The organism is Serratia sp. 25CWL12, assembly GCF_055790885.1.
In genome coordinates, this window is record NZ_CM147698.1 from 1,843,628 (window position 1) to 1,901,298 (window position 57,671).

Below are 57,671 nucleotides of genomic sequence, written 5' to 3' on the forward strand. Positions count from 1 at the left end.
TGAGCATTGACGGTGAGTTCGGCAGGGAGACGGCTGCCCACCAGTGAATGGTAGCGAGCTACCGGCAGTGGGTTGGGCATGCCGGTAAACATGCCTGCACCATCGTGTGTGATTGCCGATGCTTTGCCGTGCAGAATCTCACCGGCTTGACCCACATGGCCACCATAAGCCTCCACGATCGCCTGGTGCCCAAGGCAGATACCAATAATCGGCATTTTCCCGACCAAGCGCTGCAATAACTCTGGCATACAGCCTGCAGCGGCAGGCGTCCCCGGGCCAGGGGAAAGCAGCAACACCGGGTTTTTCATCTGTCGCAGGCGGTCAATGATGATATCGGCGGCAATCTGGTTGCGATAGATCACCACGTGGTGACCGCTAGCGCGCAATTGATCAACCAGGTTGTAAGTAAAGGAGTCGACATTATCGAGCAATAGGATATCAGCCATCAGAACACCTCCTTGGCGTGATGTGCGCTGGCAATAGCACGTAACACGGCACGCGCCTTATTTCGTGTTTCGTCTGCTTCTGCCTGAGGTACTGAATCCAACACCACGCCAGCGCCGGCTTGCACGGTGGCAATACCGTCTTCAACATAGGCCGAACGGATGACGATGCAGGTATCGAGATCGCCGTGAGAGGTAAAATAGCCGACGGCACCACCGTAACTACCACGACGGGTGCCTTCTGAGGCGGCAATCAGTTGCATGGCTCTCACTTTTGGCGCACCACTCAGGGTGCCCATATTCATACAGGCCTGATAGGCATGGAGAACATCAAGATCACCACGCAGTTTGCCGACAACACGAGAAACCAGATGCATGACAAAGGAGTAGCGGTCAACTTGGGTCAGGTCAGCAACATAACGGCTGCCTGGTTCACAAATACGAGCCAGATCGTTACGAGCCAGATCCACCAACATCAGGTGCTCTGCCAACTCTTTGTGGTCGGTGCGCATTTCCAGTTCAATACGACTATCGAGATCCCGATCCAGCGAGCCATCAGCATGGCGTCCACGCGGGCGCGTTCCGGCAATCGGGTAAATTTCGATCTGACGGCTGATGGCGTCGTATTTCAAAGCACTTTCCGGTGAGGCACCAAACAGGGTGAATTGGTTATCCTGCATAAAGAACATATAGGGACTTGGGTTATTTTCCTTCAGAGTCTGGTAGGCAACCAGTGGATTGGGGCAAGGTAACGAGAACCGGCGCGAAGGAACTACCTGAAATATTTCACCATGGCGAATCGCCTGCTGTAGTTTGCTGACGACGGCAGCATACTCTTCATCACTTTGGTTACAGTGTAACTGCATATCTGCCAGTTTTTGCTGGGGAATAGCGAGAGGCGTCTGTTGCAGTTGCCCCTGAAGTTGTTCAAGGCGCTGCTGTAAACGTAATGTCTCTACGGGGTCGCCGGTGAAGGCACTGGCTTGCAAACGGGCAACAGCATGTTGATGATCGAGCACCAGTAATGTTTCCGCCAAGTAAAAGCAGAAATCGGGGCAGTGCTGATCTTGACGAACCTCTGGCAGCTCTTCAAACCCGGCGACGAGGTCATAGGCGAACAACCCACCGAGCAGCATGGCTTCACGCTCATCAGCGGGAGTTTCAACCAATGTCAGTATCGCTCGCAGTGCATCAAACACTGACAGTGAACGCAGGCGAGCATCTTCATCTTGCAAGCAATCAATGGCTGGGAAGGTCAACTCACGCCCATTAGGCACCACCTTGATCTGCACCACGCGAGGGAGCGCTTGGTCCAATAGTGGCAGCAATGCAGCGCCATTGGCTGTCAAGGCTTGCAGATTGACATGACGACCCAAGGCAGTAATGCGTAATGCGCTATCAACAATCAGCAGACTCTTCAGGTTTTGCTTGCTATCGATCTCAGCCGATTCCAATAACAACGTAGCCGGACGAGCCCCACACAACTGATGAAAAATGGCGGTAGGGTCACTCCGGTAACCCGCCTGGGCGGTAAATAGTTGAAGCTGAGGTTTATTGTTCATCATGGGTCCAGTTAAATCTTGTCCATAAAAAAGCCCGCTACTTTCGGCGGGCTTCGGGAATTTGCAGTGTCAGATGACAGGCACGCGTTACCACTCAACCCTTGATTGAGATTGACGCCACCAACGAAGAAGAGAAGTTTGCTTAATCATTTTATTTGCTCTCTATATCTCATCTAGACAGGGTTATCACTCCGAACTCGTGTACTAGTTAACTAGTTCGCGCATGTAAAGTCAAGTGTATTTCCATCAAATTTTTAGTCATTGAATGGTGCAAATGGGTAGCGAACTCAATAAGGTGACAAAAATGGGGGATATAGAAAAAGAAAACGGCCCGTAGAGGGCCGTTGGTGATTCAGAACTATTTCGCTAGCCGATTATTTCTTTGACTTTTTTTCCGCTTTGGCGGCAACAGGGGCGGCAACCACGGTATCTTCTAGTGCTTCGCTGAATGCGTGGCCATAGTAGGTATCCATCAAGATTTGCTTGAGTTCAGCAATCAACGGATAGCGTGGGTTAGCACCGGTACATTGGTCATCAAACGCATCCTCAGACAGTTTGTCGACTTTTGCCAGGAAATCAGCTTCTGGTACACCGGCGTCACGGATTGAAGCAGGGATGCCTAGTTCAGTTTTAATCTCATCCAACCACTTCAGCAGTTTTTCGATTTTCTGAGCGGTACGGTCACCGGCAGCACTTAACCCCAGATGATCAGCGATTTCAGCATAACGACGACGCGCTTGTGGCCGGTCATACTGGCTGAATGCAGTCTGCTTGGTTGGGTTGTCGTTTGCGTTATAACGGATAACGTTAGCGATCAACATGGCGTTAGCCAGACCGTGTGGGATATGGAACTCTGAACCCAGTTTGTGCGCCATTGAGTGACACACACCCAAGAAGGCGTTGGCAAATGCAATACCCGCGATGGTGGCAGCGTTATGCACACGTTCACGGGCAACCGGGTTCTTGGCACCGTCTCTATAGCTGGCTGGCAGATACTCTTTCAGTAATTTCAGTGCTTGCAGTGCCTGACCGTCTGAGTATTCGTTTGCCAGTACCGAAACGTAAGCTTCCAGTGCGTGAGTTACCGCATCCAGGCCACCATAGGCACACAGGGATTTAGGCATGTTCATCACCAGATTGGCATCGACAATGGCCATATCAGGGGTCAGCGCATAGTCAGCCAATGGGTATTTCTGACCGGTAGCATCATCGGTCACCACTGCAAATGGGGTGACTTCTGAACCGGTACCGGAGGTGGTGGTGACCGCGATCATCTTCGCTTTCACGCCCATTTTCGGGAATTTGTAGATACGCTTACGGATGTCCATAAAGCGCAGTGCCAAATCTTCAAAATGGGTTTCCGGATGTTCATACAGCACCCACATGATTTTGGCTGCATCCATTGGTGAACCACCACCCAGCGCGATGATGACATCGGGCTTGAAGGAGTTCATCTGCTCAGCACCTTTGCGCACGATGCTCAGCGTTGGGTCAGCTTCCACCTCAAAGAACACTTCTGTTTCAATGCCATGGGATTTCAGCACTTTGGTGATCTGATCTGCATAGCCATTATTGAACAGGTAGCGGTCGGTGACGATAAAGGCGCGTTTTGCCCCATCGCTAGCCACTTCTTCCAGCGCGATAGGCAATGAACCCCGACGGAAATAAATTGATTTAGGAAGTTTGTGCCACAACATGTTTTCTGCTCGCTTCGCTACAGTTTTCTTGTTGATCAAGTGTTTTGGACCGACGTTTTCAGAGATGGAGTTACCCCCCCATGAACCACAGCCCAGCGTTAGTGATGGCGCGAGTTTAAAGTTGTACAGGTCACCGATACCCCCTTGAGATGCTGGGGTATTCACCAGAATACGTGCGGTCTTCATTTTGTCGCCGAAGAACTCAACACGTTCGGTTTGGTTGTCTTGGTCGGTATACAGGCAGGAGGTGTGGCCGATCCCACCCATCGCGACCAGTTTTTCGGCTTTGCTGACGGCATCGGCAAAGTCCTTGGCACGGTACATAGCCAGAGTGGGTGACAGTTTTTCATGAGCAAATGGCTCAGTTTCGTCAACCACTTTGACTTCACCAATCAGGATCTTGGTATTGGCAGGGACCTGGATACCCGCCATTTCAGCGATCTTAGGTGCAGACTGACCCACGATAGCCGCATTCAGGCCACCATTTTTCAGGATAATATCTTGTACCGCTTTCAGCTCTTTACCCTGCAGCATATAGCCGCCGTGGGAAGCAAAACGCTCACGAACTGCATCATAGGCTGAATCAACGACGATAACTGACTGTTCAGAAGCACAGATAACACCGTTATCAAAGGTTTTTGACATCAGGATAGATGCCACAGCGCGTTTGATATCGGCCGTTTCATCGATGACTACCGGGGTATTACCGGCACCAACACCGATAGCAGGTTTACCTGAGCTATAAGCGGCTTTAACCATGCCAGGGCCACCGGTGGCCAAGATCAGGTTGATGTCAGGGTGGTGCATTAATTGGTTGGACAAGTCAACGGTAGGTTGGTCAATCCAGCCAATAATATCCTTGGGGGCACCAGCAGCAATGGCGGCTTGTAGCACGATATCTGCCGCTTTGTTGGTGGCGTTCTTGGCACGTGGATGTGGCGAGAAGATGATACCGTTACGGGTTTTCAGGCTGATCAGCGCTTTAAAGATGGCCGTTGATGTCGGGTTGGTGGTGGGGACAATACCGCACAGTAGACCAATAGGCTCGGCGATGGTGATGGTACCGAAAGTATCATCTTCAGAAAGGATGCCGCAGGTCTTTTCATCTTTATAAGCGTTATAGATATATTCTGAAGCAAAATGGTTTTTGATCACCTTGTCTTCAATAATACCCATACCGGATTCTTCAACGGCCATTTTAGCCAGAGGAATACGGGCATCAGCAGCGGCGAGGGCCGCAGCGCGGAAAATATTGTCAACTTGCTCTTGTGAGTAGTTGGCATATTCACGCTGGGCTTTTTTGACACGCGCGACTAGGTCGTTTAGTTCAGCAACATTCGTTACAGCCATAATGCTCTCCTGATAAATGTTAAACTCTTTCAGTAAATAAGCCGTTTGAGTGTCGAGTCCCGATTCTGCATAGACCTGCCATCTTCAACGTTGCGGAAAGTGTGGGTTGAAAAACACCTTACCACCACGCATCCTGCTGATTTACTTAAAGAGCTTTACCAAGTGCAAGATTTGGTAGCAGGCTACTTTAAGAAGAGAGAGACAACATAGGGTGGTTTATCAGCCCGGTTACTCCCTTATTGCTATGGTTAAGAGCTTAACGATTCTTGAGTGGTAATTTTGTGACATACATCATAAAAATAGGATGCTGACACCTTTCAGCTATTGTTTATTGAGAACTATTTTCAATAACAAGTAGATTGTTGAATTATTTATGACAAGACATAAAGAATAGCATATGTTTTTAACAAGGCATTATCATATGCAACATTCTAGCTCACCGACATTTCGCTAATTAAGCGCTTGTCACTGGCATTGATTTCTAATGGCAGAGGAAAAGTCGCTCGATATAGTGAAAAATGCTACGTGAGTGGATGGATTACCTAACTCAATTCTATTACATTAGCGCTCATTAGAGTGTCTCTCTTTATAGCTAGCAATGCGGAGTTTTTTGTGGGCCAATCTCTGTTCGATTTATCCGTCTACATCAAGTTTTTTGTTGGTCTGTTTGCGCTGGTAAACCCAGTCGGTATCTTGCCGGTATTTATCAGTATGACCAGCTATCAGGCGGAGGCGGGGCGCAATAAGACTAACCTGACCGCTAACCTGTCGGTGGCGATCATCTTGTGGACTTCGCTGTTTTTAGGTGAAGCCATCTTACGTGCTTTCGGCATCTCTATTGATTCATTCCGTATTGCTGGTGGGATCCTGGTGGTGACCATTGCCATGTCGATGATCAGCGGTAAGCTGGGGGAAGACAAACAGAATAAACAGGAAAAATCAGAGAGTTCCATCCGCGAAAATGTTGGTGTGGTGCCTTTAGCATTACCTTTGATGGCCGGGCCAGGGGCGATCAGTTCCACAATCGTCTGGAGTTCTCGTTATCACAGTTGGCAGAATCTGTTAGGTTTTTCGCTGGCGGTTGCCTTGTTTGCTTTTTGCTGTTGGCTGTTGTTTCGCGCAGCCCCCCTGTTGGTACGTTTGTTGGGGCAAACCGGGATTAACGTGGTGACACGTATCATGGGGTTATTATTGATGGCTCTGGGTATTGAATTTATTGTGACCGGCATGAGAACTCTGTTCCCAGGGTTACTATAAATCTTAGAAAGTAGATTTATTTTTATTCAGATTGCGCGGATTTCGCCGTGGAGGAGGAGAGGGGATAGAGCGGGTTATTATTCTATCCTCTTGTGAAGGCCAGTGTTTTTATTTGACTGGTTTCGCTATTTTTCCAATTTATCATTGCTATGCTGTTTGTTTGTTCAATTCTTGTCTGCCGACCTATCTGGTTATTTTCACCACCACAATGTCAACGCTGTTGCTAATTTATCCATACAATTCTGCAGGGGTTGTCTCAGTTTCATTCAGATGTTATTAGTGATTAATTATCTTAGATCAAGTGATCATTTGTTACTTGTTGATTAATTGAAAATATTTTGCAATTTATTTGTTATCTTGGCATGGCCTGACGAAAGGGGATTGATAGTTGACCGTGCTAATCACAATGTTAATTAATCTTTAAAATAAGCATAAGAATTAGACTGCTGATCGAGTCAGCAAGGGCGGCTAATAAAGAGAGCTATTTAACATTTCTGTAAAATATTTTGGCGCTGGCTTTATCTGTCTGTTAGCTTTCGAGCAATTATCCTGACGAAAACCGCGACTCACGTTCATTCGCGTTGAGGGCCAAACGGCGTCGTTTGGGCTATCTACAGCGTTGGCCTTGCTAGCTAAGCTAGGTGAATCAATGGCCACTGGGCGGGTAACCGGCGGGAATAGCAAGCCAGGCGACATCATTTTATTTTACTACGCCCCGGTTCACGGGTGACCCCAAACTGATGATAGTTTGGCGATAAATAAACAGGAGAGTATGCAATGAGCAATATCACGAAAAAATCACTGCTGGCAGCGGGTATTATTGCCGCGCTAGGTATCAGTACTAGCGGAATGGCATGGGCGGCGAATGTGCCTGCAGGGGTGCAACTGGCTGATAAGCAGGAGATCGTGAGGAACAACGGATCTGAAGTGCAATCCCTTGATCCGCATAAGATTGAAGGCGTACCTGAAAAAAATGTCACTAATGACTTGTTGGAAGGGTTGGCCAGCAACAACCCAGATGGTTCAGTAACCCCTGGGGTGGCAGAAAGCTGGGAGAACAAAGATTTTAAAGTATGGACTTTCCACCTGCGCAAAGACGCCAAATGGTCTAATGGTCAGCCGGTAACCGCTCAGGATTTCGTCTATAGTTGGCAACGCATCGTTGACCCGAAAACCGCTTCCCCTTATGCCAGTTATTTGCAATATGCCCACGTCGAAAATGTTGATGAGATCATTGCTGGTAAAAAAGACAAGTCAACATTAGGTGTCAAAGCCATTGACGATCATACCTTCCAAGTGACATTGACTGAACCCGTGCCCTATTTGGCTGAGATGTCAGTACACTACGCTATGAAACCGGTGAATAAAGAGGCAGTGGAAAAGTTTGGCGATAAGTGGACCCTGCCACAAAACTATGTCAGCAATGGTGCCTATAAACTGAAAGATTGGGTGGTTAACGAACGTATTGTTTTGGAACGCAACCCTGAGTACTGGGATAACGCGAAAACCATCATCAATAAAGTCACTTTCCTGCCGATTGCTTCTGAGGTCACTGATGTCAACCGCTATCGAACCGGCGAGATTGATATGACCTATAACCATTTGCCGATCGAACTGTTCCAAAAGTTGAAGAAAGAGATCCCGCAGGAAGTGCACGTCGATCCTTATCTGTGTACTTATTACTATGAAATCAATAACCAGAAAGCACCGTTTACCGATGCTCGGGTGCGTGAAGCGCTCAAGTTAGCGATGGACCGCGATATTATCGTTAATAAAGTGAAGAATCAGGGCGATCTGCCCGCTTACGGTTTTACGCCACCTTATATCGATGGGGCAAAATTAACCCCACCAGAGTGGTTCGGCTGGACACAAGAAAAACGTAATGAAGAAGCTAAAAAACTGTTAGCTGAAGCAGGTTATGGCCCAGATAAACCCCTGAGTTTCTCTCTGCTGTATAACACCTCCGATCTGCACAAAAAACTGGCCATTGCCGCTGCCTCAATCTGGAAGAAGAACCTGGGGGTGGAGGTGAAATTGGAGAATCAGGAGTGGAAAACCTTCCTGGATACCCGCCATCAGGGAACTTATGATGTTTCGCGGGCTGGTTGGTGTGCTGATTACAACGAGGCAAGTTCCTTCCTGAACATGATGTTGTCTGACAGCAGCAGTAATACCCCGCACTATAAAAGCCCGGCTTTCGATAAGCTGATGGCTGAGGCCATTACCACCGAGAGCAAAGAGCAGCGCGCTGGCATCTATCAACAGGCTGAAGTGCAATTGGACAAAGACTCTGCCATTGTGCCGGTTTTTTACTATGTTAATGCCCGCTTGGTGAAACCCTATGTTGGCGGTTACACCGGTAAAGACCCTCTTGATAATGTCTATCAAAAAGATCTGTACATTATCAAGCATTGATACGCAAATGGCGGGCGGCAGTGGTCGCCCGCACAGTTAATCAAGATAGCCCGCTTATTCATGTTGTGGGTAACACCGCAACAACTTGTCTGGCGGCGGGCTGTAGCACAGGGTTAGGGTCATGCTTAAATTTATCTTACGCCGCTTATTAGAGGCGATCCCGACACTATTTATCCTTATTACCATCTCATTCTTTATGATGCGTCTTGCGCCGGGTAGCCCGTTTACCGGCGAACGAGCATTGCCCCCTGAAGTCATGGCGAACATTGAAGCCAAATACCATCTTAATGATCCGATTTGGAAGCAGTACGGGCATTATCTATTGCAATTATCGAAAGGCGATTTTGGTCCTTCGTTTAAGTATAAAGACTATTCAGTCAATGAGTTGGTGGCTGCGTCATTCCCGGTTTCCGCCAAGTTGGGGGCGGCGGCTTTTGTGCTGGCGGTGTTATTGGGGGTTAGTGCCGGTGTGATTGCCGCGTTAAATCAGAATACCAAGTGGGATTATACCGTGATGGGGTTTGCCATGACCGGGGTAGTGATACCCAGTTTTGTGGTTGCCCCCTTGTTAGTGCTGGTTTTCGCTATTGTTTTGAAATGGTTGCCTGGCGGTGGCTGGAATGGTGGCGAGCTGAAATTTATGATTCTGCCGATGGTGGCGCTCTCTCTGGCTTATATTGCCAGTATTGCCCGTATTACGCGCGGCTCGATGATTGAGGTGTTGCATTCCAACTTTATCCGCACCGCACGAGCCAAAGGTTTACCGATGCGGCATATTATTTTCCGCCATGCGTTGAAGCCGGCATTGTTACCAGTGCTCTCTTATATGGGGCCGGCCTTTGTCGGGATTATCACCGGCTCAATGGTGATTGAAACCATCTTCGGATTACCGGGGATAGGGCAATTGTTCGTTAACGGGGCGTTGAACCGGGACTACTCATTGGTATTGAGCCTGACTATTCTGGTCGGTGCCCTGACCATTCTCTTTAATGCGATCGTTGATGTGTTGTATGCGGTGATCGATCCAAAAATCCGTTATTAAACTGGAGCACGCAAGATGTGGATGAAAACTAAGCGTAAAGCTCTGGAAAACTTCAGCGAACAGCTTGATGTTGAAGGGCGTAGCCTATGGCAGGATGCGCGCCGTCGTTTTATGCATAACCGTGCCGCGGTGAGTAGCCTATTTATTTTAATGCTGATTACCCTGTTTGTGGTTTGCGCACCTTGGTTGTCACCATTCGCTTATGATGACACTGACTGGGCCATGATGTCTGCGGCACCTAGCTTTGAATCTGGGCACTATTTTGGTACTGACTCTTCGGGGCGTGATTTGTTGGTACGTGTAGCGATTGGTGGACGTATTTCACTGATGGTGGGGGTTGCCGCCGCGTTGGTGGCGGTGGTGGTAGGGACGCTGTACGGTTCGTTGTCGGGTTATGTGGGGGGCAAAACGGACTCGGTAATGATGCGTTTATTGGAGATCCTCAACTCTTTCCCATTTATGTTCTTTGTCATCTTGCTGGTGACTTTCTTTGGGCAAAACATCCTATTGATTTTTGTCGCCATCGGGATGGTGTCGTGGCTGGATATGGCGCGTATTGTGCGCGGGCAGACACTGAGCCTCAAGCGTAAAGAATTTATCGAGGCTGCCTTGGTGGGCGGTGTCTCAACCCGCAATATTGTCTTGCGCCATATCGTCCCCAATGTTTTGGGGGTGGTAGTGGTTTATGCCTCTCTCCTGGTGCCGAGCATGATTTTGTTTGAATCGTTCCTTAGTTTTCTCGGGTTGGGGACACAAGAGCCACTGAGTAGTTGGGGCGCACTGTTGAGCGATGGTGCTAACTCGATGGAGGTTTCACCGTGGTTGCTGCTGTTTCCTGCGGGTTTCCTGGTGATTACGCTATTTTGTTTCAACTTTATCGGCGATGGTTTGCGTGATGCCCTCGATCCGAAAGATCGTTAAGGAATGCAACCATGAGCATGACTGAAAATATTCAAACCGAATTGCCACTGTTGCTGGATGTTAACGATCTGCGTGTCGCCTTTGATACGCCAGATGGGGATGTCACCGCGGTTAATGACCTCAATTTTGATCTGCGTGCGGGTGAAACACTGGGGATTGTTGGGGAGTCCGGTTCAGGTAAATCGCAAACGGCATTTGCGCTGATGGGGCTACTGGCCAGCAATGGTCACATCAGTGGGTCGGCAAAATTTAATGGCCGTGAAATTCTTAATCTGCCAGAAAATCAGCTAAACAAGCTGCGTGCAGAAGAGATCTCGATGATTTTTCAAGACCCGATGACCTCTTTGAACCCTTATATGCGTGTTGGCGAACAATTGATGGAAGTGCTGATACTGCATAAAAAAATAAGTAAGAGTGAGGCATTTGAAGAGTCGGTACGGATGCTGGATGCGGTAAAAATGCCTGAAGCACGTAAGCGTATGCGCATGTATCCTCATGAATTTTCTGGTGGAATGCGCCAACGTGTGATGATCGCCATGGCATTGTTATGCCAGCCCAAATTGCTGATTGCTGATGAACCCACCACCGCACTGGATGTAACCGTACAGGCGCAAATCATGACACTGTTGAATGAACTGAAACGTGAATTCAATACGGCAATTATTATGATCACCCATGACTTGGGGGTGGTTGCCGGCATCTGCGACAAAGTGCTGGTGATGTATGCCGGGCGCACCATGGAGTATGGTAGTGCGCGCGATGTATTCTATCGTCCGAGTCACCCTTACTCTATCGGTCTGTTAAATGCGGTGCCACGTCTCGATGCGGAGGGGGAATCATTGATGACCATTCCTGGGAACCCGCCAAACTTGTTACGCTTGCCACCAGGCTGCCCATTCCAACCTCGTTGCCCCTATGCGATGGATGAGTGTGTCAATGCACCGTCACTGGCGCCGTTTGGTGAAGGGCGGCTACGTGCTTGCTTCAGGCCTGTGGAGGCATTGGTATGATGGACGCAGAGAAAAAAGTGCTGCTTGAAGTGGCAGATCTAAAAGTGTACTTCGATATTCATAATGACAAGCAATGGTTCTGGCAAGCGCCTAAAACTCTGAAAGCGGTTGATGGTGTCACTTTGCGCCTGTTTGAAGGGGAAACCTTGGGGGTGGTGGGTGAGTCTGGTTGCGGTAAATCTACCTTCGCGCGAGCGCTGATTGGTTTGGTGAAAGCCACCAGTGGACGTGTGGCCTGGTTAGGGCAGAATCTGCTGGGTATGAGCGATGCGCAGTGGCATAAAACGCGCAGTGATATTCAGATGATTTTCCAGGATCCGCTGGCTTCGCTCAATCCACGCATGACGATTGGGGAGATCATTGCTGAACCTCTGCGAACTTACCATCCAAAGATGTCACGCCAAGAGGTGAAGGATAAAGTACAAGCGATGATGCTAAAGGTGGGGTTATTGCCCAACTTAATCAACCGCTATCCGCATGAGTTTTCTGGCGGTCAATGTCAGCGCATTGGTATTGCCAGGGCATTGATTCTGGAACCTAAACTGGTGATTTGTGATGAACCGGTTTCCGCATTGGATGTCTCGATCCAGGCTCAAGTGGTTAATCTGTTACAACAGTTGCAGCGGGAAATGGGGTTATCGCTGATTTTCATCGCCCATGATCTGGCGGTGGTGAAGCATATTTCTGATCGGGTGCTGGTGATGTATCTGGGCCATGCTGTAGAGTTGGGTACCTATAGTGAGGTTTACCATAATCCGCAGCACCCATACACCAAAGCACTGATGTCAGCGGTGCCGATCCCTGATCCCGACAAGGAGAAGAAGAAGCAGATTCAATTGTTGGAAGGGGAATTACCATCGCCGATTAACCCGCCATCGGGTTGTGTGTTCCGCACCCGTTGCCCAATTGCCGGGCCGGAATGTGCTAAAACGCGGCCATTATTAGAAGGCAGTTTCCGACATGCGGTATCCTGCTTGAAGGTCGACCCGCTCTGATATCTACCTGAGTTGACTCACGTCTTAGGCAACACCTGCCAAATGGCAGGTGTTGTTACCCTGTCACGAAATCACTCTTTCCACAAGATATGACACAATTTGTGGTCTTTTTCGCGGCAGATAAGAATACGGGCGAACACATCATTAATCGGGTCACCTTCATTATCTGCCAGGCCGATGACGACCTCGGCAAAAAAGTCTGGGCTAAGATCGTAATCGACATGTTGTTGCCAGTCTTCTGCTGGATCATAGAGCTCCGCACCACCACGTTCCTCAAACTGCAAGTTAAACAGCAGAATATCTGCCGGATCTAAATTATCGCCTGCCAGTTCCAAGAAAATATCATAAGCCTGCTCAAGTGTTTCATCTTCACTAAGGCGATTATCTAAGTCCATAACAATATCCTGCTCACTAAAAAGTTTAATTTATATTTTAAATTACATGACGTTATACCCAATGCGATCCAAATGACGAGACGCGTGGCACAACATGAATAAACTGCGGAATAAGCCATACCCGTTATTTTTACAGAAACGGGCTGAAAAAGTAAAAAAGGCGCTCGGCAATGCGATACCAGAAAGGGCGATGTAGCCACTGGTCCGCATCCAGTCGTGTTGAGCGGGCAATATAATCATCCTGCACGCAGGCCAGATCATTACCGAAGCCGTCATCATCAATGGCCAAGGTAATTTCGAAGTTCAGCCATAGGCTACGCATATCAAGATTGACAGTACCGACCAGACTTAATTGACCATCAACCAAGACGCTTTTGGTATGTAGCAACCCGCCTTCAAATTGATAAATTTTTACGCCTGCGGCCAATAGTTCTGAAAAGAATGAGCGGCTAGCCCAACGCACCATCATTGAGTCGTTATGAAGGGGGACGACAATGCTAACATCAACACCGCGCAGGGCAGCGGTACAGATGGCATGGAGCAGGTCATCACTGGGTACGAAATAGGGGGTAGTCATCACCAGTTGTTCACGTGCAGAATAGACAGCAGTTAACAGCGCCTGGTGGATCATGTCCTCTGGGAATCCCGGGCCAGACGCGATTACCTGTATTGTGTGACCACTTTCCCGCTCAAAAGGCATAATATGGCTATCTGGTGACGGCGGCGGTAAAATTCGCTTGCCGGTTTCCATTTCCCAGTCAAAGGCATACACAATTCCCATGGTGGTGGCTACTGGGCCTTCCATACGAGCCATGACATCAATCCATTGCCCAACACCGGCATCTTGTTTAAAGAAACGCGGGTCGACCATATTCATGCTGCCGGTATAGGCGACATAATTGTCGATCAATATTACTTTGCGGTGTTGTCGCAAGTCCATACGACGTAAGAATACGCGAAATAGACTAACCTTAAGTGCTTCAACCACTTCAATGCCAGCGTTACGCATCATTGCTGGGTAGGGGCTGCGGAAAAATTGCACACTTCCGGCGGAATCAAGCATTAAGCGGCAGTGTACACCACGGCGTGCCGCAGCCATCAGGGCTTCAGCTACTTGGTCTGCTTGACCTCCGGGTTGCCAGATGTAAAACACCATCTCAATATTATGCCGTGCCAGTGAAATATCACGGATTAAAGTGCTTAATGTATCCTCGGTCGTGGTCAGTAGCTGTAACTGATTACCTTTGACGCCATTGATACCATGGCGATGGTAACAAAGCTGGAACAAGGGTCGTGCTACTTCACTGTATTCGGTGGCAAAAATTTTGCGATTTTCTTTTAGTTTATCCAGCCAGAGTGAGGTAGAGGGCCACATGGATTTGGCCCGTTCGGCGCGTCGTTTGCCTAGGTGTAATTCGCCAAAAGAGAGATAAGCCACAACACCCAATAAGGGCAGAATATAGATCACCAGTAACCATGCCATCGCCGAGGGTACTGCGCGTCGTTTCATCAGTATGCGCAATGTTACCCCGGCGATAAGTAGCCAGTAACCGAAGAGCAGAAACCAACTGAGTAAGGTATAAAAGGTTGTCATAAAGGGGAAAATCCCATTCGCCAAGTGTTGATAACCAGTGTACGCACAGAATAATAAAGGTTAAACCTTTTATCGGTGATTAAGTTACATAAAAATAATTGACAAAAACGATTTTTTCAAAAAATAAGAAGGATGATGCTGCATAGAAGCCGGGTTAATAAGACTTTCAGCATTAATGGAATTAACTTGGGTATATAATACTGATGTTGGGTATTGGATGAGTAACGAAGAATGAGACGTAGTAGAAACGAAGTGGGGCGCTGGCGAATGTTACGCCAAAGCCAGCGCCGTAAGCAACGTTGGCTTGAGCGGCAATCCTGCCGTAATCGGCATATTATGCGTGTATGTCGTCGTTTGGACGACCAACATCGTCGTGCTTTGCTGTTTGTGGTGGCATACGAGTGGTAAATCTCTCAACAGTCCGATTTGGGACTGTTGAGTGGTTCGGGCGGTTTATTTTGCAAGATAAGCGTTAAGCATCCAGACCTGTTTTTCCTGCTCTTTAATGTAGTCACTCATCAAAGAGGCAGTACCCTCGTCATCGGCTTTAGCGGCTAATGCCAGCAGTTCACGTTGTTGCTGCAGTAAAATGGCATAACCTGCTAATAAACCGCGCAAAGTCCCTTTATCATCAGTCACGTTGGTGTCTTCTTTGATATCTGCAGTCTTCAGATAATCACTGAAAGCATGCGAGGGTTGTGAACCGAGCGTGAGAATGCGTTCTGCCAATTCATCGACTTTGGTCAGCAGATTATTATAGGTTTCTTCAAATTTTACATGTAGTTCAAAGAAGTATGGGCCGGAAATATTCCAGTGGTAACCCCGGACATTCATATACAACACTTGGTAGTTTGCTAACAGCTTGTTTAATGCGCTAGAGAGCTTGGCTGACTGTTTGCTATCCAGGCCAATATGCGTTTTTACTGCTTTTTTTGCCGTAGTCATAATCTGTTTCTCCAACTATTCAGTTATAGCTGTCGCCTGGCAAGCTGGCGGAGCGGTGACAAGAGATATCGATGTATAAAGATTAGCGGCTAGTCTGAAAAAGGTAAAAACGATAGAAGGTATTAATTTAATAGGTATAGAGAATCAATTGTCAGTCAAGGCGAGGGAAAGTGATGCCCACGCCTTATAAATCGCATCTTAGGTGACCGTAGCCACTGCCTGCTCAGGCTGAATTAGAATACCTGCTTGAAGGGTTTTACGGTCACTTCGCGGTATACGCCAGCATCAACATAAGGGTCTTGTGCCGCCCAGGATTTAGCTGCGTCAAGGGAAGAAAACTCGGCAATGACGGTTGAACCAGTAAAACCAGCATCACCGGGGTCATTACTGTCCACCGCTGGGTTGGGGCCTGCAACCAATAACCGGCCTTCATCACGTAACGCTTGCAGTCGTGCCAGATGGGCGGTACGCGCAGCCAAGCGTTGTTGTAAGGTATCGGGCGCATCTTGTGCATAGATTAGATAAAGCATATTTATCCTTTAAAAATTATCATCATAGCAAGGTAACAACAAACTAGCTCAAAAGGGGGAACAAGGGAATGGCAAATTGTGCAAAATATCCCGTGGCCGTTGACATCACTGTTTGCAGGTATCGCTGTTTGCAGGCATAGCTCTTGTTGCTCATCGCTTTTTTCTGTCATAACTCTTTTGTGATAACTCTTTTTTGTGAAAACTGCGAGCCAGTCGTGAACCGGGTTGTCGTTCCTTTTGGATATGATCGCTATTTGCATTTAGAATAAGCAAATCAAAGGAACCCCAATAATGATGCCGCTAAAGAAAATATTCCTTACTCGCCGTTTTTCTCTACCTGTTACCCTTTCAGTCGGCTTACATACGATCTTGGTAGCAGCCTTGCTCTATGCGTCAGCCAAGGAAGTGATAAGACTACCGCAGCAGCAGGGGGCGCCGGTTAATGTCATGATGGTGAATATGGCTGCGTTACCTCAGCCATCAGCTTCGGTTGAGTCTGAGCCACCGAGCCAAGCAACGCCTGAGCCAGAATTACTGGCAACGCCGGAACCGGTGCAGCCGCAGCCGTCACCTATCGCTCCCCCTAAGCCAGTAGTGGAAAAATCCAAACCCAAGCCAAAGACTGAAAAGCCAATCAAGCCTGAAGTGAAAAAGGCAGAGCCAGAGGCCCCAGCGCTGATTGAGAGCCCCGCAACGGCTCCATTAAGTGCTCCGTCGCTGGTGAAGCCAACCCCAGTGCCAGGCAATGATGTTACTGAGGCAGAACCTAAAGCATTGAGTTTGCCGAAGCCGATTTATCCGCCTCGCGCTTTAGCGCTACAGATTGAAGGTAAGGTGAAAGTGCAATATGACATTGATGGCGATGGGCGGGTGATCAACGTGCGTATTCTGTCAGCTGAACCGCGCAATCAATTTGAGCGTGAAGTGAAGCAATCAATGGCTAAATGGCGTTATGAAGCCAAAGCGGCACAAAACCTGACAAAAACCATTTTATTCAAAATTGATGGTTCGACAGACCTGCAGTAATCAGTGTCGCAATATTTGCTTGGCTACAGACTAAATTAAGGCGGCGGGGGCGCCAGAGCGCTTTCATTATTGAGCGCTCTGGTGCTTTACTCACTTAACTGGCTGGCTCAGTGTCGCTGGTGCCAAGGTTAATCTTGTTATCTGGTAAGGCGCAAGGCCGGCCTGCATCATCCACCGCAACGTAGGTAAAGACTGCTTCAGTGGCACGATAGCGCTGGCCAACAGGGGCGGAAGAAACCTTTTTAATCCAGACCTCAATATTAACGGTAATGGAACTGCGGCCAGTACGGATACATTTAGCGTAGCAACAGACAACATCACCGACGGCAACCGGTTTGAGGAAGGACATTCCATCCACTCGAACCGTGACGACACGGCCTTCGGCAACCTCTTTGGCTAGAATGGCCCCCCCAATGTCCATTTGTGACATCAACCAACCGCCGAATATATCACCGTTGGCGTTAGTATCTGCGGGCATTGCCAGCGTTCTCAGTACCAGCTCTCCGCTGGGCAAAAGTTGTTGTTCTGTCATTACCATCTGCTTTATTAAAAGAGTTACTCTGTTGTGGGTATAAACCCGGCATCGTTCAAGCGGTGGTTTGCCTGGCGCTGAGAACAGCTGGTGTTATCCGCGGCCTTTATGGCCATACACGCTGTTCCGTTGCCACCGGGTGTGGTCAACTAAAAGAGTCGATTACTGCTTTTTTTGTTCATCGGGCATATGCCGGAAGATATAGATGCCACTTAGCAACGTGAAGACCAGTGTCAGGGCCGTCAGGCCAAATACTTTGAAATTGACCCATACACTCTGTGGCAACCAAAATGCCACATAGATATTGGCCAGACCGCAGGCAAGGAAGAACAGAGCCCAGGCGACATTGAGGGCACGCCATGCGTGATCTGGCAACGTAAGCTCTTTACCTAACATGCGTTGGATTAATGGTTTTTTCAGTATCAGTTGGCTAACCAGCAGTGCGAGAGCGAACAAGGCATAAATGACGGTGACTTTCCACTTGATAAACAAATCATTATGGAAAACCAGCGTCAAGGTGCCGAAAATGGCGACCATGATGAAGGTGATCAATGTCATCTTCTCTACCTTGCGGTATTTCAGCCAGGTAAAGATTAAAACCAAGGCGGTAGCAGCAATTAACGCGCCGGAAGCGTAATAGATATCATAGAGTTTGTAGACAGTGAAAAAGACAACCAGTGGTAGAAAATCAAGAAATTGCTTCATAAATCAATCCATCATAAATTCGTCGGCTGACTATACCGGATTCATGGGGTTCTTGGTACCTCTAGCGTGCGACTAGGTAGCACGATGACAGGGAGAACAACTTAAAACCGACAGAGAGAACAGCTAAAAACCGGGCGGGTAATTTTTTCATTGCCAATAATGCAAAACGCCGCGAGAGCGACGTTTTGCGTGCGGACTGTTCTGTTACTTTTAACGATTACAGAACGTGAACCGATGAGGTATTGGTGGTGCCACTTGGTACCAGCGCGCCGGAAACCATGACAACAACATCCCCTTTTTGTGCCAGACCGCTTGCCAAGGCGGCTTCTTTACCGATGCGGTAGAAGTCATCTGTAGAGGCAATTTCCTTGACGATCTGGGTAACGATACCTTTACTCAGGATTAACTGACGTGCAGTGATATCATTGGTGGTCAACGCCAGAATAATGGCATTAGGGAAGTACTTGCGCACAGACTTGGCAGATTTACCGCCGCTAGTGGCGACGACAATCAGCGGTGCATCAAGTTTTTCGGCCGTTTCCACGGCACCACGGCAAACCGCTTCAGTGATACGTAGCTTGCGGTTATCCTGCAGAGTATCAATACGGCTTGGCATAACGCGATCAGTACGTTCACAGATCGTGGCCATGATGGTCACGGCTTCCAGAGGATATTTACCTTTGGCACTTTCACCCGACAGCATTACCGCATCGGTACCATCCAGGATGGCGTTGGCAACGTCACCGGCTTCGGCACGAGTAGGGCGCGGATTCTTGATCATTGAATCCAGCATCTGGGTGGCGGTAATAACGACCTTACGTGCGCGGTTGCACTTATCAATCATCATTTTCTGTGCAAAAATCACCTCTTCAACCGGGATCTCTACCCCCAGGTCACCACGGGCTACCATGATGCCATCGGAAGCTTCGAGGATTTCGTCGAAGTTATTCAGACCTTCCTGGTTTTCAATCTTGGAAATGATCTGAATATTTTCACCGCCATGGGCTTTCAGATGCTCACGGATTTCCAATACATCAGAACGTTTACGGATGAACGAGGCGGCCACGAAGTCTACACCTTGCTCACAACCGAAAATCAGGTCAAGTTTATCTTTTTCTGCCAATGCTGGCAGTTGGATGGAAACACCTGGCAGGTTAACACCTTTGTTCTCACCCAGATCGCCATTGTTCAGTACTTTACAAACCACTTCTTTGCCATTGATGGCAGTGACTTGCAAGCCGATGAGGCCATCATCAACCAGGATAGTATTGCCGACAGTCAGGTCATCAGCAAAGCCAGGGTAGGTAACCGCGACACGTTCTTTGTTGCCGATAACACTTTGGTCGGTGGTGAAGGTGAAGGTTTGGCCAGCGACCAGCGCCGCGTCGACACCCCCTTCAAGTTTCATGGTACGGATCTCAGGGCCTTTGGTATCCAACAAGATCCCGGCAGTCTTGCCAGTTTTAGCCATTACGGCACGCAAATTCTTGATGCGGTTACCGTGCTCTTCGTAATCACCATGGGAAAAATTAAGGCGCATTACGTTCATGCCAGCATTGAGCAGGCTAGTGAGCATTTCTTCAGATTCGGTTTTTGGGCCGATAGTACAAACAATTTTAGTCTTTTTCATGACGGTTTTTTCTACAAGTTATGATGGATTATAAAATGAGTGTGACTAACGGCGAGACCATTAGTCAGGGATTTTAGCTTTGCCTGGAAGTGTAAAACAGGGTTAAGAACAACAGTATTAAGAATAGGTGACAACAGTTGAAATGGAGCGAAATAACTTAACCGATGCCCGGATGCGCGAGTGCCGCACATAAAAAGAAGGTGAGATTTTTTTGCGATTAAATTTTGACGGATCAAGGGCTGAAACCATTCAACTGAAAGACGGTGTGCATTATAAAGGCTCTGTGGCAGGAAACAAAACAAAAACAGACTAAGTTATTGTGGTAGAGCCGTGTTGAAAGAGCTTAAGAACAGTATTTCATCTCTCAATATGTTGTTTTTATTTATTATTTTTATTTTTCGATAACAGCAGGCCAGATTTGCAGGTGGTGATTTTTTACACATAACTGACAAAAGTTCTTTGTGGCGATAGCTGAGGCGAGTTAGCTGAAACTGAAAGAGGTGAAATTTACTGATTCCCTAGATAAGAGATAACTCACAGAAATGACAGGCGAATGCTTTGAAAAGAATTGGTGCGTCCGAATGGACTCGAACCATCGACCCCCACCATGTCAAGGTGGTGCTCTAACCAACTGAGCTACGGACGCACAGAAAATCAGCAGGAATTGGTGCGTCCGAATGGACTCGAACCATCGACCCCCACCATGTCAAGGTGGTGCTCTAACCAACTGAGCTACGGACGCATCTTCTCCTGTCTGTCATGGCTGACAGCGGGAACGAATATTAACGAGCTACCCGCCCGCTGGCAAGGGGTAAAATACATTTTTATGTGATATTTCACCTGATTGCTGAGCTTGTGTGCAGTGTGCTGCCTTTTTATCAGAGTTGGGTCATTTTTTAGTGGTCTACCAATGGCAGACCAGGCAAGGTTTTTAACGGCGTGAGCGCTGTAAAATTAAAGCAGGAGCCTGCCGCTGCAACCAGCGCATACGTAATACCATCATGATGGCAGCAAAGGTTAACCCGATAATAAAACCAATCCAGAAACCGCGCGGCCCCATTGCGGGAACAATATAATCCGTTAGCGCAAGCAGATAGCCACTGGGTAGCCCAAGGATCCAGTAGGCAATAAACGTGATGTAGAAAATTGCGCGAGTATCTTTATAACCACGCAGGATACCGCTGCCAATCACTTGTATAGAGTCAGAGATTTGATAAATGGCGGCCAGAAGCATCAGTTGTGATGCCATGGCGACCACCTCAGGGGTATTGTTATAGAGCAGGGCAATAGGAACGCGGAGTAGTGCAGTAAATAATGCCGAGCCACAGGCCATGGCTATGCCTACGGCAATGGCGGCATAGGCGGCAACGCGGGCTGCTTCAACTGAACCTTCCCCCAGCCGATATCCGACACGGATGGTGGCACCAACACCAAGAGATAGCGGTAATACGAACATTAATGCGCTGAAGTTCAATGCAATCTGATGCCCCGCTACTGCGACGATACCCAGAGGTGAAACCAGTAATGCCACCACCGCAAATAGGGTAACCTCAAAAAACAGAGCTAACGCCACGGGTAGCCCAATACCAATTAAACGCTTTAAGGTATGCCAATCTGGCCTGCTGCGCGCTTTTTCTGCCAGTTTGATATCACGCATGGCCGGAGCACGCTTCGTATACCAACGCATCATCAGGAACATAAGCCAATACACACTCGCTGTGGCGACACCACAACCCACGCCCCCCAGTTCTGGCATGCCTAATTTGCCATAAATGAAGATATAGTTGATGGGGATGTTCACCAACAGGCCAATAAAGCCAATGACCATACCGGGTTTGGTTTTTGATAAGCCTTCACATTGGTTACGGAGTACTTGAAAAAACAGGTAGCCTGGAGCCCCCCACATGATGGCGTGCAGGTAACCGACCGCTTTATCAGCTAATTGCGGATCGATATTGTGCATCATATTGATCACAATATTACTGTTAGAAACCACGGCAATAATCAGCACTGAAACGCCTGAAGCCAGCCAGAAACCCTGACGGACTTGATGCGCGATGCGGTCACGCCGGCCAGCACCGTTGAGTTGCGCGATCACCGGGGTTAGGGCAAGCAGCAAGCCGTGCCCGAACAGCAGCGCGGGTAACCAGATAGAGGTGCCCACGGCGACGGCAGCCATATCTGTTGCGCTGTAAGCACCGGCCATAATGGTATCAACTACACCCATTGCGGTTTGAGATATTTGCGCGATGATGACAGGGATAGCGAGGGCTAATAAACTCCGCGCCTCAGTAAAGTACTTCTGCACGTATACACCTTTCTAATTTTTATTCAGTAGGGCTGTTGCGATTAAGGCAACCATCAAAAATTGCGGGATTTTATCGAAAATACGTTACCTGTGGAGCAAGGCCGAACTAATCATGTAACACAATTTGTTATCCAGACTAATTCAAGAGCGGGTAGGGTACAACCTGGAAAGCGTGAATAGTTCCCCGGTAGCGTTACCGGGGGAGAGCTTATAAAGCGAATTCGGCCCAGACCGGGGCATGGTCTGAAGGTTTTTCCATACCTCTAATCTGATAATCAATCCCCGTTGATTTACAACGCGCTGCCAACGGTGTACTGGCCAGTAATAGATCGATGCGTAGGCCTCGGTTTTCATCAAAACCACGGGAACGGTAATCAAACCATGAAAACTGATCATTGCGCTCTGGATTAGCCTGCCGATAGGTATCTACCAGCCCCCAATTCATCAAGCGGGTCATCCACTCGCGTTCTTCCGGTAAGAAAGAGCATTTACCAGTACGCAGCCAACGTTTGCGGTTTTCCTCACCGATACCGATATCAAGATCACTTGGGCTGATATTCAGATCCCCCATAATCAATACCGGCGCTTCTGCAGAAAGTTGTTGTTGCAGATAATTCTGCAAATCCTGGTAGAAACGGGTTTTGGCGGGGAATTTTATCGGGTGGTCGCGGCTTTCTCCTTGAGGGAAATAGCCATTAATCACGGTCAAGGTACCTTGTGGTGTGGACAAATCAGCCATGATGATGCGCCGTTGGGCATCTTCATCATCAGTGGGAAAACCTCGGCGGACCGCGAGAGGTTCATTTTTAGTCAACAGTGCGACACCGTAGTGGCCTTTCTGCCCATGATAGAAGACGTGATAGCCATATTGGCTCACCTCTTCCAGTGGGAACATATCGTCATGAACTTTGGTTTCTTGCAGACCGATAACGTCAGGTTGATGCTGTTCAATAATTGCAGCTAATTGATGTGGGCGAGCCCGCAGACCATTGATATTAAAAGAGACAAACTTCATGAGTGATGCCGTTTCCCCAAGAAAATGTATTCAGATAGTAACAGAGTTTCGTGGTAAATGTAACGCAGACCAGCGGCGTTTTACCGCTGGTAGGGGGAGCACTATTTTGCCCAACGGTCATAATTATTGGGTTGATAGTCATCGAATTGTTGCATCAATACCTGCGGTGAATCGCTGATATGCAAGGTACTAAGGTAATCATGTTTCATGAAACCTTGGTCGGAGACCTGTTGCAGGAACTGGGTTAAAGGATGATAAAAATTGTTTACATTCAGCAGACCCACCGGTTTGCTATGGTAGCCAATTTGTCCCCAGGTCCAGATTTCGAATAACTCCTCTAAAGTACCAATACCGCCAGGTAGAGCGATAAACCCATCGGCCAATTCGGCCATCCGTGCCTTACGGCTATGCATGTCTGGCACAATTTCCAGTTCACTCAAACCCCGGTGGGCGGTTTCCGCTTCCACTAGGCGTTGTGGAATAATGCCAACAACTTCACCACCCGCGTTGAGGACCGCATCGGCCACCACGCCCATTAAACCTTTCTTACCGCCGCCATAAATCAAACGCCGCCCTTGTGTGGCAATGGCATGCCCCAGTTTTTGTGCATACTCGACATAGGTGGGATGATTACCTTCGCTGGCACCGCAAAAGACGCAAATATTGTTACGCATGGATCTTCCTGAACTGCAATTTATTGGAAGTCAGTGGTATAGCGAATTGTGGAGCCGAGTTCAAGTCATGAGGGGATATGGTATCAAGTTAATGATTGATGCAGAGGGAAGAGCTGGTGGTGGGGGAAGGATGATTCGTCACTGCGTTCCTCACCCTTCGGGCCGTGCTGCGCACGTTGTCTCGCGCTGCTCGACTCGAACCTTGTCGAAGGTTCTCACCTTCCCCAAATTGTGCTTATTTTAGGATAGTTATTCTGGGTAGTTGTTGATGCAGAGGGAAGAGTTGGTGGTGGGGGAAGGATTCGAACCTTCGAAGTCTGTGACGGCAGATTTACAGTCTGCTCCCTTTGGCCGCTCGGGAACCCCACCAGGGTATTATTTATTGCTATAAATGAAAATTTTTGCTTATGCAGAAGTGAGAATTTCTCCTCTTTCCCCAAATCGTGTTCATTATAGAATCACTGCTTGAGGTAAAACCTGACTTAAAATCAGAGTTGGTGGTGGGGGAAGGATTCGAACCTTCGAAGTCTGTGACGGCAGATTTACAGTCTGCTCCCTTTGGCCGCTCGGGAACCCCACCACTGGCCTTGCTTCTGTTAAGCGGGGCGCATCATATCAAATGAAGCGCCGGTGTAAAGTATTGAAATGCAAAAAACCAATTGTTTGCCGTTTTTTTATTCTTGGTAGCGCTTTTAGGTCACCAGATTTTTCAAATCACACCGTGATGGTAACTTGTGTTGATGTGGCAAACAAAAGGCACTGTTTTACTCAAAGTGCCCACTGTTTTTACTTTTCAGTCAGTGATTGATGTCAAAAAACCATTACAGGATCACGGTGCGGTTGCCATAGACAAACACCCGTTGTGCCAATACCTGATAGAGTGCACGGCTAAGGACGTTCTTCTCAACATCACGCCCAGCACGCATCATATCTTCTGCCGAATAGGTGTGATCGACGTGAATAACATCTTGCATAATGATCGGGCCTTCATCCAGGCTATCGTTAACATAATGCGCGGTGGCGCCAATGATCTTCACTCCGCGTTCATAAGCCTGATGGTAAGGTCGGGCACCGATAAAGGCTGGCAGAAATGAATGGTGAATGTTAATCACCTGATTAGGGTAATGCTGAACAAAAGCAGGGGTAAGCACACGCATATACTTAGCCAAGACCACATAATCAGGCTGGTATTGGTCGATTTGTGCAATCATTTTCTGATCGTGTTGCTCACGTGTCAGTCCTTCGTGACTAACCAAGTGAAACGGGATGTCAAAACGTTCAACCAAGGGTTGCAGGGTCGTATGGTTACCAATGACGGCGGCAATCTCTACATCCAAGCCACCATAGGCGCTTTTCATCAGGAGGTCGCCCAGGCAGTGAGCCTCTTTGGTGACCAAGACCACAATACGGCGGCGACTGGCACTTTGCAGTTCACGGACAGACCCTTCTGGCAAAGCACCATCCAGATCAGCCAGTAAGGTCGCATTATTGAAGATCCCTTCAAGCTCAGTACGCATAAAGAAGCGACCGGTGAGATGATCAACGAATTCGTTATTTTGCACGATGTTAAGTTCATGCTTGTAACAAATATTGGTGATCTTGGCGATCAACCCCTTTGCGTCAGGGCAGAGGGTACGTAAAATTTTTCTTTGTAGGTTTTGGTGTGGCATAGGTTTGTCGATCCTGTCTGTTACTTGACTTACGGGCTCACTGCCCACAGCACTTTTTATACTTTTTGCCTGAACCGCAGGGGCAAATTGAATTTCTACCAAGCTGAGGCCTGGTTCCGTCGATATAGTACCAACGGTGTTCAAGACGAAGAAAGCGAGAACGCTCATGCATCATCTTGGACGAGTGACCACTTTCAGTAAAACGGGCGATGAATTCAACAAAGCCTTCATCAACGTTGTTGCCGATGGTTTCCTCCACGATGGTCAACCCAAACCACTCAGTGTTGGCAAAACTACTGATAATAGCGCTACGCCATGATTCAGCCTGGCAGTCTGGGTGCCAAGTGGCAATGAGATAATCGACGTTTTGTAACACATAAGCTGAGTATCTGGAACGCATCAATCTGAGTGGTGATGGTGCGAATTGTTCACCGGTTATTAAGGGCTGACAGCAAGTGTGGTACGGTAACCCACTGCAACAAGGGCATAAATCAGTCAAAATAATGTCTCAAAGTGGTTGTTCTGGGGTTCGTCAAACGACAATAGCTTGGTTTTATCGTTTATCTCACGCTTGGCACGGTTTGTTGCCATTGACCTCATTCGAAAACCTGGGCATGGGTCGCGCAAAATAGAGCCCAAGCTAAAATTAACACATACCCAGTGCCTTCCAAGCTGCAGAATAGTTGGCATAGCTTGGAGACCAGACATATGTTACCTAACATTATTGGTGGGTGACAATCTACCTTGGCGTCAGGGCTGGGTTAATTTACTGTGCAAAGGATAAGCTAATAATGCGGAAAGTAAAAATTGGGCTGGCGTTAGGGGCTGGGGCTGCTAAAGGTTGGGCTCATATTGGCGTGATCAATGCGCTTAAAGAACAAGGTATTGAAATAGATATTGTTGCTGGTTGTTCCGTTGGTGCATTGGTTGGAGCGGCATTTGCCACTCACCGACTTGATGCGATGGAGACCTGGGTACGTTCATTCAGTTATTGGGATGTTATCAAATTGATGGATTTATCCTGGCAACGCGGTGGCCTGCTACGTGGTGAGCGGGTATTTAGTACGGTTGGCAAGTTGCTGAAGATTGATGATATTGCTGATTGTTCACTCAAATTTGGTGCGGTGACAACCAACCTCAGTACCGGGCGTGAGTTGTGGATGACTAAAGGGAATATTCATCAGGCTATTCGCGCGTCCTGCAGTATGCCCGGGTTATTATCACCGGTGTGGCTTGATGGCTATTGGTTGGTTGATGGTGCGCTGGTGAACCCGCTTCCCATTTCGCTGACCCGGGCGATGGGAGCCGATATCGTTATTGCTGTCGACTTACAGCATGATACACATTTGAGGAAGAATGAGCTGTTTTCAATGCATAGCGATAACCTAGAAACTGATAATATGGCTCATAACGATGAGGCAGGGAACTGGCGCGAACGTTTGCGTGAACGTATCAATAAAGTGACACAGAAAAAAGTCAATGTGACCCCCACTGTCATGGAGATCATGAGCGCGTCCCTTCAGATGCTGGAGAACCGGGTGAAGAGAACCCGTATGGCAAACGATCCCCCTGATGTGCTGATCCAACCTTATTGTCCACAAATCTCAACGTTGGATTTTCACCGCGCCAGTGAGGCGATAGAGGCGGGCAAGCTGGCGGTAGAAAAGCAGATAGAGATGTTGGCACCATTAATAAAAAATAAATAATTACCGGCCCTTGCGGTGGAATGGTGCTGTTTCGGATATTTCTGCAAGCACAAGTGACTATTATGAGCCACTATTACAATATGAAAAAGGAAGAGGCTCGGCCGATGGTACAACCACTGATTAACAAGCGCATCTTGATTGTTGAGGACGAGCAGGTGTTTCGTTCCGTGCTGGTTGGTTATCTTGAGTCTTTAGGCGCGCAGACCTATGAAGCGGAAAATGGTTTGCAGGCGTTGGCTGCTGTCGAAAAGGAAAAGCCAGAGCTGATACTCTGCGATCTTGCCATGCCCGAAATGGATGGCATTCAGTTCGTTGAACATTTACGTTTGCAAGGTATACAGACACCGGTGCTGGTCATCTCCGCGACCGATAAAATGGCGGATATTGCCAAGGTATTACGCTTGGGCGTTCAGGATGTCCTGTTGAAGCCCTTGAACGACCTAAATCGTTTGCGGGAAACGGTACTGGTGTGTCTCTATCCCAAGATGTTCACTTCTCAAGCTATTGAAGAGGCTGAATTATTTCACGATTGGGGCGTGCTGAGCCAAAATCCTTCTGAAGCGGCGAGATTGCTCAAACAGTTACAACCACCAGTACAGCAGAACATAGCGGGTTGCCGTATTAACTATCGCCAATTGACCGTCGGTGACAACCCAGGTTTAGTGTTGGATATTGCTGCATTGTCGGAGAAAGATCTGGCTTTTTATTGCCTGGATGTAACCCGTGCCGGTGAAAATGGTGTCATGGCTGCATTGTTATTGCGTGCTTTATTTAATGGTTTGTTGCGCGACCATCTGGCGAATCAGCAGCAGCGCCTGCCGCAAATGTCAGCGTTATTGCGGCAGGTTAATCAGTTATTACACCAAGGTAAATTAGAAGGTCAATTTCCAATATTGGTTGGTTATTATCATGCAGAAGATAAGAACCTGGTTTTGATTTCTGCGGGTTTGCATGCCAATGTCAATACAGGTGATAACCAGATTCAATTAGCTAACGGTGTGCCCTTAGGAACATTGGAGTCAACTTACATGAATCAGATCAGTCAGCACTGTGAGGCTTGGCAATGCCAGGTTTGGGGGAGTGGCGGGCGGTTACGTCTGATGCTGACCAGTGAATGAGATGTTAATAGTGTCACTGCCCCCTATTAAAGGTGATCGCTCAGGCGGTCACCGAACTCAATAATAGTCGTCGCTGTTTTCTCCCCTAGGTAGTGTTACTGTTTTTAAATAATCCATACCCTTAGGATTCGCGTTGTCCTCCTATTCAATTCTGTAATAATTTGCTGCGAGAGGAGGATATTTGCACTTAAGCTGATGCTCAATCGATTTAACCTGATATACTTCGCAGGTTTTTTTTGATAGCAGAATAAGCTCATCATTTGAGCTCGTATTGAGAGAGGAAGATATGTCTGCTTTAAATACCAAAGTCAGAAAAGCGGTTATCCCGGTTGCCGGCTTAGGAACCAGGATGTTACCTGCGACCAAAGCGATCCCCAAAGAGATGCTACCTTTGGTTGATAAACCGTTGATTCAGTACATAGTCAATGAGTGTATCGCTGCAGGGATCAATGAAATTATATTGGTCACCCATTCCTCTAAAAATTCTATTGAGAACCATTTTGACACCAGTTTTGAGCTTGAAGCGATCCTGGAAAAACGTGTGAAGCGTCAGTTGTTGGATGAGGTTCAATCTATTTGCCCGAAAGGTGTGACAGTAATGCAGGTACGCCAAGGGGTGGCTAAAGGACTTGGTCACGCCATTCTCTGCGCTTATCCGCTGGTTGGGGATGAACCGGTTGCTGTCGTGTTACCTGATGTGATCCTTGATGCATACAGTGCGGATCTGGAAAAAGAGAATATGCATGAGATGTTGCAGCGCTTCCAACAGTCAGGTATTAGCCAGATTATGGTTGAACCGGTGCCGCATCATGATGTAGGAAATTACGGAGTCGTTGATTGCCAAGGTTATGCGCTCCAGCCGGGTGAGAGTGCACCTATGGTGAGTGTGGTGGAAAAACCTTCGCCAGAACGGGCGCCTTCTAATTTAGCCATTGTTGGTCGTTATGTGCTTTCTGCCGATATCTGGCCCCTACTAGCCAAGACGCCAACTGGGGTAGGCGATGAAATTCAATTGACTGACGCTATTGATATGCTGATGCAGAAAAAGCCTGTTGAAGCCTACCATATTAAGGGTAAGAGCCACGATTGCGGGAATAAATTAGGCTATATGCAGGCTTTTGTTGAGTATGGCATGCGACACGCTACCCTGGGTAAAGATTTTTCTGCATGGCTGCAACAGTTGTTGGCACGTAAAGAGAAGTAATTGCATAACCTTTTGTTAAATCTTTAGAGCTAGGATTATCTAATGAAAGTGACAGTTTTCGGTATAGGTTATGTTGGCCTAGTGCAAGCCGCCGTTCTGGCGGAAGTAGGGCATGATGTAATATGTATAGATATTGATGAAAATAAGGTTGAAAATCTCAAAAAAGGCAATATCCCGATCTTCGAGCCAGGTTTGGTGCCATTGGTCCAGCAAAACTATGAAGCCGGCCGTTTACGTTTTACCATCGATGCCAAGCTGGGGGTTGCTCATGGCGCTATCCAGTTTATTGCTGTAGGAACACCACCGGATGAAGATGGTTCTGCAGATCTGCAATATGTCACGGCGGTGGCGCGAACCATAGCCGAGTATATGACCGAGCCTAAAGTGGTCATCGATAAGTCCACTGTTCCGGTGGGTACTGCCGATAAAGTGCGTGAAGTGATGAGTGAAACACTGCGCAAGCGTGGCAGTAATATTACGTTTGATGTGGTTTCAAACCCTGAATTTCTTAAAGAAGGGGCTGCTGTTGCTGATTGCATGCGTCCTGAGCGCATTGTTATCGGTACCGATAATAAAGATGTTATTGAGCCATTGCGTGAATTGTACGAACCCTTTAACCGCAATCATGACCGCATGATCCTGATGGATATCCGCAGTGCCGAGCTAACCAAGTATGCCGCGAACTGTATGTTGGCGACAAAAATCAGCTTTATGAACGAAATTGCCAACCTGGCGGAGATGCTGGGGGCAGATATTGAAAAGGTTCGTAAGGGTATAGGTTCTGATTCGCGCATTGGTTACCACTTTATTTATCCTGGTTGTGGTTATGGTGGCTCCTGTTTCCCGAAAGACGTCCAGGCGTTGATTCGAACTGCGGAGCATATCGGTTATCAACCGAAACTGTTGCAGGCGGTAGAGCAGGTTAATGCACAACAGAAATACAAGCTGACTCAGTTTATCCAACATCATTTTTCTAATGATGTGAAAGGTAAAACCTTTGCCTTGTGGGGATTAGCGTTTAAGCCTAATACTGATGATATGCGCGAGGCTTCTAGCCGGGTGTTGATGGAAACCCTGTGGGAACTTGGGGCTAGTGTCCAGGCTTATGACCCTGAAGCCATGGCGGAAGCACAACGTATCTATGGTCAGCGTGCTGATCTAACATTGATGGGTACCAAGGAAGCCGCATTACAAGGCGCGGATGCCTTGGTGATTTGTACCGAATGGCAAAATTTCCGTGCCCCCGACTTTGATATCATCAAGCAATCACTAAGACATCCGGTGATTTTTGATGGGCGCAATCTGTATGATCCTGAACGCCTGAAAGCTCGTGGTTTTACTTATTACGGTATTGGCCGTGGTGCATCGATTAAGCCGGTTATTTAGAGGTGAGCATGAAATTCCTGGTTACAGGCGCTGCAGGATTTATTGGTTATCACGTAACGGAGCGTTTGTTGTCAGCCGGGCATCAAGTTGTTGGTATAGACAACCTTAATGATTATTATGATGTCAGGCTTAAGCTGGCTCGCCTCGATTTGCTGGCCAATAAGCCAGCATTTCAGTTTATAAAATTGGATTTAGCGGATAGTAATGGCATCGCGCAACTTTTTGTCGAGCACCAATTTGAGCGTGTTATTCATCTGGGTGCTCAAGCCGGGGTGCGTTACTCATTAGATCATCCTTTAGCTTATGCCGACTCGAACCTGATAGGCCATTTGAACATTCTTGAAGGGTGTCGGCAGAATAAAGTTGGACACTTGTTATACGCTTCTTCCAGTTCGGTATATGGTCTTAATCGTAAGTTGCCATTTTCGACGGAGGACTCGGTTGATCATCCCATTTCATTGTATGCCGCAACCAAGAAAGCCAATGAGCTGATGTCTCACAGCTATTCACACTTATATGGTCTGCCGACCACCGGCTTGCGCTTTTTCACCGTATATGGCCCTTGGGGCCGTCCTGATATGGCGTTATTCAAGTTTACTAAAGCGATGTTAGCGGGTGAACAAATAGATGTATATAACCACGGTGAAATGTATCGTGATTTTACTTACATCGATGATATTGCCGAAGCTGTGGTATTGTTACAAGCGATAGTGCCTAAACCTAATCCTCATTGGGCCGTGGAACAGGGTTCTCCAGCGACAAGTTCTGCACCATACCGTATTTATAATATCGGTAATAGTACCCCAGTGAAACTAATGTCATATATTCATGCTCTCGAGGCTGCTCTTGGAATCATTGCTGATAAGAATATGTTGCCAATGCAACCTGGTGATGTAATGGATACTAATGCAGATACTGAAGAACTCTATCAAGCTATCGGCTTTAAGCCGGCAACGAGTGTGGAAGAGGGTGTTAAGCGTTTTGTTGAATGGTATAAGACATTTTATAATATTCAGTAAGTGAACGATTAAATCGGGGGCATGTTGCCCCCTTTTTGTGGTTGCCGTCCGCTGGTCGGATTATTTGAGCATTGCCAGGCGAGCTTTTGCTAGATGTAAAAAAGGCTCCGGTGGGAGCCTTTTGAGTAACCTAATAGCTATTACAGCAGGAAATCGTCAAGAGATTTGCCTTGCTCTTCGATAGCTTTTTTGATTACAGCTGGGGTACGGCCCTGGCCAGTCCAGGTTTTCATTTCACCGTTTTCATCTTTATATTGGTATTTTGCAGGGCGTGCAGCGCGCTTAGCTTTACCAGACACTTTAGTTGCCGCTATAGTTTGTAGCAACTCGTTCGGGTCAATACCATCAGCAATTAGCATTTCACGGTATTGTTGCAGTTTGCGCGTACGCTCTTCAATTTCTGCTTGAGCTTGGGTATCTTCTTCACGGCGCTCGTTAACAACTACTTCCAGTTTTTCGAGCATCTCTTCCAATGTTTCCAAGCTGCACTCTCTTGCTTGTGCACGCAGAGTACGGATGTTGTTCAAAATCTTTAATGCTTCGCTCATTGTCCTAGTCTCAAATTATATTAGTGGGGGGCATTAACGTAATAATAGAGTGCTATTTTCTTTTCTGCAATAGCCAAATGAACATCAGTTACTAAATTTATCTTTAAAAAAGCAATAATGATAACTGAACACCTAATATAGTCTGAGAATCTGACAATTTCTCGACATATTGTTGAGTCAAATTTACAACATTCAAGCGCAGGTGTGTTGTGGTAAAAGTCGTTTTGTTCATACATCTCAATTCCATATACATATCATGTCGCAAGTAACATATGTGGTGTGACCTCTGCACACCAGGCTACGGGCTTTCCTTTGTACAGAGAAGGTGTTTTATGTGGTTCTAATATTAATCGTTATAGATTTAACTCACTATTTAACGAAATCACTATCCTGTTAGTCACCGGGGATTTGTTGCTCTCCTATTATACTTACAAATAATGGTTGTGGCCGGAAGGACACCGGCGGGTCATCCATTAGTGAGGGTTGGTAACAGAGTGCAGAACTGGCGGGGTGCAGCTAACAGGTAGGTCACTTGAAGTATGATAAGAATATACTCACGATGCTTAAGTTGCAGCCGTATCGACGCAATGTCCTCAAGTCAGCACATTGTTGTCTATGAGATTGAGCATTCATTAGATTCTTGCCTACTTGTGCCTCGAATTATTTAGAATATGCATAACTATTAATGAGTTTGATTAATCAATAGGAATTATTAGTTATGACATGAGGACCAGGTCATCCTGAAAATAGTCGGGGGATGAGCTTGGATGATAAGGGCTTCTTCTGAAAATCTGATGAGTGACTAATGTGAAGATAATGAATGGGTCATAAGCTGAGTATATCAGTTAGATATGATAGACTATCGGCCTGTATCATTGACCAATATCTCATATTTCTACTGCCGGGTTTCGATTTTATGGCTCAACTTTATTTTTACTACTCCGCAATGAATGCAGGAAAGTCTACAGCACTATTACAATCTTCATATAATTATCAAGAACGTGGTATGCGCACACTGGTGTTTACCGCCGAGTTCGACCATCGTTTTGGTGCTGGGAAAGTGAGCTCCAGAATTGGGCTCTCGACACCTGCCTTACTGTATAATAAGAGCACTCAGTTGTTTACGATGATAAAGCAAGAGCATCTGCACCAACCCGTGCACTGCGTTTTGGTTGATGAGAGTCAATTTCTGACCAAAGAGCAGATTGCCGCATTGTGTAAAGTCGTTGACCAGTTAGATATTCCGGTATTGTGTTATGGGCTACGTACCGATTTTCGCGGTGAATTATTTGTTGGCAGCCAATACTTGCTGGCTTGGGCCGACAAGTTGGTTGAATTAAAAACTATTTGTCACTGTGGTCGCAAAGCCACCATGGTTTTGCGGTTGGGGGCGGATGGCAAAGTGGTGCATACAGGGGAACAAGTGGTTATTGGTAGTAATGAAAGTTATCTATCGGTATGTCGCAAGCATTATCAGGAAGCGATAACCGGCCAAGAGTAATGCCGCTATTGCTGCACAGGCGAATCTGAATATTGCTCAAAATCACAGGATATCTCTTTTGACAGACATTAACCCACCAACATGTGGCTTTCATTTATATGACCTACACAGTCATACCACTGCTTCCGATGGTTATTTAACACCCACGCAATTGGTTCGGCGGGCTGTTGAAATGAACGTCAGTGTCTTGGCGATTACCGATCACGACACTACCGATGGGTTGGCAGAAGCAAGCGCTGCGATTGTCGAACTCTCGCTGCCGTTGCAGTTAATCTCTGGGGTCGAAATTTCCACAGTATGGGAAAATCACGAAATCCATATTGTTGGGTTAGGGGTTGAAGTTGGACATGCTGCGCTAGTACAACTTCTTGCCGAGCAAACAGCACGACGTCATCGACGTGCACATGAAATTGGCCAGCGATTAGCCAAGGCAAATATTAAGGATGCTTACGCTGAGGCTCAAAAACTGGCGGGAACAGGGGCAGTTACTCGTGGCCACTTTGCTCGCTATCTGGTGCAAATTGGCGTAGCGGATAACTTGGCTCAGGTCTTCAAGCGGTATCTGGCAAAAGGGAAAACCGGCTATGTTCCACCACAGTGGTGTACAATAGAACAGGCGATTAATGTTATTCATCAATCAGGGGGGCAAGCGGTATTGGCTCACCCTGGACGTTATGATTTAACTGCTAAATGGCTTAAGCGCTTGTTGGCCTATTTCACTGAGAGTGGTGGTGATGCCATGGAGATAGCTCAGTGCCAACAAGCGCCTAATGAACGTATATTGTTGGCAAAATATGCACAGGACTACCAACTGCTGGCCTCTCAGGGGTCTGACTTTCATCAACCCTGTTCTTGGATTGAACTTGGGCGTAAGCTATGGTTACCCGGTGGTGTAGAGCCGGTGTGGCGTGACTGGTCACCACCTCAACAGGGCAGATTCAACAGGGCAGAGTAGTATGTTGATTTCATGCGGACTGGTTATGCGTGAGAGTATTATTTTCAGGAGCAACAGATGGGCCAGTTATTTTATATTCACCCGGATAACCCGCAGCCGCGTTTGATTAATCAGGCGGTGGATGTACTGCGCAAGGGGGGGGTGATTGTCTATCCAACCGATTCTGGTTATGCATTGGGTTGCAAATTGGAAGAAAAGACAGCAATGGAACGTATCTGTCGTATTCGGCAATTGGATGGCAACCATAATTTTACCTTAATGTGTCGCGATTTGTCTGAGCTGTCGACTTATGCTTATGTGGATAACACGTCATTTCGATTGATCAAAAATAATACGCCTGGCAGTTATACCTTTATTTTAAAAGCGACCAAAGAGGTGCCGCGTCGCTTGATGAACGATAAGCGTAAAACCATTGGGTTGCGTGTGCCCTCTAATCCGATTGCCTTGGCCTTATTGGATACGCTGAACGAGCCCATGATGTCGACCACATTGATGCTGCCTGGCAATGATTTTGCTGAATCTGATCCAGAAGAGATCAACGACTATCTTGGTAAACAGGTAGATCTGGTGATCCATGGTGGTTTTCTTGGTCAACAGCCGACGACGGTGATTGACCTAACCGAATCTTCACCGCAAGTGCTGCGCGAAGGTGCCGGAGATGCCTCACCGTTTCGCTAAACGGCCAGATGAAGCCAGTACCAACGGTAAATAAAATCTGTATACTGGTCGCAGTTTGTGGGCCCGAATAGCATAGTTTATTTTGAGCAAAAGATAATCTTTGTCGCCATTTTTCCGATAACTGTGGTGACAAAGCCCCCCGACGCCTGTGAAGGCGACATTAGAGGTTGTTTAATGAGCGAGAAGCTACAAAAAGTATTAGCGCGGGCCGGACATGGTTCGCGCCGTGAAATCGAAACCATAATTGAGGCTGGGCGTGTCAGTGTTGACGGAAAAATCGCCAAGCTCGGTGATCGTGTTGAATTGAGTTCTTCACTGAAAATTCGCCTGGATGGCCATCTTGTCTCGCTCAAGGAATCTGAAGCGGCGGTTTGCCGAGTGCTGGCTTATTATAAGCCAGAAGGCGAACTCTGTACGCGTAGCGATCCAGAAGGGCGCCCGACGGTATTTGAACGTTTACCAAAGTTACGTGGGTCACGTTGGGTTGCGGTAGGGCGACTGGATGTTAATACGTCAGGTTTATTACTCTTTACTACAGACGGTGAGCTGGCTAACCGCTTGATGCACCCTAGCCGTGAAGTTGAGCGTGAATACGCTGTGCGCGTATTTGGCCAGATTGATGACGATAAAATCAAACAATTGAGCCGGGGCGTGCAACTGGAAGATGGCCCAGCCGCATTCCGAACCATCAGTTTTCAAGGTGGAGAAGGGCTCAATCAATGGTACAACGTCACGCTGACTGAGGGGCGGAATCGTGAAGTCCGTCGTCTATGGGAAGCGGTAGGCGTGCAGGTTAGTCGCTTGATTCGTGTACGTTACGGTGATATCGACCTGCCAAAAGGATTACCTCGTGGTGGTTGGGCCGAACTGGATTTAAAAGCAATCAACTATTTGCGTGAACTGGTAGAGTTGAAACCAGAAACCGTCAGCAAGTTGCCGGTAGAGCGTGAACGTCGTCGAGTGAAAGCTAACCAGATCCGCCGCGCAGTAAAACGCCATAGCCAAGTGGCGAGTGGTAACCGGCGTGGTGGTTCCAGCAGCAAATCAGCTCGCCCGAGCAAACGCAGTTAATGTTATTAACCGTGGCCTGATCCCAGGTCACGGTTTCCACTCTACCAGTCAATACCTTGCTGAGCTTTTATCCCAGCATCAAATGCATGTTTCACAGGACGCATCTCGGTTACGGTATCTGCCAATTCCAGCAAATCTCGATGGCAACCGCGCCCGGTAATGATCACTGTCTGATGGGCAGGACGTTGATGTAAAGCCTGTACCACCTCCTCCAAGGCTAGATACCCATAGCTGACCATATAGGTCAGTTCGTCCAGCAGCACGATATCAAGGTGCCTATCTGCCAGCATACGTTTACCCTGTTGCCAAGTGGCCAGACAGGCGGCGGTATCACTCTCTTTATTCTGTGTTTCCCAAGTAAAACCCGTGGACATAATCTGGAATTCTACGCCATGTTGCTGTAACAGGTTTTTTTCGCCATTGGGCCATTGACCTTTGATAAATTGGATCACACCCGCTTTCATACCGTGGCCCACTGCGCGGGTGAGGGTGCCGAAAGCAGCGGTGGTTTTACCTTTGCCATTACCGGTGAACACCAGCAATAAACCGCGAACTTCCTGGGCGGCGGCAATACGGGCATCCACCTGTTCTTTAAGGCGTTGTTGACGTTGTTGGTGGCGATCTTCAGCCATGATAGTGGGTTCCTTATTCGGCAGCACCGGGTTTGCGATTGGGTTGGGCATCAAAACTTATGCCATTCTGACTTTGGCTATCTTCGCCCATAAGATACAGATAGAGTGGCATGATATCGGCAGGAGTCTTTAGTTTGTCTTTATTTTCATTGGGGAAAGCAGAAGCGCGCATTTTCGTGCGTGTTCCTCCGGGATTAATGCTGTTTACCCGCAAATTCGTGTCTTTGTACTCGTCAGCCAATACCTGCATCATGCCCTCGGTGGCAAACTTGGATACGGCATAGGCTCCCCAGTGAGCTCGCCCCAAACGACCCACACTGGAACTGGTAAAAACCAAAGAACCAGCAGGAGATTTCAGCAACAACGGCAATAGCGCCTGGGTCAGCATAAAGGTGGCATTGACATTAACCTGCATGACTTCTTGCCATTGGGTTATTGACTGCTCTGCCATGGGAGCGATGTCTCCTAATAAACCGGCATTGTGCAGCACACCATCAAGGCGAGGCACTTTGTGTGCTAATTCGTGAGCCATCTCCTGACACTGTTGTGAGGTGGTATGCAGCAGGTCGAGCGTAATAATGTGTGCGGGGGCACCGCCGTTGGCGATAATGTCTGCTCGCACTGCCTGTAATTTACCCTCAGTACGCCCCAACAACACCAACTGTGCGCCAAAGCGAGCATATGTTAATGCTGCCTCTCGACCAATGCCGTCACCTGCGCCAGTTACCAGGATAATATGTTGCTTCAGTAAGTCCGGTTTAGGTTGGTAATCCACTATAGTTCCTCACACAATGTTATTTGGTTTTGGGACGAGCAGTGAATATACCCAAGTTCTTTTCAGTTGCAATCAACCTTACGTTACCTCGGTGGTTATACGAAGAAAGCAATGAATGTTCATTTGACCGCGACAGCGATGGTATCGATTGGCTAAAATAGGCTGGATCATATTAACAAACTGTAAATATAGGCGGGATCTGTGGAGTTTATATCTGTTTATGGCCTGTTCCTGGCCAAAGTTGCCACGGTAGTGATAGCGATTGTTGCGCTGGCACTGCTCGCAGTGACCCTCAGGCAGAGCAAAGGCCAGCAAAAAGGGGAATTACAGCTTACCGATCTGGGTGAGCAATATCGTGAAGTACAGCGTGAAATGCGCCTGGCACGAATGGGAACTGCGGAGCAAAAAGTATGGAGTAAACAGTTTAAAAAACAGAACAAGAGTGACGAAAAGCTCAAAAAGCAGCGAGCTAAGTCGGGGGCGGTAGAAGCCAGTAAGTCTTATCTGTATGTGCTTGATTTCAAGGGCAGTATAGATGCACATGAAGTTGCCTCATTACGTGAAGAGATATCCGCTGTTCTTGCGGTGGCCACGTCCAAGGATGAAGTCTTGTTACGCCTGGAGAGTCCCGGTGGGATGGTACATGGTTATGGTCTGGCGGCTTCACAACTGGAACGGCTGCGTAAGGGAGGCATCCGCCTGACGGTGGCGGTGGATAAAGTGGCAGCCAGTGGGGGTTACATGATGGCTTGTGTCGCGGATCGCATTGTGGTGGCTCCCTTCGCCATTATTGGTTCGATCGGTGTGGTTGCGCAGATCCCTAACTTTCATCGTTTACTGAAAAAGAATGACATTGATGTTGAACTACACACAGCAGGGCAGTTCAAGCGCACATTAACACTGTTTGGCGAAAATACGCCGCAGGGCCGTGAGAAATTCTGCGAAGATTTGAATGAAACTCATGAGCTATTCAAACAATTTGTGCACCAGCAACGGCCTTCTCTGGATATTGATAGTGTGGCAACGGGCGAACACTGGTTTGGCATTCAGGCAAAGGATAAGGGCTTGATTGATGCCGTGGGTACCAGTGATGATCTGTTGATTGCCGAGATGGAAAATCATGAGGTCGTCGGGGTGTGCTATACCCGTCGTAAGCGTCTTATCGACCGTATCACCGGTAGTGCGGCAGAGAGTGTTGATCGCCTGTTGTTACGTTGGTGGCAGCGCGGTGAGAAACCGTTGCTCTAATCATCATATCAATCATGACACGGGGCACTGGCCCCGTGTCATTGAGCATGTATTGGTCAGTGGCAATCCAAATGAGACTAAGTACAGTATTTAATCCACCAGGTGGTATTTTTCAGAAAACAGATGCGCCAAATGCTTAAACATATTAAACACTGCCGTGGTCTTTGCGGTCGGTAATCCATCCGGATCTAAAAAAAACTCACCGCGGAAAACCAGCACATTACCTTTTTGTGCTACATCGTTTGCTACCATTCCCTGCAAATAGTCTTCATGTTGGCGGATGACGTTATTGGCTTCAACAAGTAGCGTTTGGCGTTCGATGGGTTGGGTATTTGTTTGCATCTGTGCTCTCCTGACAAAAAATATTAACAATATTCTATCGCGGGTTCGCTTTTATCTGCAAACCAGCCAAAACTTAGATCGCACTTTAACGGATGATTGACGTTTTTTAGACTGTAACAGGGGTGGGGTACCGGGCTTATCAATCCGTCTGTTCCTGCTGTGATAACGGTATTGGTCAGGGGGTTGTCATAGTGTTTTCCGTGCTAATTGGTTTTTTATCAGGTAGAGTGTGGCGTTTTGTGGTCCTGAGTAAAAGGGATTTTTATATCATACCGGGGCGAAAGGGGCCTGGTTTGACGGATCTGAAAATTTTTTAAAGCCAGTAAGTAGAGATATGTATTGGTTGTCAGAGCGCTAACCCCAAGTATTTTGGTGTGATATGGCTCTCATCATTGAGAGTATGGGTTGGCCTGTCAGGTCGGTCATGGGAAAAAACGGGTTGATCTCCTGCCAAAGTGTCGCAATATAAAAAAGAGAGACGAATTGCCGCGGTACGGCAAGACGAATGGCTTCTTTTTAAAGAAATAGATTAGGTAAAGGTAAATATGGGCAAAGCTCTCGTAATAGTTGAGTCCCCGGCAAAAGCCAAAACGATTAATAAATATTTAGGTAGCAGCTACGTGGTGAAGTCCAGCGTCGGCCATATACGTGATTTGCCGACCAGTGGTTCAGCCAACAAGAAAAGTGCTGACGCAGCCGAAGACAAAGCTAAAAAGAAAGTCAAGAAAGATGAAAAAGTGGCCTTGGTCAACAGGATGGGGGTCGATCCTTACCACGGTTGGCAGGCGAATTATGAAATTCTGCCGGGTAAAGAAAAAGTTGTCGCAGAGTTAAAATCCTTAGCTCAAAACGCGGACCACATTTACCTTGCAACGGACCTTGACCGCGAAGGGGAAGCCATTGCCTGGCACCTGCGGGAAGTGATTGGTGGGGATGAGAAGCGCTTTAGTCGTGTGGTGTTTAACGAAATCACCCAAAACGCCATTCAACAGGCGTTTCAAGCACCGGGTGAACTGAATATCGCTCGGGTCAATGCACAACAGGCACGTCGCTTTATGGACCGCGTTGTGGGTTACATGGTATCACCGCTGCTGTGGAAAAAGATCGCTCGCGGCTTATCTGCCGGTAGAGTGCAGTCCGTTGCCGTGCGGCTGGTGGTAGAACGTGAGCGTGATATCAAGGCTTTTGTGCCAGAAGAGTATTGGCAACTGCATGCTGACTTACAGGCAACTGACGATACGATGTTGCAGATGGAAGTCACCCATGCTCACGATAAACCATTCAAACCGGTTAATCGTGAGCAGACCTACGCGGCGGTTACCGCGTTGGAAAACGCGCGTTATCGGGTGCAGGATCGGGAAGACAAACCCACCAGCAGCAAGCCAGGTGCTCCGTTTATAACATCCACACTCCAGCAGGCTGCCAGTACCCGCCTGAGTTTTGGTGTGAAGAAAACCATGATGATGGCGCAACGTCTGTATGAAGCGGGTCACATCACCTATATGCGTACTGACTCTACCAATTTGAGTCAAGATGCACTCAATATGGTGCGCGATTATATTGGCGATAATTTTGGCGATAAATATCTGCCGAAAGCAGCTAATCAGTATAGTAGCAAAGAGAATTCTCAAGAAGCCCACGAGGCCATTCGTCCTTCTGATGTCAATGTATTGGCAGATCAGTTGAAAGACATGGAAGCGGATGCACAAAAGCTGTATCAACTTATCTGGCGCCAGTTCGTTGCTTGTCAGATGACACCTGCGCAGTACGATTCGACGACGCTAACGGTAAAAGCGGGTGATTTCCAATTACGCGCCAAAGGGCGCACATTGCGTTTTGATGGTTGGACCAAAGTGATGCCTGCATTACGCAAAGGTGATGAGGATCGCACATTACCGTTTGTCGAAGTGGGTACTGATTTAGCGTTGCAGAAGTTGCTACCAAGTCAGCATTTTACCAAGCCAGCAGCACGTTACAGTGAAGCGTCGCTGGTTAAAGAGCTGGAAAAACGTGGTATTGGGCGTCCATCAACCTATGCCTCGATCATCTCAACGATTCAGGACCGTGGTTATGTCCGGGTTGAGAACCGTCGTTTCTATGCGGAAAAGATGGGGGAAATTGTTACCGATCGTCTGGAAGAAAACTTCCGTGAGCTGATGAATTACGACTTTACTGCACGCATGGAAGATGAATTGGATCAGGTTGCCAATAACCATGCGGAATGGAAGTCGGTACTGGATGAATTCTTTGTAGATTTTAGTGCGCAGTTGGAAACTGCGGAAAAAGATCCGCAAGAAGGTGGTATGCGCCCCAACCAGATGGTGATGACCAGTATTGATTGCCCGACTTGCGCCCGCAAAATGGGTATTCGCACTGCCAGTACCGGGGTGTTTCTGGGCTGTTCGGGTTATGCATTGCCGCCTAAAGAGCGTTGTAAAACGACGATCAACCTGGTACCAGAAGCCGAAATTCTCAATATCCTCGAAGGTGATGAGGCGGAGGCAAATGCATTACGTGCTCGCTGTCGCTGCCAGAAATGTGGCACAGCGATGGATAGTTATCTCATTGATAACCAGCGTAAACTACATGTTTGTGGTAATAATCCGGCCTGTGACGGTTACACCATTGAAGAGGGTGAATTCCGCATAAAAGGCTATGATGGACCGATAGTTGAGTGTGAAAAATGCGGCTCTGAAATGCATCTTAAGATGGGGCGTTTCGGGAAATATATGGGTTGTACCAACGAAAATTGCAAAAATACCCGCAAAATTCTACGCAATGGTGATGTTGCTCCTCCTAAAGAGGATCCAGTACCATTACCTGAACTGCCATGCGAAAAATCAGATGCTTACTTCGTATTGCGTGATGGTGCCGCAGGGGTATTTTTAGCGGCCAATACTTTCCCGCGCTCACGTGAAACTCGTGCGCCATTAGTGGAAGAATTGGTGCGCTTTAAAGATCGTTTGCCTGAAAAACTGTGCTATCTAGCTGAGGCACCAGTTGCTGACCCTGAGGGTAACAAGACACTGGTCCGCTTTAGTCGTAAAACCAAGCAACAGTATATCTCTTCAGAAAAAGAGGGGAAGGCCACAGGTTGGTCAGCTTTTTACGTTGACGGCAAATGGGTGGAAAGTAAGAAGTAAAATTGTGCTTATGTAGGCGATCTTTTCATCGTGATGTATTGAATCAATACCTAAAAACCAGCCAACAGGCTGGTTTTTTGTCGGTTCCATGGCGTGTAAATAGGATATTTTCCCTGTTGTCCGGTTTTGCAGCACAGTGGTTGATTATAAAGAGCTGTCCGGTGAGGCAACGTTTTAGTTAATGCTGCTTCATTATAGAATGGTTATATAAAATATTTTTTTATCTCAAAAATTCATTAGTGATGGCGATTATTTCAGCTTTCCATGATAAGGTTGGCGCTATACAAACTCAGTATTACCCTGCAGTTTGAATAACGATGGCTATAGCATATCAGGTGGACGCAGAGATACCTGGCTGCGGATAAAACCGCAGGTTTAACCTTGGATGGTATAAGATATGAAACTGCAACAACTTCGTTACATTGTCGAGGTGGTTAATCATAATCTCAATGTCTCTTCTACAGCAGAAGGTCTCTATACCTCGCAGCCGGGTATCAGTAAACAAGTCAGAATGCTGGAAGATGAGTTGGGCATTCAGATTTTCGCCCGCAGTGGTAAGCATCTTACTCAGGTAACACCTGCAGGCCAGGAAGTTATCCGCATTGCCCGCGAAGTTTTGTCCAAAATTGATGCCATTAAAGCTGTGGCTGGTGAACACACTTACCCAGATAAAGGGTCATTGTATGTTGCTACTACCCATACACAGGCTCGCTATGCGTTACCCAATGTGATTAAAGGTTTTATTGAGCGTTACCCGCGTGTATCTCTGCATATGCATCAAGGCTCACCTACGCAAATAGCAGAAGCGGTTGCCAAAGGTGGCGCTGATTTTGCCATAGCGACAGAGGCTCTGCATCTGTACAGCGATTTAGTGATGTTACCCTGTTACCATTGGAATCGGGCGGTGGTTGTGAAACCCGATCATCCATTAGCGGGCAAGGACCATATCACCATTGAAGAGTTGGCTGCTTACCCCATCGTCACTTATACCTTCGGTTTTACCGGCCGTTCAGAGTTGGATGTGGCCTTTAACCATGCGGGGTTGACGCCGCGTATCGTATTTACTGCCACCGATGCGGATGTGATCAAAACCTATGTGCGTTTGGGGCTTGGCGTGGGGGTTATCGCCAGCATGGCCGTGGACCCGGTGCTGGACCCTGACTTGGTTACCGTGGATGCGCGGGATATTTTCACCTACAGTACAACCAAGATCGGTTTTCGTCGCAGTACCTTCCTACGTAGTTATATGTACGATTTTATTCAACGGTTTGCACCCCATCTGACACGAGATGTGGTTGATAGTGCGGTGGCATTGCGGACTAACGATGAGATAGAGGCGATGTTTAAAGATATCAAACTGTTGGTCAGGTAGTTTTACTTATTACAGCTCGTTAATTTCAACAGGAGGTGTTCCCTCCTGTTCGGCCTCAAGTCATACCGGCGATGTTATTGACGGTTATTGGCGGTTAAGCAAGTGCCCCATCTTACTGGCTTTAGTTTGGAGATACTGTTCGTTTTTCGGGTTACGGCCAACAATCAACGGAACACGCTCAGTGATATTAATCCCTGCTTCGCTGAGGATTTTGACCTTTTCCGGATTATTAGTCAGCAAACGAACTGCACTCACACCTAATAGTTTGAACATATCCGCACACAGGGTGAAGTCGCGTTCATCTGCGGCAAAACCGAGTTCATGGTTGGCTTCCACGGTATCCGCCCCTTTATCTTGTAAAGCATAAGCGCGGATTTTGTTGAGTAGACCGATATTACGGCCTTCTTGTCGGTGATAAAGCAAAATACCTCGACCTTCCTCAGCAATTTGTGCCATTGCTGCTTCCAATTGGAAACCACAGTCACAACGCAGGCTGAAAAGGGCATCACCGGTTAAACATTCAGAATGGACTCGTGACAGGACCGGCGTTTCATCGGAAATATCACCGAATACGAGTGCCAAATGATCGTGACCGGTTGCCAGTTCTTCGAATCCCACCATCAGAAACTCCCCCCATGGTGTTGGCAGTTTGGCCTCGGCTACACGTTTTAGCTGCATATTACTCTCCACAAACCTATTCGGTAAAATCACTACGAGCATCCTACGTCTGGAACAGGAAACTGACCAGAACTATCCTCATATTACTGGAAACTGCCGTGTCGTTGGCCGCATATGTTTACTTTCAATATTGATCGGCAACTCGAATGGACCTGGATATAAAATGGCAATGAGTAGATGTGGTTCATTCATGTTGAGTATTTTGCCATAACTTTCAGCCAATGGATGCTCAGCAAAGCAGCACCTAGCCATTTACCTCGCTATTTTTGCTTTAGATTTCTTGAGAGTATCGTGATGCAGGACGATAATAAGTGACGGTGTAACAAGATGGGCGAGTAATTGCTTGTGCTATCTACTTAATTTAATGAGTGTTGTTGCGTTCATAAGATTGTTACACTGCCGGATAAAGCGAGTGGAAGGATAATTAAATGTTAGCGATTATTAAACGTACTCTTGGCGGCGGTGTTTTACTGCTGTTGTTGCCACTGGCAGTCTGGTTTTCAGGCTGGCAGTGGCAACCTGGCGGTAATGAAAAAGTTCTGAAAGTGCTGTACTGGGTGACAGAAACGGTCTCGATACCATGGGGAATATTGACCAGCTTGCTTCTTGGCGGTTGGTTTCTTTGGTGTTTGCGTTTTCCCCCCAAAGCGTCAATCGGCATTTTTATGCTGCTGATGATGGCGATGCTCAGTGGGCAGGGCATTAAGTCAGTGATGAAAGAGTGGAAACAGGAGCCCAGGCCATTCGTGGTGTGGTTAGAGGCTAACTACCACATTGATGAAAAAAGCTTTTATTCACTACCAAGAAAAGCGCGCAGTATGTTGGTAAAAGAGCAGTTGCAGGATCAACAGGATGTGCCCGTATGGCTAATGAAGCATTGGCAATCTGAAACTGGCTTTGCTTTTCCTTCAGGGCATACGTTATTTGCATCCACTTGGGCTTTGTTGGGTGTCGTGATGCTTTGGCCACGTAGACGTTATAAAACGGTGGCGCTACTGATGCTTTGGGCAGGGGGTGTGATGGCCAGTCGTTTGTTACTGGGCATGCACTGGCCAAAAGATTTGATGATGTCGGTCGTTATCAGCGGGCTACTTGTGGCAATCGTCGGCTTTTTGGCCTTACGTTGGTTTGGTCCATTCAGCAAACATGAGAAGTAACGGCATCTGTGTGTGCAGCCATGCTTGATGATGGCAGTAGTTGATAATCAAGGGTGATTTTTCTGCCAGATCGTATACAGATATCGGGTATTATGGTGTAGCAGGCTTTCCTTGCCATGATGGGAAATGCTACCTTAAAGCTAATAAAGGGAAATGCCTGATATTGCTGACTGCCAACGGGATAGTCAGCAAATATTGAGGTTAAAGTTCATCCGATTGACTCGGCACAGCGGGGAATAGTGTGAAATATTTACTGATTTTTATATTGGTTCTGGTGATCTTTGTAATCTCAATTACATTGGGGGCGCATAATGATCAAATCGTGAACTTCAACTATTTAGTGGCACAAGGCGAATACCGCCTCTCCACGTTGCTAGCTATCCTGTTTGGCAGTGGTTTCATGCTGGCATGGCTTATTTGCGGGTTATTTTACCTGCGGATACGTATTGCACTGGGGCGGGCTGAAAGGAAAATTAAGAGGTTGGAATTACAACTTGAGACACCTGCCGAGCCAGTGTCTTTACCTGCTACCAGCAAGGAATAATCTTTTATGTTAGAACTGCTGTTTCTGTTGCTACCTGTAGCTGCCGCTTACGGTTGGTACATGGGGCGCAGAAGTGCTCAGCAGGATAAAGAGCAGGAAGCTAATCGTTTGTCACGAGAATATGTGGCGGGTGTTAACTTTCTGCTTTCCAACCAGCAGGATAAAGCGGTCGATCTCTTCCTCGATATGTTGAAAGAGGATAGTAATACCGTTGAAGCCCATCTGACGCTGGGTAATCTGTTCCGCTCGCGTGGTGAAGTTGACCGTGCCATCCGTATTCATCAGGCACTGATGGAAAGTGCTTCACTCTCCTTTGAACAACGTCTTTTGGCTGTTCAGCAACTAGGTCGTGACTATATGGTCGCCGGGTTGTATGACCGCGCCGAAGATATGTTCAGTCAGTTAATTGATGAGGAAGACTTCCGTGTTTCAGCATTGCAACAATTGTTGGTGATCTATCAGGCGACCAGTGAGTGGCAGAAAGCCATCGAGATGGCGGAAAAACTGGCTAAACTTGGTAATGATAAGCAGCGTATCGAGATTGCTCACTTTTATTGTGAATTGGCACTGCAAGCGTTAGGCGGAGACGATTTAGACAAGGCGATGACTTTGTTAAAGCGTGCGGCTGCGGCCGATAAACAATGTGCTCGTGTGTCGATCATGTTTGGGCGCATCTATATGGCGCAAGAAGAGTATGCCCAAGCGCTAGATGCTTTGACGCCTGTTCTGGTTCAAGATAAAGAGTTGGTCAGTGAGGCATTGCCTATGCTGCATGAGTGCTACTCGCATTTACCACAGCAGCAGCAAGAGTGGGTGGATTATCTTAAACGTTGTGTTGAGGAAAATAGCGGTGCCACAGCAGAATTGATGCTGGCTGAGGTGATCGAACAACGTGATGGGCGTGATGTGGTGCAGGCCTATATCAATCGCCAATTACAGCGCCACCCGACAATGCGGCTGTTCTATCGCTTGATGGATTATCATCTGGCGGATGCAGAAGATGGCCGTGCCAAGGAAAGTCTGCTGTTGTTGCGTGACATGGTAGGGGAGCAGATCCGCACCAAACCACGTTACCGTTGCCATAAATGCGGCTTTACTGCGCACTCACTGTATTGGCATTGCCCTTCATGTCGTGCTTGGGCTTCTGTTAAACCGATACGTGGGCTTGATGGACAATAAAAAACGGGATAGCAAATTATCCCGTTCTATCTGGACTGTTCTACTTCTTTTTATTGCTTTTGATGCCCATTTTCAGTAATTGGCGTAACTTTTTTAGTTCTTTCTGACTGAGTGGTTGCTCAATTTTTTCTACTGTGTCCTGATTATCAATATCCACATGCTGTGGCAGTGATTTTACTGACACAGTAAGGCTATCTTCCAATCGTTGACAAACCTCTGCACTGAGGGAAAGTTGGTTCTCTAGAGCGATGGCTTTAATTTTTTCTTTAAGGTCGAGAGGGATCTTGATTGTCAGTGTTGATATTTCGTTCATGTCATTGCCTTTTTCGCCAGTGTTTCTTTTAAATTAAGGCAGTCAGGCAACCGTGTCCAGTGTGTCATAAAAAATTTATAAAAAGTGTGGTGTTGTCCGAAATAATAATGAGAGAGAAGGGGAAAGAGCCCGAAATCACGGGCTCTTGGTGTCATGCTTATTTATAGATCTCGGCACTGCCGTATAATAAATCGTTGCCACCTGCGGCGATAATACGGTAGCTAGTGGCACCTTGTGCTGCGGCTTTTGCTGCCAGTTGCTGTTCTAGCGTGTCCAGCGTGCTAGCCTGACCAGCAGAAACCACGCCAGCTTTGGTGAGGTTCATTGATTGTTGTTGGTTGACTGATTCAGCAGCAAAACTGGTGAATGTGGCCATTGATAGTACAGCAGATAAAGCAATATATTTGATGTTATTCATGAGGTTCTCCAATTTCATTTTAGATTCGAAAGTGTTGTTTCTTTCGATTGATTTAATCATAGCGTGTTCTGGCTATTTAGAAACCGGACAACCCTGACCTAGATGGTCAAAATATTTGATTAACAATTTACCTATCTTTACTACAGCTGACTTATTATGGACTAAGAGAACGAAAATAATCTGACATTGCATGACAAATAGGCGTGAAATCCGCTGTAAACTCCTTGCTAGTTAGAGATCGTGGTAGTCAACATTGCTGCTACTTGCATGACGACGGATATATCATCAGGTTAATAATCAAAACAATAACCACGGTTTAATCAGAATAAGCCAGTTGTTGTTGAAGCCAGCCCAATAGTGTTTCAACCGATGGCGTTAATCCTGTTATTTTCCGCCATATCAGGTAAATATCATTATTATCAAGTTTTGTTGCTGCCGCTAAAGAGACCAGTCGTCCCTCAGAAATAGCATCTCTAGCGAGTACAGATTTAACTAACGCAATGCCAAATCCTTGTTCTGCAGCTCTCACTAGCAATCCGGCATCATTAAATAATGCCAATTGACGACCGTAGCGTGTTTGGTGATGGGCTTGAAACCATTGAGACCAAGATGTGGCCTCGTGCTCTAGTAGTGGCGTCGCATCGTTTCCAGCCGCAAAGGCGAGTTGCCATTTCTTGCTTATTTCTGGTGAGGCGACAGGCATGACCTCTCCAGAGGCAATAAGCTGCTTTTGTACCCCCGGCCATTGCCCATTGCCAATACGGATAGCCGCATCAAGTCCTTCGCGCTCTAAATCACGCACCACGAGCGAAGCCTCAATATCTAACACTATTTCTGGATAAGTTCGCTGAAACTCTGCCAATCTGGGTAAGAGCCAGTAGTGGGCAAATGAGGGGACCACGCTAATACGCAGGGTTCTACATGTGGCGATACGTCTACTTTGACTAATTGCTTGTTGTAAACTGACTAAAGCGGGCTCAGTGATGGCTAATAATTCACGGCCTGCAGCGTTGAGTTGTATTCCTCGGCCATTACGTTCAAACAGCGGATAACCGATGGCCTGTTCAAGCTGCTTAATTTGTTGACTGATAGCACCATGAGTCAGATTAACCTGTTTAGCGGTTGCACGTAGATTCTCTAGCCGAGCAGCAATGACAAAGGTGGGTAAAAGATGGAGAGGGATACGATTATTTATCATTGGTTAAAATATCTATCCAATAAGGTTACTTTTTATCGATAGTATCACTGAAATCAATAAATTATAGTGCCATGTAACATTTAACGGATAGAAAGGAAATAACCTATGCATTGGCGCCTACAACAGGATCTTGATAATTATCCCGAAATACTCAATTGTGCAACTCAGTTAGCTCAAAATTTTCTTTCCGGATTGGACCGACGTTCGGTCTGCCCGCCATTGATGGATCAACAGATCAAACCAGATGATCAACAATTGTCACAAGAAGGAAAGGGGGCTGTGGCTGCACTAGAGTACTTTTGGCACCATTATGCCGCTGGATTATCCGCCAGTGCCGGACCACGCTATTTTGGCTTTGTCACTGGTGGCGTCACACCAGCTGCCTTGGCGGCTGACTGGTTGGTTAGCACGGTTGACCAAAATAGCCAATTGAGCCATGACACAGTCGCGGCAGCTATTGAATTGGCGACTATTGAACAACTAAAAATATTGTTGGGTTTACCCGCACAGTTCAGCGGCAGTTTTGTTAGCGGCGCAACAATGGCCAATTTTGTGGGTATTGCGATTGGCCGCCAGTGGTTAGGGCAACAACAAGGGGTTGATATCGCGCAGCAGGGGGTGACTGCTTTAGGGCCTATTCAGGTGCTGTCTGCTAATGCTCATTCCAGTAGTGTAAAAGCGCTCAGCATGTTGGGGCTAGGACGCGACTCATTAAAAGTCATCGCCAGACAAAAAGATTCAGAGGTCATTGACACCGTCGCGTTGGAACAGCACCTTGCGGCGACGCAAGGCATACCGACAATCGTGCTGGCAAGCGCTGGAACAGTCAATACTGCGGTTTTCGATGATTTACCCCGTTTATTGGCGCTACGTGAGCGCTATCCATTCTGGTTGCATGTCGATGGCGCTTTCGGCGGGGTTGCTGCCTGTTCCCCTATTCATGCTCATCTATTAGCAGGGTGGGAACAAGCTGATTCAATTACCGTTGATGCTCATAAATGGCTGAATGTGCCTTATGATTGCGCCATTCAATTTACGCGTCACCTGGCATTACAACTGCAGGTATTCCAAAATCATTCAGCTTATTTAGAAGCGCCGACATTGCGTCCTGATAACTATTTGCATTTGACGCCAGAAAACTCGCGACGCTTTCGCTCTTTGCCGCTATGGATGGCACTGAAGGCCTATGGTCGTCATGGTGTGCAGGAGATCGTCGAGCGTAACGTGACATTAGCGAGGCAGTTAGGTCATCAATTGGCGGCAAGTGAAGGGTTTTGTCTATTAGCACCGGTGAACCTGAACGTAGTCTGTTTTGCCCTAAAAAATATTTCGGGTGATGCGGCGATGACTCGTGATCGTTTTCTTTCATATTTGGACCAACAGGGCATAGTCCGCTGTACACCCACTCAGTATAATGGGCAGCCCGCCATTCGTGCGGCATTAGTGAACTGGATGACACAAGAGCATGACATCCAGTTGGCGCTGGAATCGTTGCTGGCTTGTCGGGCGCAGATTGATTAACCCGCTATTGTTCCTGCCTCTGGGATTTGTGTGGGTTGGCAGGTAGAATGCGGCGGTCAGTTTTTCTGGCAGAGCATTTATGTCTATCCACTAAATAATTCGAGTTGCAGGAAGGCGGCGACGCAGAGAATCCCCTGGAGCTTACACCGGTAAGTGACCGGGGTGAGCGAGGAAAGCCAACACACATGCAACTTGAAGTATGACGAGTATATCCACATTACAGAAGGCAGAAGCAATGCACTCTAAAAATAATATGAATAACAATAAATTAAAATCCTCTCCAATTATTGTTGCCTTGGATTACGCTGATAGAAATGCTGCCTTGGCTTTTGTTGATCGTATTGATCCACAAGATTGTCGACTCAAAGTGGGTAAAGAGATGTTTACCTTGTTCGGGCCAGAGATGGTGCGCGACCTTCATCAGCGTGGGTTTGATGTTTTCCTCGATTTGAAATTTCACGATATTCCTAATACCACGGCTCATGCGGTAGCGGCAGCAGCAGAACTGGGGGTATGGATGGTGAATGTTCATGCCAGTGGCGGTGCTCGTATGATGACCGCAGCAAAAGAGGCCTTGCAACCTTATGGTGCTGAAGCGCCTTTACTGATTGCGGTGACGGTACTGACCAGCATGGAGGCAGATGATCTGCGTGCTATTGGTATTGATCTAACCCCGGCAGAGCAGGCAGAAAGATTGGCGCGTTTGACGCGAGATTGTGGCTTGGATGGGGTCGTGTGTTCTGCGCAAGAAGCGATGCGTTTGAAAGCCGCCTGTGGCCATCAATTTCAATTGGTCACACCGGGTATCCGCCCTGAGGGCAGTGCAACCGGTGATCAGCGCCGTGTAATGACACCGGTACAGGCGGTTGCAGCTGGCGTAGATTACTTGGTAATTGGCCGCCCGATTACCCAATCAGCTGATCCTGCCGCCACACTGAGTGCTATTCGTGCTTCGCTGAAGATAGGGGGGTAGCATGAAGGAGAGTAATAGCCGCTTGGTCTATTCCACCGACACCGGGCGCATCAAGCAGGAAGAAATCAAACCACAGAGAGCGATTGGCGATGGCATTGTTCGTATTCAGCGCCAGACCAGCGGGCGCAAGGGAAAGGGGGTTTGTCTGATTACTGGTATCACTCTTGATGATACTGAGTTGGATAAACTGGCTGCTGAGTTGAAGAAGAAATGCGGCTGTGGCGGCGCGGTAAAAGAGGGCGTGATTGAGATTCAAGGTGATAAGCGCGAACTACTTAAACAGTTGCTTGAAGCCAAGGGAATGAAAGTTAAACTGGCGGGTGGTTGAAAAACAGCCATGCCGCAGTGGTTTGCTGCGGCATAATCAAGAGAGCTTAAAAAGTACCCTCAGTTCAACAGTGAATAAATTCAGGTTTATTTGCTCACTTGATGACCAATAATACCGCCGACAGCGGCACCACCAAGAGTTCCTAACGTGCTACCATTGGTTAGCACTGCACCACCAACTGCACCAGCACCGGCCCCTATGGCAGTATTACGTTGCTGTTTTGACATATCTGCACAGGCGCTTAAGGAGAGGGCAAGCGTGATGCTAAGTGCGACAGTCACTAAACGTTTATTCGTCACCATAATATTTCTCCTGATAGGTTACACCAGACAGTTACCCAAAGTGGAATATGAATTGTTGTGGCCTATTATAAATAAGTATTGTCCACTAACTTTTTTCTGTATAGCTGGGAAGTAAAAAATGTTGCAGGCGGTTTGTTCGCCTGCAACGGGAATATCGAAGAGAGGGTATTCAATAGGCCATAGACTGAAATAGCCAGTTGAATGATTATTACTTAATTTTGCTGCCTAGATCCTGCACCTCACGCCTCAGTTCGTCTATCTGACCGAGTTTATTGTCCAACTGATCGATTTGACGTTTCAGATCGTTGATCTCACCAAGCTTATTATCAAACTGATCGACTCGACGCTTCAGATCGTTAATCTCGCCAGATTGATTGCCTGACTGGTCGGCTTTGCTTTTTAGTTCATTGATTTGACTAACTTTTGTGCCTAACTGTTCGACTTGCCGTTTCAGATCGTTAATCTCGCCAGATTGATTGCCTGACTGGTCGGCTTTACTTTTTAGTTCATTGATTTGAGTAACTTTTGTGCCTAATTGTTCGACTTGCCGTTTCAGCTCGTTAATCTCAGCAGATTGATTGCCTGACTGGTCGGCTTTACTTTTTAGTTCATTGATTTGAGTAACTTTTGTGCCTAATTGTTCGACTTGCCGTTTCAGATCGTTAATCTCAGCAGATTGATTGCCTGACTGGTCGGCTTTACTTTTTAGTTCATTGATTTGAGTAACTTTTGTGCCTAATTGTTCGACTTGCCGTTTCAGCTCGTTAATCTCAGCAGATTGATTGCCTGACTGATCGGCTTTACTTTTTAATTCATTGATTTGAGTAACTTTTGTGCCTAATTGCTCGACTTGCCGTTTTAGATCGCTTATCTCGGCAGATTGATTGTTTGGCTGGTTGACTTTACGCTTCAGCTCGTTAAGTTCGCTGAGTTTATTGTCTAACTGGTCAACTTTATGCTTTAGTTCGTTTAACTCAGCGGGCTTCTTATCTGGTTGACCCAATTTACTCTTAAGTTCGCCAATTTCACGGTCTTTTGCTTTGAGATCTTCCTTTAATTTATCGAATTGGCTGGTCATTTCTTGGAGTTTCTGCTGACTTTCTTTTGCCAGTTTGTCAGTTTTTTCTAACTTATCTAACGTATAATTTGAGATGATATAGCCTGAATAGTGCGTATCCCAAAGGAGTAGGGTATTTTCACCGTTTGTCGGCCCTGATCTGCCTGGCTGTAATTCTCCAGCAGCATTGACGTTGCTCATCATTACTAAACTAAGAGTTGCAGATGACAATAACAAGCTAATTGGTTTTTTCATATGTAATCCTTTTACACTAACCAACTGAATACTCCCTCGGCGAATAAGATCGCGAGGGAGAACTATACCAAAGTTCAATGAAGTTGCAGGTAGGCGGCAAGGGAATCCCGATGAGTTCACTTGGGTAAGTGATTCGGGTGCACGAGCGTAGCCAACACCGCTGTAGCTTCATTGGGATGGGTATATGCGCTAAATAATTCGGGTAGGGGCAGTGGCTTCATCAACAGCAAAGGCTATCGTCGTGCCGCTGAAAGCTAAATCAGAAGCGATAAATAAATCAGTCAATTTACGCATAACTATTTCCTAAAGTTCGCCTTTTATTTGGAGCGTTGTCTGTAAACATCGCTCACCAACGATACAACGATATACACGTTTATAATTCAGGAAAGCTCATGGGGATGTTGTCGTGAAGTAATAATATAGCGCCGAATATAGAGTAATTTTATGGAGTGTAAATATTTTAAAATCAAAAATCACTTTATCGGTCAATTATGGATAAATTATGAATAATGTGTGAGTTATTAGGCTGTTTTTATACTCTAAATAATTCGAGTTGCAGGTAGACTGCAAGTTCGAGACAAATGGGTCAGAAACCGATTTGAACGCCGGTGGTGGCGGCCCCGTAGGGGATGAGTCTCATGGATGAGACGAGTAACCGCAGCTAATACCCATGCAGCTTGGCGGATGACGAGTATAAAAGTTATTCATTGACCAGATCGACTTTGATGCCTTGACGTTCTAACAATTGCTGGTAGCCAACTGATAGACGTGCATCGGTAATTACGCGTCCAATATTATTATTAGTGGCAGTTAATGGGTTAGGTTGAATTTGACCGAATTTTGATGAGTCGGTCAATACAATACTTTCTACACCTTTGGCCAAGATGGCATTGGCAATGTCAGCACGCATCATATCGCGGCCAGTAAACCCGGTTTCTGGATGATAACCATCCACCCCAATAAAAGCCTTACTGAAGTGGACTTGCTGTATACAAGCGCGTGTTAACGGGCCGACAACGGTTTCACTTTTTTTCTGGTATAACCCACCGAGCACGATGACATCACAATCAGTTTCTTTCAATAAATGAGCAATATAGTAACTGACGGTGATCAGGGTGACACGCTTGTTCTCAGCCAGATAGCGGGCCAGGAGCGCATTACTACTCCCGCTTTCGATAAAAATGGTTTCGCCATCGTTAACCAATGAAGCGGCATATTGCGCCAGTTTCTGTTTGAGCGCGAAGTTAGACATCATGCGGGCATCGACATCATCACTCTCTAAAGCAATGGCAGAGCCATGAACACGTTTAAGGTAGCTACGTTTTTCCAACAGGTTGAGATCCTGGCGAATGGTTACCTCAGAAACACCGGCAGCGCGGGCCAGTTCGCTGACGCTAATGCGGCGGCGGTCATTCACCAAATGTAGAATGGTTTGTTGTCTTGAGTTCATAGTAGCCTGATAGGCGGCCACCTGGCAGTGGCCGCAATGATTTACTGATTAAAGAGTATGCTCTGTTCGCGCAATAATATCATCCTGCGCATCAGGAGATAATGCGGTAAAGAAGGCAGAATATCCAGCTACACGTACCACTAAATCACGATATTGATCAGGATGCTGTTTGGCAGCCAACAGTGTTTCCCTAGAGACAATGTTGTACTGTACATGCCAGCCATGGTAAGACTCAAAGAAGGTGCGCAGCATCAACATCAGTTTTTCGCGGTCACGTGGATTTTCCAGTGTTGATGGGTTCAGCTTCTGGTTGAGTAACACCCCACCTAGAATCGCCTCGGTGGGCAATTTTGCCAGCGAGTTAAAGACAGCGGTAGGGCCAAGGTGGTCGGTCCCTGATGCCGGGCTGGCACCTTCAGCCAATGGGGTATGGGCTTTGCGGCCATCCGGGGTTGCCATGGTTGCGGCACCAAATGGCACGTTAGCCGAGATAGATGAGGTTCCTGCATAGTAAGTTCCGCCAATCGGGCCACGACCAAAGCGGGTATTGTGGTATTGCTTCAGTTCATCGATATAGGTCTGATAGGCACGTACCAGCAGTTGATCAACATCATCAACATCGTTGCCGTACTTAGGTGCTGCGTTGATCAGGCGCTGGCGTAGTTGCTCGCCATCCAGACCGGCAAAGTCGTTCGCCAGTGCTTGTGCCAATTGCTGTTGGCCAATAATCCCCTGATCGAATACCAGTTTACGCACCGCCTCCAGGCTGTTGCCAAGGTTAGCGATCCCCACTTGCAGGCCAGAAATCCAGTCATACTTGGCGCCACCTTGCTTGATGCTCTTGCCACGTTCGATACAGTCATCCACTAATGCGGAGCAGACGATATCATGAGCATTTTCTTCCAGCACGGTATCGACCACACACTCAATCTCGATGGATTTACGGGTGTAATAGCGGATCTGTGTATCCCAGGCAGCCAGTACCTGGTCGAAATGGCTAAAGTTGTTTTTGGATAGCGACAGTTCCTGTGGCAGGAAAATTTTACCGGAGGTAGCATCACGGCCTTCCTCTAAGGCGGCCAACATGACACGAGCAAAGTTAATAAAGCTCATCCCAGTGCAACGATAACCCCATTTGCCACCTACAGCAGTTTCGATACAGCCGATCGCGGCATAGTCGTAAGCATCCTGTGGCTCTACCCCCAGTTTAATAAACTCAGGAATAACGATTTCATCATTGTTGAAGGCTGGCATACCGAAGCCACAGCGGATCACCTGCACACAGGCATCAAGGAAGTCATTACTCATCCCGGCGTGATAACGCACACTCAGGTTTGGCTGCGTTGAACGCAGGCGGCCACAGGACTCCAAAATGGTATAGGAGAGCGGGTTAACGGCATCGCAAGGTTGACCATTGACCAACTTCTGTCCACCAATGGTCACGTTCTGGTACAACGGGCTACCCGCAGAGGCTTTAGAGTGCGAACCAGAACGGATTTTGTTGACTTCCAGCAGCTTTAACCAGCAACTGTGCAGCATCTCAATGGCTTTTTCACGGGAGAGAGTCTGTTCCAGTTCAACATCACGGCGATACCAGGGATAGAGATATTGGTCGAGACGAGCAAAGGAGACGGAATGGCCATTAGACTCAATCTGTAGGAATAGCTGGATGAAGTAACAGAGTTGCAAGGCTTGCCAGAAAGTTTGTGGCGGCTGGTGAGCGATCAGTTCACAGTTATTTGCTATGGTCAGCAACTCTTCGCGCCGCCAGGTCCGTTGTTCGGTCTGTGCCATCTCTCGAGCCAATTGGGCAAAGCGTAGAATATGGTCACTCAGCGCCGCCAGAGCAATATCAATGGCTTTAAGGAACTGCTCCTTATGCAG

52 protein-coding genes, 4 tRNA genes, 1 other RNA gene, 1 pseudogene and 1 other annotated feature (2 of these 59 running past the window's edge) are annotated in these 57,671 nt (G+C 47.3%); of the genes and pseudogenes, 26 read left to right on the forward strand and 32 right to left on the reverse strand.

The genetic code is table 11. The annotated features are described in order from the left end of the window. The 3 genes and pseudogenes from trpD to adhE form a co-directional block, all read right to left on the reverse strand. A pseudogene (gene trpD / locus ACX9GV_RS07970) lies at positions 1–446 on the reverse strand (bifunctional anthranilate synthase glutamate amidotransferase component TrpG/anthranilate phosphoribosyltransferase TrpD); it reaches 1,150 nt to the left of the window's first position. Then, the gene (locus ACX9GV_RS07975; protein ID WP_473197668.1) at positions 446–2,008 is read right to left on the reverse strand and encodes an anthranilate synthase component 1; all 1,563 of its coding nucleotides are present in this window, start codon (positions 2,006–2,008) and stop codon (positions 446–448) included. The pseudogene trpD and the gene ACX9GV_RS07975 overlap by 1 nt, the downstream one beginning before the upstream one ends. A 21-nt stretch (positions 2,009–2,029) precedes the next feature. Next, positions 2,030–2,134 (reverse strand) — a sequence feature (Trp leader region). Positions 2,135–2,379: 245 nt separating this feature from the next. Next, entirely contained in the window at positions 2,380–5,052 is a 2,673-nt protein-coding gene (gene adhE / locus ACX9GV_RS07980) for a bifunctional acetaldehyde-CoA/alcohol dehydrogenase (protein WP_473197669.1), read from the reverse strand. A gap of 612 nt (positions 5,053–5,664) precedes the next feature. Here adhE and ACX9GV_RS07985 point away from each other — a divergent pair. From ACX9GV_RS07985 to oppF, 6 genes are all read left to right on the forward strand, one after another. Beyond that, a complete protein-coding gene (locus tag ACX9GV_RS07985) occupies positions 5,665–6,309 on the forward strand; it encodes a YchE family NAAT transporter (RefSeq protein ID WP_473197670.1) in 645 nt (214 codons plus the stop codon). Between the two features lie 777 nt (positions 6,310–7,086). Then, entirely contained in the window at positions 7,087–8,724 is a 1,638-nt protein-coding gene (gene oppA / locus ACX9GV_RS07990) for an oligopeptide ABC transporter substrate-binding protein OppA (RefSeq protein ID WP_473197671.1), read from the forward strand. Between the two features lie 121 nt (positions 8,725–8,845). Next, positions 8,846–9,766: an oligopeptide ABC transporter permease OppB gene (gene oppB / locus ACX9GV_RS07995; protein ID WP_023491619.1), complete on the forward strand. Its 921-nt coding sequence runs from the start codon at positions 8,846–8,848 to the stop codon at positions 9,764–9,766. A gap of 15 nt (positions 9,767–9,781) precedes the next feature. Beyond that, positions 9,782–10,687: an oligopeptide ABC transporter permease OppC gene (gene oppC / locus ACX9GV_RS08000; RefSeq protein ID WP_023491620.1), complete on the forward strand. Its 906-nt coding sequence runs from the start codon at positions 9,782–9,784 to the stop codon at positions 10,685–10,687. A gap of 11 nt (positions 10,688–10,698) precedes the next feature. Next, positions 10,699–11,697 (forward strand): oligopeptide ABC transporter ATP-binding protein OppD, encoded by a 999-nt coding sequence (gene oppD, locus ACX9GV_RS08005; protein ID WP_473197672.1) that lies wholly within the window; start codon positions 10,699–10,701, stop codon positions 11,695–11,697. Continuing rightward, positions 11,694–12,692 (forward strand): murein tripeptide/oligopeptide ABC transporter ATP binding protein OppF, encoded by a 999-nt coding sequence (gene oppF / locus ACX9GV_RS08010; protein ID WP_473197673.1) that lies wholly within the window; start codon positions 11,694–11,696, stop codon positions 12,690–12,692. The genes oppD and oppF overlap by 4 nt, the downstream gene beginning before the upstream one ends. Before the next feature lie 71 nt (positions 12,693–12,763). Here the strand turns inward: oppF and ACX9GV_RS08015 are convergent, their stop codons facing one another. Continuing rightward, on the reverse strand, positions 12,764–13,093 hold the full coding sequence (locus ACX9GV_RS08015; RefSeq protein ID WP_473198005.1) for an HI1450 family dsDNA-mimic protein: 330 nt from the start codon (positions 13,091–13,093) through the stop codon (positions 12,764–12,766). Positions 13,094–13,217: 124 nt separating this feature from the next. Then, positions 13,218–14,681 (reverse strand): cardiolipin synthase, encoded by a 1,464-nt coding sequence (gene cls / locus ACX9GV_RS08020; protein ID WP_473197674.1) that lies wholly within the window; start codon positions 14,679–14,681, stop codon positions 13,218–13,220. 231 nt (positions 14,682–14,912) lie between these two features. On the opposite strand from cls, the gene ACX9GV_RS08025 reads away from it, so the two are divergent. Beyond that, on the forward strand, positions 14,913–15,089 hold the full coding sequence (locus ACX9GV_RS08025; protein WP_023491625.1) for a YciY family protein: 177 nt from the start codon (positions 14,913–14,915) through the stop codon (positions 15,087–15,089). Positions 15,090–15,134: 45 nt separating this feature from the next. Here ACX9GV_RS08025 and ACX9GV_RS08030 read toward each other — a convergent pair whose 3' ends face one another. Both ACX9GV_RS08030 and ACX9GV_RS08035 read right to left on the reverse strand, forming a co-directional pair. Next, positions 15,135–15,626, reverse strand: coding sequence for a Dps family protein (locus ACX9GV_RS08030; protein ID WP_473197675.1), 492 nt, complete (start codon positions 15,624–15,626; stop codon positions 15,135–15,137). Positions 15,627–15,859: 233 nt separating this feature from the next. Beyond that, positions 15,860–16,156 (reverse strand): YciI family protein, encoded by a 297-nt coding sequence (locus tag ACX9GV_RS08035; RefSeq protein ID WP_473197676.1) that lies wholly within the window; start codon positions 16,154–16,156, stop codon positions 15,860–15,862. 294 nt (positions 16,157–16,450) lie between these two features. Here ACX9GV_RS08035 and ACX9GV_RS08040 point away from each other — a divergent pair, with 294 nt between their 5' ends. Beyond that, positions 16,451–17,182: an energy transducer TonB gene (locus ACX9GV_RS08040; RefSeq protein ID WP_473198006.1), complete on the forward strand. Its 732-nt coding sequence runs from the start codon at positions 16,451–16,453 to the stop codon at positions 17,180–17,182. A 94-nt stretch (positions 17,183–17,276) separates the two neighbouring features. Here ACX9GV_RS08040 and yciA read toward each other — a convergent pair whose 3' ends face one another. From yciA to ACX9GV_RS08105, 13 genes are all read right to left on the reverse strand, one after another. Further along, a complete protein-coding gene (gene yciA, locus ACX9GV_RS08045; protein ID WP_473197677.1) occupies positions 17,277–17,714 on the reverse strand; it encodes an acyl-CoA thioester hydrolase YciA in 438 nt (145 codons plus the stop codon). A gap of 162 nt (positions 17,715–17,876) precedes the next feature. Further along, positions 17,877–18,419, reverse strand: coding sequence for a septation protein A (locus ACX9GV_RS08050; RefSeq protein WP_023491630.1), 543 nt, complete (start codon positions 18,417–18,419; stop codon positions 17,877–17,879). A gap of 217 nt (positions 18,420–18,636) precedes the next feature. Continuing rightward, entirely contained in the window at positions 18,637–20,049 is a 1,413-nt protein-coding gene (gene pykF / locus ACX9GV_RS08055; protein WP_023491631.1) for a pyruvate kinase PykF, read from the reverse strand. A gap of 569 nt (positions 20,050–20,618) precedes the next feature. Continuing rightward, positions 20,619–20,695 (reverse strand) — tRNA-Val (locus tag ACX9GV_RS08060). Between the two features lie 19 nt (positions 20,696–20,714). After that, positions 20,715–20,791, reverse strand: a tRNA-Val gene (locus tag ACX9GV_RS08065). 189 nt (positions 20,792–20,980) lie between these two features. Then, positions 20,981–22,357: an MATE family efflux transporter gene (locus tag ACX9GV_RS08070; protein ID WP_023491632.1), complete on the reverse strand. Its 1,377-nt coding sequence runs from the start codon at positions 22,355–22,357 to the stop codon at positions 20,981–20,983. A 208-nt stretch (positions 22,358–22,565) separates the two neighbouring features. Beyond that, positions 22,566–23,372 (reverse strand): exodeoxyribonuclease III, encoded by an 807-nt coding sequence (xthA, locus tag ACX9GV_RS08075; RefSeq protein WP_023491633.1) that lies wholly within the window; start codon positions 23,370–23,372, stop codon positions 22,566–22,568. A 101-nt stretch (positions 23,373–23,473) separates the two neighbouring features. Next, positions 23,474–24,046, reverse strand: coding sequence for an LOG family protein (locus tag ACX9GV_RS08080; protein WP_473197678.1), 573 nt, complete (start codon positions 24,044–24,046; stop codon positions 23,474–23,476). 114 nt (positions 24,047–24,160) lie between these two features. Beyond that, positions 24,161–24,285, reverse strand: a non-coding RNA gene (locus tag ACX9GV_RS08085) — RtT sRNA. Positions 24,286–24,330: 45 nt separating this feature from the next. Beyond that, positions 24,331–24,415, reverse strand: a tRNA-Tyr gene (locus ACX9GV_RS08090). Positions 24,416–24,541: 126 nt separating this feature from the next. Further along, positions 24,542–24,626 (reverse strand) — tRNA-Tyr (locus ACX9GV_RS08095). 241 nt (positions 24,627–24,867) lie between these two features. Continuing rightward, positions 24,868–25,716: a formyltetrahydrofolate deformylase gene (gene purU, locus ACX9GV_RS08100; RefSeq protein ID WP_023491636.1), complete on the reverse strand. Its 849-nt coding sequence runs from the start codon at positions 25,714–25,716 to the stop codon at positions 24,868–24,870. Positions 25,717–25,753: 37 nt separating this feature from the next. Beyond that, positions 25,754–26,215, reverse strand: a complete 462-nt coding sequence (locus tag ACX9GV_RS08105) for a YchJ family protein (protein ID WP_037383476.1) — start codon at positions 26,213–26,215, stop codon at positions 25,754–25,756. Positions 26,216–26,507: 292 nt separating this feature from the next. On the opposite strand from ACX9GV_RS08105, the gene rssA reads away from it, so the two are divergent. The 5 genes from rssA (at position 26,508) to ACX9GV_RS08130 (ending at position 32,149) form a co-directional block, all read left to right on the forward strand. Beyond that, positions 26,508–27,422, forward strand: a complete 915-nt coding sequence (rssA, locus tag ACX9GV_RS08110; RefSeq protein ID WP_473197679.1) for a patatin-like phospholipase RssA — start codon at positions 26,508–26,510, stop codon at positions 27,420–27,422. Between the two features lie 104 nt (positions 27,423–27,526). Further along, positions 27,527–28,540, forward strand: coding sequence for a two-component system response regulator RssB (gene rssB / locus ACX9GV_RS08115; protein ID WP_473198007.1), 1,014 nt, complete (start codon positions 27,527–27,529; stop codon positions 28,538–28,540). A 286-nt stretch (positions 28,541–28,826) separates the two neighbouring features. Then, complete coding sequence (gene galU / locus ACX9GV_RS08120; RefSeq protein ID WP_473197680.1) at positions 28,827–29,744, forward strand: UTP--glucose-1-phosphate uridylyltransferase GalU; 918 nt, start codon at positions 28,827–28,829, stop codon at positions 29,742–29,744. A gap of 42 nt (positions 29,745–29,786) precedes the next feature. After that, the gene (locus ACX9GV_RS08125; protein WP_473197681.1) at positions 29,787–31,130 is read left to right on the forward strand and encodes a UDP-glucose dehydrogenase family protein; all 1,344 of its coding nucleotides are present in this window, start codon (positions 29,787–29,789) and stop codon (positions 31,128–31,130) included. A gap of 8 nt (positions 31,131–31,138) precedes the next feature. Then, positions 31,139–32,149, forward strand: coding sequence for an NAD-dependent epimerase (locus tag ACX9GV_RS08130; RefSeq protein WP_473197682.1), 1,011 nt, complete (start codon positions 31,139–31,141; stop codon positions 32,147–32,149). Between the two features lie 140 nt (positions 32,150–32,289). Here ACX9GV_RS08130 and hns read toward each other — a convergent pair whose 3' ends face one another. Further along, complete coding sequence (hns, locus tag ACX9GV_RS08135) at positions 32,290–32,697, reverse strand: histone-like nucleoid-structuring protein H-NS (RefSeq protein WP_023491646.1); 408 nt, start codon at positions 32,695–32,697, stop codon at positions 32,290–32,292. A 916-nt stretch (positions 32,698–33,613) separates the two neighbouring features. Between hns and ACX9GV_RS08140 the strand changes: the two genes are divergently transcribed. The 4 genes from ACX9GV_RS08140 (at position 33,614) to rluB (ending at position 36,902) form a co-directional block, all read left to right on the forward strand. Further along, positions 33,614–34,198, forward strand: a complete 585-nt coding sequence (locus ACX9GV_RS08140) for a thymidine kinase (RefSeq protein WP_473197683.1) — start codon at positions 33,614–33,616, stop codon at positions 34,196–34,198. A 58-nt stretch (positions 34,199–34,256) separates the two neighbouring features. Further along, on the forward strand, positions 34,257–35,153 hold the full coding sequence (gene rnm / locus ACX9GV_RS08145) for an RNase RNM (RefSeq protein ID WP_473197684.1): 897 nt from the start codon (positions 34,257–34,259) through the stop codon (positions 35,151–35,153). A 57-nt stretch (positions 35,154–35,210) separates the two neighbouring features. Then, positions 35,211–35,831 carry an L-threonylcarbamoyladenylate synthase gene (locus tag ACX9GV_RS08150; RefSeq protein WP_473197685.1) on the forward strand — a complete coding sequence of 207 codons (621 nt, stop codon included), beginning with the start codon at positions 35,211–35,213 and terminating at the stop codon, positions 35,829–35,831. Positions 35,832–36,005: 174 nt separating this feature from the next. Next, positions 36,006–36,902, forward strand: a complete 897-nt coding sequence (gene rluB, locus ACX9GV_RS08155; RefSeq protein ID WP_023491650.1) for a 23S rRNA pseudouridine(2605) synthase RluB — start codon at positions 36,006–36,008, stop codon at positions 36,900–36,902. 41 nt (positions 36,903–36,943) lie between these two features. Here the strand turns inward: rluB and cobO are convergent, their stop codons facing one another. Continuing rightward, entirely contained in the window at positions 36,944–37,534 is a 591-nt protein-coding gene (cobO, locus tag ACX9GV_RS08160) for a cob(I)yrinic acid a,c-diamide adenosyltransferase (RefSeq protein ID WP_473197686.1), read from the reverse strand. 13 nt (positions 37,535–37,547) lie between these two features. Further along, a complete protein-coding gene (locus ACX9GV_RS08165) occupies positions 37,548–38,309 on the reverse strand; it encodes a YciK family oxidoreductase (RefSeq protein WP_473197687.1) in 762 nt (253 codons plus the stop codon). A gap of 201 nt (positions 38,310–38,510) precedes the next feature. Here ACX9GV_RS08165 and sohB point away from each other — a divergent pair, with 201 nt between their 5' ends. Further along, positions 38,511–39,557: a protease SohB gene (gene sohB / locus ACX9GV_RS08170; RefSeq protein WP_473197688.1), complete on the forward strand. Its 1,047-nt coding sequence runs from the start codon at positions 38,511–38,513 to the stop codon at positions 39,555–39,557. A gap of 90 nt (positions 39,558–39,647) precedes the next feature. On the opposite strand, the gene ACX9GV_RS08175 is transcribed toward sohB, so the two are convergent. Continuing rightward, the gene (locus tag ACX9GV_RS08175; protein WP_023491654.1) at positions 39,648–39,899 is read right to left on the reverse strand and encodes a YciN family protein; all 252 of its coding nucleotides are present in this window, start codon (positions 39,897–39,899) and stop codon (positions 39,648–39,650) included. Positions 39,900–40,444: 545 nt separating this feature from the next. Between ACX9GV_RS08175 and topA the strand changes: the two genes are divergently transcribed. Both topA and cysB read left to right on the forward strand, forming a co-directional pair. After that, entirely contained in the window at positions 40,445–43,042 is a 2,598-nt protein-coding gene (gene topA / locus ACX9GV_RS08180; protein WP_473197689.1) for a type I DNA topoisomerase, read from the forward strand. A 397-nt stretch (positions 43,043–43,439) separates the two neighbouring features. Beyond that, on the forward strand, positions 43,440–44,414 hold the full coding sequence (cysB, locus tag ACX9GV_RS08185) for an HTH-type transcriptional regulator CysB (protein ID WP_473197690.1): 975 nt from the start codon (positions 43,440–43,442) through the stop codon (positions 44,412–44,414). An 84-nt stretch (positions 44,415–44,498) separates the two neighbouring features. Here the strand turns inward: cysB and ribA are convergent, their stop codons facing one another. After that, positions 44,499–45,092 (reverse strand): GTP cyclohydrolase II, encoded by a 594-nt coding sequence (gene ribA / locus ACX9GV_RS08190; protein ID WP_473197691.1) that lies wholly within the window; start codon positions 45,090–45,092, stop codon positions 44,499–44,501. A gap of 428 nt (positions 45,093–45,520) precedes the next feature. Here ribA and pgpB point away from each other — a divergent pair, with 428 nt between their 5' ends. The 3 genes from pgpB (at position 45,521) to lapB (ending at position 47,972) form a co-directional block, all read left to right on the forward strand. Then, on the forward strand, positions 45,521–46,249 hold the full coding sequence (pgpB, locus tag ACX9GV_RS08195) for a phosphatidylglycerophosphatase B (RefSeq protein ID WP_473197692.1): 729 nt from the start codon (positions 45,521–45,523) through the stop codon (positions 46,247–46,249). Between the two features lie 241 nt (positions 46,250–46,490). Next, entirely contained in the window at positions 46,491–46,793 is a 303-nt protein-coding gene (locus tag ACX9GV_RS08200) for a LapA family protein (protein WP_023491659.1), read from the forward strand. Between the two features lie 6 nt (positions 46,794–46,799). Continuing rightward, positions 46,800–47,972, forward strand: a complete 1,173-nt coding sequence (gene lapB / locus ACX9GV_RS08205; protein ID WP_023491660.1) for a lipopolysaccharide assembly protein LapB — start codon at positions 46,800–46,802, stop codon at positions 47,970–47,972. 40 nt (positions 47,973–48,012) lie between these two features. On the opposite strand, the gene ACX9GV_RS08210 is transcribed toward lapB, so the two are convergent. The 3 genes from ACX9GV_RS08210 to ACX9GV_RS08220 all read right to left on the reverse strand — a co-directional run bounded on the left by ACX9GV_RS08210 (position 48,013) and on the right by ACX9GV_RS08220 (position 49,901). Next, complete coding sequence (locus ACX9GV_RS08210) at positions 48,013–48,285, reverse strand: Arc family DNA-binding protein (protein WP_473197693.1); 273 nt, start codon at positions 48,283–48,285, stop codon at positions 48,013–48,015. Between the two features lie 157 nt (positions 48,286–48,442). Beyond that, positions 48,443–48,703, reverse strand: a complete 261-nt coding sequence (bhsA, locus tag ACX9GV_RS08215) for a multiple stress resistance protein BhsA (protein ID WP_023491662.1) — start codon at positions 48,701–48,703, stop codon at positions 48,443–48,445. 316 nt (positions 48,704–49,019) lie between these two features. Further along, positions 49,020–49,901 carry a LysR substrate-binding domain-containing protein gene (locus ACX9GV_RS08220; RefSeq protein ID WP_473197694.1) on the reverse strand — a complete coding sequence of 294 codons (882 nt, stop codon included), beginning with the start codon at positions 49,899–49,901 and terminating at the stop codon, positions 49,020–49,022. A 105-nt stretch (positions 49,902–50,006) separates the two neighbouring features. Between ACX9GV_RS08220 and ACX9GV_RS08225 the strand changes: the two genes are divergently transcribed. The 3 genes from ACX9GV_RS08225 to yciH all read left to right on the forward strand — a co-directional run bounded on the left by ACX9GV_RS08225 (position 50,007) and on the right by yciH (position 52,723). Then, entirely contained in the window at positions 50,007–51,422 is a 1,416-nt protein-coding gene (locus ACX9GV_RS08225) for a pyridoxal phosphate-dependent decarboxylase family protein (RefSeq protein ID WP_473197695.1), read from the forward strand. A gap of 235 nt (positions 51,423–51,657) precedes the next feature. Then, positions 51,658–52,395 (forward strand): orotidine-5'-phosphate decarboxylase, encoded by a 738-nt coding sequence (pyrF, locus tag ACX9GV_RS08230; protein WP_473197696.1) that lies wholly within the window; start codon positions 51,658–51,660, stop codon positions 52,393–52,395. 1 nt (position 52,396) lies between these two features. After that, on the forward strand, positions 52,397–52,723 hold the full coding sequence (gene yciH / locus ACX9GV_RS08235; RefSeq protein WP_473197697.1) for a stress response translation initiation inhibitor YciH: 327 nt from the start codon (positions 52,397–52,399) through the stop codon (positions 52,721–52,723). Between the two features lie 86 nt (positions 52,724–52,809). Here the strand turns inward: yciH and osmB are convergent, their stop codons facing one another. From osmB to ACX9GV_RS08255, 4 genes are all read right to left on the reverse strand, one after another. Next, on the reverse strand, positions 52,810–53,025 hold the full coding sequence (osmB, locus tag ACX9GV_RS08240) for an osmotically-inducible lipoprotein OsmB (RefSeq protein ID WP_023491667.1): 216 nt from the start codon (positions 53,023–53,025) through the stop codon (positions 52,810–52,812). A gap of 208 nt (positions 53,026–53,233) precedes the next feature. Continuing rightward, positions 53,234–54,337 (reverse strand): hypothetical protein, encoded by a 1,104-nt coding sequence (locus ACX9GV_RS08245; RefSeq protein WP_473197698.1) that lies wholly within the window; start codon positions 54,335–54,337, stop codon positions 53,234–53,236. A 700-nt stretch (positions 54,338–55,037) separates the two neighbouring features. Continuing rightward, complete coding sequence (locus tag ACX9GV_RS08250) at positions 55,038–55,787, reverse strand: DeoR/GlpR family DNA-binding transcription regulator (RefSeq protein ID WP_023491671.1); 750 nt, start codon at positions 55,785–55,787, stop codon at positions 55,038–55,040. 48 nt (positions 55,788–55,835) lie between these two features. Beyond that, positions 55,836–57,671, reverse strand: partial view of a formate C-acetyltransferase/glycerol dehydratase family glycyl radical enzyme gene (locus tag ACX9GV_RS08255; protein ID WP_473197699.1) — the 3' portion only. Its footprint extends 597 nt past the window's final position; 1,836 of the gene's 2,433 nt are visible here — the last part of the coding sequence; its start codon lies off the right edge, out of view; the stop codon is at positions 55,836–55,838.

Coding starts and splice junctions, on each gene's coding strand:
- rssA (WP_473197679.1), top strand. CDS start 26,508: ATGCGGAAAGTAAAAATTGGGCTGGCGTTAGGGGCTGGGGCTGCTAAA.
- bhsA (WP_023491662.1), bottom strand. CDS start 48,703: ATGAATAACATCAAATATATTGCTTTATCTGCTGTACTATCAATGGCC.
- ACX9GV_RS08150 (WP_473197685.1), top strand. CDS start 35,211: ATGGGCCAGTTATTTTATATTCACCCGGATAACCCGCAGCCGCGTTTG.
- oppD (WP_473197672.1), top strand. CDS start 10,699: ATGAGCATGACTGAAAATATTCAAACCGAATTGCCACTGTTGCTGGAT.
- oppC (WP_023491620.1), top strand. CDS start 9,782: ATGTGGATGAAAACTAAGCGTAAAGCTCTGGAAAACTTCAGCGAACAG.
- ACX9GV_RS08210 (WP_473197693.1), bottom strand. CDS start 48,285: ATGAACGAAATATCAACACTGACAATCAAGATCCCTCTCGACCTTAAA.
- ACX9GV_RS08125 (WP_473197681.1), top strand. CDS start 29,787: ATGAAAGTGACAGTTTTCGGTATAGGTTATGTTGGCCTAGTGCAAGCC.
- cobO (WP_473197686.1), bottom strand. CDS start 37,534: ATGGCTGAAGATCGCCACCAACAACGTCAACAACGCCTTAAAGAACAG.
- ACX9GV_RS08225 (WP_473197695.1), top strand. CDS start 50,007: ATGCATTGGCGCCTACAACAGGATCTTGATAATTATCCCGAAATACTC.
- ACX9GV_RS08050 (WP_023491630.1), bottom strand. CDS start 18,419: ATGAAGCAATTTCTTGATTTTCTACCACTGGTTGTCTTTTTCACTGTC.
- xthA (WP_023491633.1), bottom strand. CDS start 23,372: ATGAAGTTTGTCTCTTTTAATATCAATGGTCTGCGGGCTCGCCCACAT.
- rssB (WP_473198007.1), top strand. CDS start 27,527: ATGGTACAACCACTGATTAACAAGCGCATCTTGATTGTTGAGGACGAG.
- ACX9GV_RS08040 (WP_473198006.1), top strand. CDS start 16,451: ATGCCGCTAAAGAAAATATTCCTTACTCGCCGTTTTTCTCTACCTGTT.
- yciH (WP_473197697.1), top strand. CDS start 52,397: ATGAAGGAGAGTAATAGCCGCTTGGTCTATTCCACCGACACCGGGCGC.
- ACX9GV_RS08175 (WP_023491654.1), bottom strand. CDS start 39,899: ATGCAAACAAATACCCAACCCATCGAACGCCAAACGCTACTTGTTGAA.
- topA (WP_473197689.1), top strand. CDS start 40,445: ATGGGCAAAGCTCTCGTAATAGTTGAGTCCCCGGCAAAAGCCAAAACG.
- yciA (WP_473197677.1), bottom strand. CDS start 17,714: ATGACAGAACAACAACTTTTGCCCAGCGGAGAGCTGGTACTGAGAACG.
- ACX9GV_RS08220 (WP_473197694.1), bottom strand. CDS start 49,901: ATGATAAATAATCGTATCCCTCTCCATCTTTTACCCACCTTTGTCATT.
- oppB (WP_023491619.1), top strand. CDS start 8,846: ATGCTTAAATTTATCTTACGCCGCTTATTAGAGGCGATCCCGACACTA.
- ACX9GV_RS08245 (WP_473197698.1), bottom strand. CDS start 54,337: ATGAAAAAACCAATTAGCTTGTTATTGTCATCTGCAACTCTTAGTTTA.
- oppF (WP_473197673.1), top strand. CDS start 11,694: ATGATGGACGCAGAGAAAAAAGTGCTGCTTGAAGTGGCAGATCTAAAA.
- ACX9GV_RS08030 (WP_473197675.1), bottom strand. CDS start 15,626: ATGACTACGGCAAAAAAAGCAGTAAAAACGCATATTGGCCTGGATAGC.
- pyrF (WP_473197696.1), top strand. CDS start 51,658: ATGCACTCTAAAAATAATATGAATAACAATAAATTAAAATCCTCTCCA.
- lapB (WP_023491660.1), top strand. CDS start 46,800: ATGTTAGAACTGCTGTTTCTGTTGCTACCTGTAGCTGCCGCTTACGGT.
- ACX9GV_RS08250 (WP_023491671.1), bottom strand. CDS start 55,787: ATGAACTCAAGACAACAAACCATTCTACATTTGGTGAATGACCGCCGC.
- ribA (WP_473197691.1), bottom strand. CDS start 45,092: ATGCAGCTAAAACGTGTAGCCGAGGCCAAACTGCCAACACCATGGGGG.
- ACX9GV_RS08025 (WP_023491625.1), top strand. CDS start 14,913: ATGAGACGTAGTAGAAACGAAGTGGGGCGCTGGCGAATGTTACGCCAA.
- adhE (WP_473197669.1), bottom strand. CDS start 5,052: ATGGCTGTAACGAATGTTGCTGAACTAAACGACCTAGTCGCGCGTGTC.
- ACX9GV_RS08080 (WP_473197678.1), bottom strand. CDS start 24,046: ATGCGTAACAATATTTGCGTCTTTTGCGGTGCCAGCGAAGGTAATCAT.
- pgpB (WP_473197692.1), top strand. CDS start 45,521: ATGTTAGCGATTATTAAACGTACTCTTGGCGGCGGTGTTTTACTGCTG.
- cysB (WP_473197690.1), top strand. CDS start 43,440: ATGAAACTGCAACAACTTCGTTACATTGTCGAGGTGGTTAATCATAAT.
- ACX9GV_RS08140 (WP_473197683.1), top strand. CDS start 33,614: ATGGCTCAACTTTATTTTTACTACTCCGCAATGAATGCAGGAAAGTCT.
- ACX9GV_RS08130 (WP_473197682.1), top strand. CDS start 31,139: ATGAAATTCCTGGTTACAGGCGCTGCAGGATTTATTGGTTATCACGTA.
- hns (WP_023491646.1), bottom strand. CDS start 32,697: ATGAGCGAAGCATTAAAGATTTTGAACAACATCCGTACTCTGCGTGCA.
- ACX9GV_RS08035 (WP_473197676.1), bottom strand. CDS start 16,156: ATGCTTTATCTAATCTATGCACAAGATGCGCCCGATACCTTACAACAA.
- galU (WP_473197680.1), top strand. CDS start 28,827: ATGTCTGCTTTAAATACCAAAGTCAGAAAAGCGGTTATCCCGGTTGCC.
- rluB (WP_023491650.1), top strand. CDS start 36,006: ATGAGCGAGAAGCTACAAAAAGTATTAGCGCGGGCCGGACATGGTTCG.
- oppA (WP_473197671.1), top strand. CDS start 7,087: ATGAGCAATATCACGAAAAAATCACTGCTGGCAGCGGGTATTATTGCC.
- osmB (WP_023491667.1), bottom strand. CDS start 53,025: ATGGTGACGAATAAACGTTTAGTGACTGTCGCACTTAGCATCACGCTT.
- ACX9GV_RS07975 (WP_473197668.1), bottom strand. CDS start 2,008: ATGATGAACAATAAACCTCAGCTTCAACTATTTACCGCCCAGGCGGGT.
- cls (WP_473197674.1), bottom strand. CDS start 14,681: ATGACAACCTTTTATACCTTACTCAGTTGGTTTCTGCTCTTCGGTTAC.
- purU (WP_023491636.1), bottom strand. CDS start 25,716: ATGCCACACCAAAACCTACAAAGAAAAATTTTACGTACCCTCTGCCCT.
- pykF (WP_023491631.1), bottom strand. CDS start 20,049: ATGAAAAAGACTAAAATTGTTTGTACTATCGGCCCAAAAACCGAATCT.